This window comes from Parvibaculum sp. (genome assembly GCF_049671045.1).
In the GTDB taxonomy this organism is placed as follows: Bacteria; Pseudomonadota; Alphaproteobacteria; order Parvibaculales; family Parvibaculaceae; genus Parvibaculum.
In genome coordinates this window covers 1-42,970 of record NZ_JBATUH010000038.1, presented here as the reverse complement: position 1 = coordinate 42,970, position 42,970 = coordinate 1, and the positions used below count along the sequence as shown (strand labels likewise).

Below are 42,970 nucleotides of genomic sequence, written 5' to 3'. Positions count from 1 at the left end.
CCGGAAGGCGCGTCGCCCGCCGCCATACCCGCCGCCGCCTTCCCAGGCGCCCCGGCCGCGACCGGCGAGGCCTCCACGCGCACATTGCAGGCGCTGCCCGGAAGGGCGAACTCCGCCATCACGGTCGGCACACTCGGCAGTGTCGATGCCTCCGCCGCGGGCCTTCTCGGCCAGCAGAATGGCGGCTTCGGCTTCGATATGTGGCGGGGCTCGTCGCGTGGCAGCGTGGAGCGCTATCTGCGCGAACTGCCCGTCGCAACGGGCTCGCCGATCATGAACGAGCTGTCGCGCCGGCTGCTTCTCACGAGTGCCGAACCGCCCGAGGGCGAGCAGGGCACCTCCTCGCTTCTCGCCATCCGCCTGAACCGCCTCATCGCGGCGGGTCATGCCGATCTTGCGGATCAGCTCGGGCAGAGCGCGCGGGCGGACAAGGCGCCCGACGTCGCCATCGAAAGAGCGCGCGCCGCGCTCGCCATCGGCAAGGACGAGCAGGCCTGCAGCGAGTTGCCCAACATTCCGACCGGCAGCGATCCCGCGCATGACGCGGCGGCGGCCTTCAGCCTCAAGCTTTCGGCCTTCTGTCAGGTCCTGAGCGGAAACAAGAGCACCGCGAACCTCACGCTCGATCTTGCGCGCGAGGAAGGGCTCGACGATCCGCTTTTCTATTCGCTGGTCGCGGAGGCGACGGACGGGCTCAAGCTCAAGGCGCCGGACCCCGCCACTCTCGACATTCTCGATGTGGCGCTCTACCGGCTCGCCAATCGCGAACTGCCCAGGAATGCAGGCCAGATCGCCACCGCCGCCATCGTGCAGACGCTGGCGCGCAACGACAAGCTGCCGCCGGAAATGCGCATTGCCGCGGGCGAGCGCGCGACGATACTCAACCTGCTCAATCCGGCGGAACTCGCGGCCCTCTACAAGCTGCCGCAATTCACGGAGGCGGATTTCGAGGGATTGAAGATCGCCACCTTCCCGGACCAGCCGGTGATGCGGCGGGCGCTGCTCTTTCAGGCGATCGACGCAGAAGTCTCGCCGGTGGAGCGGGCCAATCTCATCAAGGTTCTGCTCGCGACGGGCAAGAGCGGCGGCGTCTATCTCGCGACGGCGGAAGCGCTGATGCCGACGCTGACGGCGATGGCGCCATCGCCCGTGTTTCGCGGCCTGGCGCCCGCGGCCGTCCGCGCCTTCCTCCTCGTCGGCGACCGGGCCCATGCGAGCCAGTGGTATGGGCTCATTCAGGCCGAGGGCGGGCAGACGATCGGGCGCGACGCGCGCGAGCTCGGCGCGCTGATGCGTGTCTCCGATCCGCAGGGACCGGGCGGCAATTCCGAGCAGATTTCCGCCGATATTCTCGCCGATCTTCGTTCCGGCGTGAAATCGGCGCAGAGTTTCGCGATGCTGGAGGTGCTGCTGCTCCAGGCGCTCGGCTATCCGATGCCCCAGAATGTGCTTGCGGCCATTGCCGGCATCGCGCCAGACTCGCAGATAGATCAGTTGCGTATCGCCGGCCAGAAGGGCGCGGTCGGTGAAGTGGTTATGCTTTCGTTATGCGATATCGGGCCAGGGGGGCCGGACAGCGCGAATCCGAGTTTGATCGCGCAAGCCGTCACAAGTCTCAGAGCAGTTCATCTCGAGGTCGAGGCGCGGCGCCTTGCCACCGAGGCTCTTATGGGACGAAGCCATGCCGAACCTGGGTGAGTTCCATGTCTAACGAGTACAGCTCCACGGAGATCCCGGGAAGCCATCACATCGATGCCTTCCTTGAAATGCTGAGCGCCGAACGTGGCGCGGCGCGCAACACGCTAGATGCCTATGCGCGCGATCTGAAGGACTTTGCAGCCTTTCTCGCATCGAGAAACAAAGAAGTCGCCGGCGCCCAGACAATGGATATCCGCGACTATCTCGAAGGGCTGCAGACATCGGGCCTGTCCGCATCGACGGCCGCAAGACGTCTCTCCGCCATCAGACAGTTTCACGGTTTCCTCTATGCCGACGGCATTCGCGCCGACGATCCGTGTAGCGCCATCGAAGGGCCGCGTCGCGCGCGCCCGCTTCCCAAGACGCTCACGATAGAAGAAGTCGATGCGCTGCTTGCGGCCGCGCGTCTCGTCGAGGATGGGCGCTCGCAGGAAGAATCCGTGCGCGCCTATAAGCGCGCCCGCCTCGTCTGCCTCATGGAAGTGCTTTACGCCACGGGCCTGCGCGTCTCCGAGCTTGTGGGCCTGCCGCTTTCGGCGGCGAAGGGCGACGGGCGCTTCCTCACCGTCTCGGGTAAGGGCGGCCGCGAAAGGCTCGTTCCGCTTTCTGAAGCGGCGCGCCGCGCGATCGACGATTATCTGCCGCTCCGCGTGCAGCGGCTCGGCGACAGCGTTTCACCCTGGCTCTTCCCCTCGCGTGGAAGGCAAGGGCATCTGACGCGCCATCGTTTCGCGCAGCTTCTCAAGGATCTCGCGATCGCCGCGAAGCTCGACCCCAATCGCGTCTCGCCGCATACGCTGCGTCATGCCTTTGCGAGCCATCTGCTCGCCAATGGCGCCGATCTTCGCGCCGTGCAGCAGATGCTGGGCCATGCCGATATTTCGACGACGCAGATCTATACCCATGTGCTCGACGACAGGCTCAAGACGCTGGTCGAGGAGCATCATCCGCTGGCGAAGAAGGACACGGGCTCCTGACGGAGGGCCGATTTTTCTTCGCGTCCGGCGCCTGCCTCGCTTATACCCTCCGCCAAAACAAATTGCAGGCGGATGGTCACAATGAGCGAACGAACCGATGTCGTGGTGAATGAACTCTCGAGGACGCTCGGGCTGGAGCGGGTCATCGAGATCGACGAGACGGCGGGCCGCGCCGTTCTCGAATATCGCGTCGGCATGCATATGTGCCATTCGGGCGGCATCGCGCAGGGCGGCTTCGTCACCGGCTGGATCGATCAGGCCATGGCCTTCGCGGCGATGGCCGTCACGGGCCGCGTCATGACGCCGATGTCCCTCGAGATCAAGATCAGCTTCTTCAAGCCTGCGACGCCCGGCCTCGTGACCGCGGAAGGCTGGATCGAGAGGCGCGGCCGCTCGACGGTCTTCCTCGAGGGCCGCCTCCTCGATCCTTCGGGCGAAGTGCTCGCCAAGGGAACCTCCACCGCGCGTCTCATCAAGCTCGCCACCGCCTGACGCCTCACGCGCCGAGAAGCGGACGGCCGAGGCTTTCTGCAGCGGCGCGCAGCTTGTCCGGGTTGCGCATCATGTAGACCGCGTTGATGCGCCCCTCCTCGACATCGAAGCTCACGGCGGAATGGAGCTTGCCGTCGATGAGAAGGACGAAGCCCGGCCGCCCGTTGATGAGAACGGGTTCGGTCTCGTTCAGTTGCGGCACCTTCTTCCTGATGCCGATCAGGAAGCGGAGGATGCGGTCGGCGCCATAGATCGGATTGAGCGCGGCGGCCGCCCTGCCGCCGCCATCCGAATAGAGGATGGCCTTGTCATGGAGGCAGGCGATGAGCGATGCCGGGTCCTCCGCCGTCAGCGCATTGGCGAAGGCGGAGGCGAGCCTTGCGTGATCGGCGGCGCTCGCGTTGAAGCGCGGGCGATCGTCGCGAACGCGGCGGCGCGCGCGGCTCACGATCTGGCGGCAGGCCGCCTGCGACTTGCCGAGAAGGGCCGCGAGATCGGCATAGTCGTAATCGAACACCTCATGAAGGAGAAAGGCGGCGCGTTCTTCCGGCGCGAGGCGTTCGAGCATGTGGAGGAGCGCCATGGAAACGTCGTCGCCGAGCGAAAGCCTTTCCTCCGGCGTCATTTCGGGCGCGCGCCCCGCGGCCTCGACGATCGGTTCGGGCAGCCAGGGGCCGATATAGGTTTCACGCCGCCTCTTCAGCCGCCGAAGCTGATCTATGCCGAGGCGTCCTGCCGTCGTGACGAGCCAAGCCTCGGGCGAGCGGACATCGTCGAGCGGCGCGCCGGCCCAGCGCAGCCAGGTTTCCTGCACGATATCCTCGGCGTCGCTCACCGTTCCCACGAGGCGGTAGGCAATGCCGAAAATCCGCGCGCGGTGCTTCGCGAAGATCGCCGCGCGCGTCTCATCGGTGAGGCTTTCCGGATTTTCCGCCTTCGGTTTCATGGGGTCACTATAGCTCATCAGGCATATTCGGCGCGGAGCCAATAGGTGAGGAGCGCGGCGACGATGGCCGGAAGGAAGACGCCGGGCGCGTCGATCACCAGGTGATGGACGTCGAGGCGGCCCGCCGCCACGTCCCAGAGATGGAGCAGCGCGTGAAGGCCGAGATAGAGCGTCACCGCGGCCAGAAGCGGGAAGGCGGCACGGAGCCAAACGGCGCCCGCAGCCGTCATCAGCGCGATCGAGAGATAGGAGACGCCGATATCGCGCACGAAATGCGGATTGAAGGGGCCCGTATCCGGCACGCCTTCGACGGCGCCATACCAGCCGAGCGGGTCGGCGAGCATGTAGAGGGCGTTGGCGAGCAGGGCGAGCGTGGCAAGGCCCAGCACGGCGCGCTTGAGGGTGGAATGGCGGGTTTCCGTCATGGTGCGTGTCAGGGTCATTGCGGGTTTTCCATTCGTCCGGCGAAGAGGCTCCGGGACTTCGGAAGCAAGACGCGGGAGGCGCGCGACTTGTGACAGGGGACTGCGGACGTTTACCAATGACGCCGGAAAGCGCGCCGAAGAGGGCGCGGAGCGGTTGACAAGGGGCCGCTCGCAAGCCAGTGTGCCGCGCAATTCCCGGCAAAATGGGGATCCGGGCCCAGGATGATTCCGGGGTCAATCCAGAGCGGACAGACGGGACTTTCCTGAGCGCGATGCATACATATCTCGACTTCGAGAAGCCCATTGCGGAACTTGAGGGCAAGGTCCAGGAGCTCAGACTTCTGGCCCAGGAAGATCCGTCCGTCAGCATTTCCGACGAAGTGGCCAAGCTCGAGCAGAAGGCCGCGCAGCTTCTTCAAGACGTCTATTCGTCGCTGACGCCCTGGCAGAAGCTCCAGGTCGCGCGCCATCCGCGCCGTCCGCATTTCGTCGACTATGTCGAGCGGCTGATCGAGGACTTCACGCCTCTCGCCGGCGACAGGCTCTTCGGCGAGGATGCCGCCATCATGGGCGGCGTGGGGCGTTTTCGCGGGCGCTCGGTCATGGTCATCGGCCATGAAAAGGGCTCCGACACTCAGACGCGCATGAAGCACAATTTCGGCATGGCGAAGCCCGAGGGCTATCGCAAGGCCGTGAGGCTCATGAAGCTCGCCGAACGCTTCGGCCTTCCCGTCATCACGCTCGTGGACACGGCCGGCGCCTATCCCGGCATTGGCGGCGAGGAACGCGGCCAGGCGGAAGCCATCGCCCGGTCGACCGATTGCTGCCTCGCGCTCGGCGTTCCGCTCATTGCTGTCATCATCGGCGAGGGCGGTTCGGGTGGCGCGGTCGCGCTGGCGACGGGCAACCGGGTACTCATGCTCGAGCATTCCGTCTACAGCGTCATCTCGCCCGAAGGCGCGGCGTCGATCCTCTGGCGCAGCGGCGACAAGGCGCAGGACGCCGCAACGGCGATGAAGATCACCGCGCAGAACCTGCATCAGCTCGGCGTCATCGATCGCGTACTCCCAGAGCCTGTCGGCGGCGCGCATCGCGAGCGCGCGCAGATGATCAAGGAGACGGGCGACGCGATCGAGGAAGAGTTGCGCGGCCTCGAAAGGCTCGACGGCAATACGCTCCGCCGCCTGCGCCGCGAGAAGTTCCTCGCCATGGGGCGCGTCGGCGTTCTCTAGTTCGGCCGCCGCGGAAGGCGATCAGCCGAGCATCTCAGAAAAAGCCTCGCGCACATCGTCGGCGAAGAGTTCCGGCTCTTCCATGGCGGCGAAATGCCCGCCCTTTTCCATGATCCGCCAACGGACGATATCGTAGCTTCGCTCCGCCCATGAGCGCGGCGTCAGGGGCAGAACGTCGATCGGATATTCCGAATAGGCGGTCGGCACGCTCACGCGCTCGCCGGGCCCGAGCGAGGCTGAGCCTTCGGCGGGACCGGCCTTGTAGAGCGTGTTCGCGGAATTGATCGTGCCGGAGAACCAGTAGATCGAGAATTGGGTCAGGATCGTGTCGAAGGGGAAGCGCGCGATCATGCCTTCCATCGTGTCCGACTTGTCGGTGTCGCCGAGGCGGTAATATTTGTCGGCAAGCCAGCCCGCGAGCCCTGCGGGGCTGTCCATGAGGCCGAAGGCGAGCGCCATGGGCTTCGTCGACTGGATCGAGCGATAGCCTTCCTCCTGCCGCCACCAGGCTTGCATCTCCTTGATCCAGGCGGCCTCTTCGGCGCTCACGGGCGGCTGCGAGGCGTGCTTCAGATTGGGCCGGAGCGGCAGCATGGTGAGATGGATGCCAAGCAGGCTTTCGGCATGCTGGAGGGCGAGGCGGGATGTGACGAAGCTCCCCCAGTCGCCCGCTTGCGCGGCATAGCGCTCATAGCCGAGCACTTCCGTCATGAGGCGATGCCAGAGATCGGCGATCGCCGCCGGGCCGATCGGGAGGCGCGGCTTCGACGAAAAGCCATAGCCGATGAGCGAGGGCACGACGACATCGAACGAGGGGCCGGACCGCCCGTATTTCTCGGGATGGGCGAGCGGATCGACGACATCGAGAAATTCGCGGTAGGTCGATGGCCAGCCATGGGTGAGGATGAGCGGCACCGCCGCCTCGCCGGAGCCGCGCTCATAGAGAAAATGGATGTCGTGATCCTCGCCATCCGCATCGGTGAGGGTGGCGAGGAATTGCGGAAAGCGGTTCAGCGCCGCTTCCGACTTCCGCCAGTCGAAATCATCCCGCCAATATTCGACGAGCCGTTCCATATAGGGCAGGCTCGTTCCGTATTGCCAATGGTCATTGCCAAGGGGCTCGTTCGGAAAGCGCGTGCGGCCGAGGCGCCACTTCAGATCCTGAAGCTCCTCCTCGGGCACATGCAGCGTGAAGGGATCGGCCGGGATGATGCGATGGGTCATGCGGCCTTCAACTCGTTGACGAAGGCGCGCAGCTCGTCGGCGAAGACCTTGCCCGTCTCGAGCGCGGCGAAGTGACCGCCATGCTCGAAGTCGGTCCAGCGGGTGACGTTGTATCCCTTCTCGACCATGGAGCGCGGCGGCCAGAAGAGAAATTCCTTCGGGAAGTTCGCGACGCCTGTCGGCACCTCGACCTTCGTTCCCGGCGCCATGGCGCCACCTTCCTCGAGGAAGCCGCGATAGTACCAGGTCGCGGTGTTGAAACTGCGGGTGACGAGGTAGATCATCACATTGGTGAGGAGCTGGTCCTTCGTATAGGCGTTTTCGATGTGGTCGGGCTTGCCTGCGGCGCGCCGGTCCGACCAGCCGTTGAATTTCTCCACGATCCAGGCGGCGGCGCCCACGGGGCTGTCCATCATGCCGTAGGAGAGCGTCTGCGGCTTGGTCATCTGGATGCGCATATAGGCGCTCTCGGCCTCGAAGACGGCGCCGTAATCGGCCGCCCATTTCAGCTCCGCCTCGCCTTCCGGCATGACGGCGGGGCGAAGCCCGAACATGTTGAGATGAACCGCCTTGCAGCCGCCCCCCCGGGGTTTGGCATGCTCATAGGCGAGCCAGCCCGAGACAAGGGAGCCCCAGTCGCCGCCCTGGGCGATATAGGCGTCATAGCCGAGCACCTCGCGCATGAGTTTGTCCCAGAGAGCGGCGGTGCGCTTCGGCCCGAGCGGCTTTTTCGGTTTGCCGGAGAAGGCGTAGCCCGGCAGGGAGGGGATGACGAGATTGACGCCGTCTTCCGCCTTGCCGCCGAATTTCTCGGGATGCGCGAGCTGCTCGATCACGCCATAGAACTCGAAGACCGAACCCGGCCAGCCATGCGTCAGCAGCACGGTCTCGGGCGCGGCGCCCGATCCTTTCACATGCAGAAAATGGATTTCCTGGCCATCGACCGTCGCCTTGAACTGCGGGAAGCGGTTGAGCTCGGCTTCGGCCTTCCGCCAGTCGAAGCCGTTCGTCCAATAGGCGCAAAGCTCCTTCATGTATGCCATGTCGGTGCCATAGGCCCAGCGGTCGCCGCCCGCGTCGATCTCTGGCATTTCGTGCCACTCATAGGCGCGAACCTTTGCAAGGATCGCGTCGATCGTCGCCTGCGGTATGTCGATCGTGAAAGGGGCGGGCGCTCCCATGGGCTTGCTCCTCGGAAAGTTTGTTCTCGTTGGCGCGCATTATGGCAGCGGCTCCCGCCGCCGCAATCGCGTATCGAGATTGCCCCGCGGGCATTGCGTCACTAAGCTCCAACAAAACAATATTCCGAACGAAGCGGGAGAGGACGTTGGCACAAGAAATTGTGGAGGAGGCGCGCCCGGCGGCCGGCTCGCCGGAGGGCGTGGAAAGGCGCGCACGGTTTCAGCGCCATTACGCGCTCATTATTCTGACGCTGGCCTATACGTCGAGCCATATCGACCGCGGCATCGTCAACATCGTGCTGCAGCCGCTCAAGGACGAGTTTCAGGTCAGCGATACATGGCTCGGCCTGCTTTCGGGCCTCGCCTTCGCGCTCTTCTATGCGACGCTCGGCATTCCGATCGCGATGTGGGCGGACAGAGGCAACCGGCGCAACATCATCGCGCTCGCCGTCACCGTGTGGAGTGCGATGACGGCGGCCTGCGGCCTTGCCACGAACTTCACGCATCTGTTGCTGGCACGCATCGGCGTCGGCATCGGCGAAGCGGGATCGAGCCCGCCCTCCCACTCCATGATCGCGGACCTCTATCCCAAGGAGCAGCGCTCCATGGCGATGGCGATCTATGCGATCGGCGTCTATGCGGGGCCATGCTCGGGCTCGTCGTCGGCGGCTATGTCGTGCATCACTATGGCTGGCGCATGACGTTCTACGTCGTCGGACTGCCGGGGCTGCTCATCGCGCTCCTGGTGCGCTTCACCATCAGCGAGCCCGTTCGCGGCAATTCCGACGGGCTTGCGCATAATGCGGCGCTCAAATCCAACATCTTTCAGGTCGCCCGGCATCTCTGGACCACGAAGTCGGCGCGCCATATCACGATCGGGTTGACGCTTGTTTCCTTCGTGGGCTATGGCGGGCTCATCTTCGGCCCGTCCTTCTTCATGCGAAGCCTCGGCATGAACCTTCAGGAAGTGGGCCTCATCTTCGGCATTATCGCCGGTTTCGTCGGCGGCTTCGGCGCGCTGACGGGCGGCTATCTCGCAGACCGGCTGTCGAGGCGGGATGCACGGTGGAATGCGTGGGTGATCGCGGTCGCCAAGATTCTCGGCATGCCGCTCTTCATCATCTTCTACACATCCTCCAACCTCGCGCTGATGATCCCGATCTATATCGTTTCGTCGATCCTCGGCGCCTTCTATCTCGGGCCGAGCTTCGCCATGATCCAGAGCCTGACGCCGCTCCATATGCGCGCGCTTGCCTCGGCGGTCATGCTCTTCGTGCTGAATTTCATCGCGCTCGGCTTCGGGCCGCTGACGGTCGGCATCGTCAGCGACTTCCTGCACCCCTATTTCGGTGACGAAAGCCTGCGCTGGGCGCTGTTCGGCACGTCGTTCATCGGGGTCTGGGCCGCCGTTCACTACTACTGGGCGGGCAAGACCTACAAGGATGACCTGAAGAAGCTCGAAACGGCGTAAGGCGCCTGACGCGCCACAAACTGAAACGCCCGCCTCTTGTTCAAGAGGCGGGCGTTTTACTTTGCTTGCCCGTGAAGAACGCCTCTCCGCAAGATCGGACCCGTTGCCGGTCAGAGGACAGCTCCGGCAAATTGGGCCTTCCAGGCCTCAATGCGCTCGAAGGGCAGCGTGATCGCCAAGGGTGCCGGAGAGTGGATCCGCTCATGGAGGAGATCGGTTCGCGCACGGTCGAGGACGGGTAATCCGAAATCTCGACCTGCTTCAATCGCACGATTGTCGACGCTCAAAATGAGAGCGCGGCGCTTGTGTGTCAGGGCATGAACGCCGGCATGAAGGCGCGTTCCGACGTAATCGAGCGAAATGTTGCTGGACAGCAATTGGCTAAAGGCTCGGAGCGAAGGTTCAATGAATTCGATCTTTGGAAGGGACAGCGACCTCGCATAAGCGAAGTCGCCAACGCCCTGAAGCCAAAGGAAGACCTTTGAATAGGAGCGCTCAAGCGCCTGCAGGACAGAGCTGTCATGCTCGGGATGTCGATTGTAGTCAGTCAGGGTCGCGACGACGGCGTCACCTTTTTCGGAAGGAATCTGCGCGCAATGATCGGGCGTAAGGTCCCACATCGTGACGCATGATGTGTTCACGACATTGGTGATGCCTGCCTCGGCGAGCTTTTTCTGCGTGTAGGCGTCGCGTACCGAATGCAGTTTTGTTGGGTGCAGAACTGCCTGTAACAGCTTGCGTGTGTAGCGGTTGGGTGCGTCCTGGTACTGCCACCAGCCGACGCCGAGCAGCAGCAAATTCTTGAGCCGTTTTCGTTCCGCACGGCCGATTTTCCACTGATTGTACTTGTTCATATTGGACGACAGCAGATTTGTGCCGCCTACAAAGCTGAAGTCCGACTTTTCCACGAGGGCATAGGACGTCTCGCCGATGATCTCGTGCGTCGGCGTGTTGACGAAGAACCTGCCGGGCAGCAGGGCGCCGAGCTGGCGCCTCACGGCATCCATGATGATCTGGTCACCGAGATTGGTGCTTGCGACCGCTGTGTCGAAAATCGTTACGAGGCGGCCATAAGGCAACGCGTCAGCCTGTTTTATGCCGCTCATCGGCGCTCTTTCCGGAAGGTCTGATTTGCAGGTCCGAAGTCTGGACGCCGCATGCGGGACATGTTTGGGGAACCTGACGTCAGCTTGCCTGCGTCTCCGGTGTCAGTTCAAGGGTTGGCGCTTTCTCGACGATCACGCGGCCGCTCGGCGCGTTGATCCTGCATTCCGCTCTCGCCCTCTCGATCGCCTCGCGGCTCTCGCCGAATTCGATGAGTGGGTAGGTTACGAGCTTGTCCTCGATGGCATCCTTGATTTCGTCATAGGGCGCCGTCTCCGAACCCCTGAGTGCGACCCAACGTCTCTCTTCCTCCGGGTGCACGTAGAAGAGCACCAGCGCAGGCCGATCAATCGTGGTGGCGAACCCGTGATAGGAGTGAAAATGCTGCGCGAATATCCCCACCGAATTCGGCCGGTACTTCGCCTTCGATTGTGGCTTGAGATTCTTGTCGTAAAGGATCGTGCCATTGCGGTCGGCTTCGTCCGCCGTGACTTCGCGGCTGGGAATATAGAAGACCATCGACAGGAATTTCGGCGGAATGTCTGTATGAATGTTTTGGAAGCGGCCGGGCTCCGAGTAGACGTATTCGAACTCTTCAGCATGAATCCTGATCGCATTGACGAGGCCCTGATGCGGATCAACGTAGAACTTTGCGAGAAGGGCGCGCTTCACGTCCGGGTCTGAAAACAGACCGCGGATGTACTGCGTCTCCGGATCGTTGTTCTCGCGCAGATTGAAACGGCGGTTGACGAAGGCCTTGTTGTCCTGTGTACGCTGCTTCAGCTTCTTGTGGTCGCGGTAATAGTGCATCCGCCTCTCGATGGAGTGGTAAAGCTCATCCGGAAAGATGCCTTCTATGAAGAGATGATAGAAAGGCTCCCTGCCCACGACCGTGCCTTCAATCTTGGCCAGCACGTAGCGCTTGTAGCTTTGAAAACGGTCGTCGCTATAGGGGATGAACTGCGGATCGTTGAACCCGAGAAGCTTCTTCATCCATTCGACAGTTCGCATGGCTTGACCCCTCTATCATCTTCATCCAAGTCGCCGGCCCGACGGCGCTCGTTGTGTTCAATAGAAAATCTGGCGTCCTAAATCGCCAAACCAAAATAAAGCTGCGGCTGCGCCGATCACCAATTCTGCCGATGCTCGTGACGCCTGATGTGCCGACGCGGAGCTATGGGATAGCTGCCGGAAGAGCTGCAAATACTGGTTAGCAACCATATCCGCCGACCAGAGCCTTACCGCCCGCTCACGCGCTGCCGCCGCAAGCCTGGCCTGCCGGTCCCGGTCTTGCGTGACCCAACGAATGCCGTGGGCGAGATCTGCGGCATCAAAGGGTCGGGCGAGATATCCGGTATCCCGGTCGGCTATGACGTCGGGAAGGCCTGTAGTGTTGAAGGCAACGACCGGACAGCCGCTACTCTGGGCTTCAGTCGCCGTTTGAGGGGCGTTTTCCTGTAACGAGGGCACGACCATCACATCGGCCGCGCTGTAAAGCAGCGCCAGCGACAGCTCGTCGTGGAAATACCCCATCCATTGCGTGGGCAAGCCAAGATCGGGAGGCGACTGTGGCGGACGCTCGCCGAAAATGACGCATATGGCGTCGATGCGGCCATCGCGGCCACCGGCCAGATGCTGAAGTGCGGATTGAAGATGTGCAAAGCCCTTGCGGGGATCTCCGGTGCCGCCCAGGGCTCCGAAGAGAATGATCGTCTTGTCTTGCGGAATGCCGAGCGCTTGCCGCGCGAAATTGCGATCAAGCGGCTTGAACAGATTCGTATTCAGCGCGTTGGGAATGACCGACACGGGCCAGTGCCGCATCAGCGCGCTCTGCCGCACGCAGTCTGCAAGCCATGTGCTTGGGGTGACGATATGGATTGGCTGCTTCCAGTGCCTTGTCTTGCGCGCGAAGGTCCATCTTTCGATGTCGAGGCCACGTAGGCCGGGCGGCCGGTTCGCTCTTGAATAACCGTCGCGCCAGCGCGCGTCCGGACCGTCTTCCGCGTAGTGTTCGGCGCCGCAAAAAGCCCACATGTCGTGCAGTGTCCAGACCATAGCTTCTCGATCTGGCCGATCTGCGCGATGGATATGGATTCGTCGCCGATCCAGTGAAGGTTGACCACATCGGCATCGAATTTCTTCAGCCGCATGAGCATGGGGGATTCGAAGAGATTGATCGAACGGGTGTCAGCTGCCCCGTCACCCGTTTGAAGCCTCTTGATCTGGGCGGCCCATTTGCGCCGATGAGGCTTGCGGATCGAGCGACGAAGTCCGCGCGGGCCGAGAATCAGGGGATCGTCCGTCGTTTTGGTCTCCACCAGCAGGCGTGATTGTGCGCCAGCACCTGCAAGGGCGCTATTCAGGCGGATGGCGGCGCGGGATGCTCCTCCTTCATCGGAAGCTCCAACCATCGCGACCTTCATCGGCGGCTCGCGCGGATCGATATGGTTCCTATCGAATCCCGACTGATTCATCCCCGGCACCCCATCTGGCGGACAACGTTCGCAGAGCAGTTCGTGTTCGTCGCTATGTAGGCCGTGCAAGCTTGGTCAAATATATAACATAATCTATATGGGGAATATAAGCTGTTTGTTGCCCACCTTGTGCGAGGCTGGCCAGTTGGTCTGGGCCAAAGGTGCTAACGCAATCTGCAGAATTCGGAGTGAATCCAATGCGCAATCCCGGTCACGGATAAGCGCCGATCATCCTCAGAAAAAGCAAAACGCCCCGCCTCTCTTAAAAGGAGCGGGGCGTTTTTTGCCGTGGTGAGGCTTCAGACCAACGCGCCGTGGCAGTGCTTGAACTTCTTGCCCGAGCCGCAGGGGCAGGGCGCGTTGCGCGAGACCTTGCCCCAGGTCGACGGATCGCGGGGATCGAGGGCGACGCCCGGATCGTTTCGCACCGGACGGTGGGAAGCGGGGTCGCTGCCGACGAGCTCGTCCTCGCCCGTCAGCGGGTCGAGGTGATGGGCGCGCATTTCCGGTAGCGGCGTCTCCTCGATGCGCGGCGCCTCGGTCACGAATTGCGCGCTCATGAGCTGGCGCGTCACATCCTCGCGCAGCCGCACGAGCAAGCTCTCGAAGAGTTCGAAGGCTTCCGACTGATATTCATTGAGCGGGTCGCGCTGGGCATAGCCGCGCAGGCCGACCGCCTGACGCAGGAAGTCGAGCATCATCAGATGCTCGCGCCAGTGATGGTCGAGCGTCTGCAGCAGCACGGCCTTTTCGACCTGGCGCATGAGCTCGGGGCCTGCCTGCGCCACCTTGGCGGCCATGGCGCGGTTCGCTTCCGCCTTCAGGCGCTCGCGGATCTCCTCATCCGCAATGCCTTCCTCCGCCGCCCAGCTCTCGATCGGGAGCTGAAGGTCGAGAAGCCGCTCGACGTCTTCCTTGAGGCCGACGGCGTCCCATTGTTCCGCATAGGCCTTCTGGGGAATGTGCTGGCTGACGAGCGCGTCGATGACCTGATGGCGCATGTCGCTGACCGTCTCGCTCACATCGGCAGTCTGCATCAGCTCGACGCGCTGCTCGAAGATCACGCGCCGCTGGTCGTTCATGACGTTGTCGTATTTGAGCAGGTTCTTGCGGATGTCGAAGTTGCGCGCCTCGACCTTCTGCTGAGCCTTCTCCAACGCCCTGTTGATCCAGGGATGAATGATCGCCTCGCCTTCCTTGAGGCCGAGCTTCTGGAGCACGCCGTCCATGCGGTCGGTGCCAAAGATCCGCATCAGGTCGTCTTCGAGCGAAAGGAAGAATTTGGAGCGGCCGGGGTCGCCCTGGCGGCCCGAACGACCGCGCAACTGGTTGTCGATGCGGCGGCTCTCGTGGCGCTCGGTGCCGATGATGTAAAGACCGCCCGCGGCGAGCGCCAGTTCCTTCTTCGCGGCGATGTCCGCCTTGATCTCCTCGATCTTGCGGGCGCGCACGGCCTCGTCCTCGATGCCGGCCGTTTCGTCGGCGACGCGCATTTCCAGATTGCCGCCGAGCTGGATGTCGGTGCCGCGGCCGGCCATGTTGGTCGCGATGGTGATGGCGCCGGGAACGCCCGCCTGCGCCACAATGTAGGCTTCCTGCTCGTGGTAGCGCGCGTTGAGCACGTTGTGCTTGATCTTCTTCTTCTTCATGAAGTCGGAGAGGACTTCCGACTTTTCGATCGAGACGGTGCCGACGAGCACGGGCTGGCCGCGCTTCACGCAGTCTTCGACCTCCATGACGATGGCGTTGTATTTTTCGTGTGCCGTCCGGTAGACCTCGTCATCCTCGTCGATGCGGGCCACGGGCTTGTTGGTCGGCACCTCGACGACCTCGAGGCCGTAAATGTCGAGGAATTCGTCCGCTTCCGTCATGGCCGTGCCGGTCATGCCGGCCAGCTTCTTGTACATGCGGAAGTAGTTCTGGAAGGTGATCGAGGCGAGCGTCTGGTTCTCGGGCTGGATCTGGACGCGCTCCTTGGCTTCCAGCGCCTGGTGGAGCCCGTCGGAATAGCGCCGGCCTTCCATCATGCGGCCGGTGAACTCGTCGATGATGATGACCTTGTCGCCCTTGACGATGTAGTCGCGATCCTTCTGGAAGAGCTTGTGAGCCTTCAGTGCGTTCTGCACATGATGAACGATCGTGATGTTCTCGATGTCGTAGAGCGAGCCTTCCTTCAGCACACCATGCTCGCGCAGCAGCGTCTCGATCTTTTCGTTGCCGTCCTCGGTGAGGTTCACCGTGCGCTGCTTCTCGTCGAGCTCGTAGTCGCCTTCCTCGATATGCGGGATCACATCGTCGACGCCGAGGTAAAGCTCGGAGCGGTCGTCGAGTGGGCCGGAAATGATGAGCGGCGTGCGCGCCTCGTCCACGAGGATCGAGTCGACTTCGTCGACGATGGCGAAGTGGTGCGGGCGCTGAACCATCGCCGACACCTGATACTTCATGTTGTCGCGCAGATAGTCGAAGCCGAGTTCGTTGTTGGTCGCGTAGGTGATGTCCGCCCCATAGGCTTCGCGGCGCTCATTGTCGTCGAGGCCATGCAGGATGACGCCGGTGGTGAGTCCGAGGAAGCCATAGACCTGGCTCATCCAGTCGGCGTCGCGCTTGGCGAGATAGTCGTTCACGGTGACGACATGGACGCCCTTGCCAGGTAGCGCGTTCAGATAGGTGGCGAGCGTGGCGACGAGGGTTTTGCCTTCGCCGGTCTTCATTTCGGCGATCTTGCCGTCATGAAGCACCATGCCGCCGATGAGCTGGACGTCGTAGTGACGCTGGCCGAGCGTGCGCCTGGCCGCTTCGCGCACCACCGCGAAGGCTTCGGGCAGGAGATCGTCAAGCGCGGTGCCCTGAGCAAGGCGCGCGCGGAATTCGCCGGTCTTGGCCTTCAGCGCTTCATCGCTGAGCGCCGAGATTTCCGGTTCGAGCGCATTGATCGCCTGGACCCGCGCCTTGAACGTCTTGAGCTTCCGGTCGTTGGAGCTGCCAAAAAGACGCTTGGCGAAGGCACCGAAGCTTGCCATCAGGTCACTTCCCTATTGCGAAGCCCGCCCCCGGCACGGCCGGGTGCGGCCGCGCGACTGAAATCCGCGAAATTCCGCCGAAAAGACTGTGGAGATGTAAGGGGGAGGCCAAGCCTTGTCAATGTGACGGACCCCGGTGGGGCCCGCGCGGACCGTGCGAAACGCCTGAATATTTCTTAATCGACCGGTGCTTGTGCGCGGGGCGCGGCCTCGTCATCATGGCGCCCGCCATGCCTTGCGGGCGCTCTCCCTGCCAATGACAGCGATCCGCCCGCAATAGCCATGACGCCATCGCAGGCTTCAGCCGCTTCACAGGAAACCAACATGCGCCGGTCCTCCCTTCTTGCTTCCGTCTGCCTTCTCGCCCTGGGGCTTGGGGGTGGCTTCCTCGCCGCCGGCGCCATTCCGGCCGTCGCCGCCGATCCCGCCAATGACAAGGCCGCTGCCGCTGCCGGCGCCGACGAGGTCGTCGCCAAGGTCAACGGAACGACGATCAGCCTTTCCGACATTTCGCTCGCCGACGAGGAAATGGGGCAGGCGCTGGCCCGTCTGCCGGAGGAGGTTCACTTCCAGTATCTGCTCGGGATGCTGATCGACCGGCGCATCATCGCGCTCGAGGCGAAGGCAAAGAAGATGGAAGACGATCCGATGGTGAAGCGGCGCGAGGCCTATTATGACGAAAAGGCGCTCCGCGACGTCTATTGGGTCCAGATGATGCGCGACAAGGTCAGCGAGAAGGCGGTCAAAGCCTATTACGACGAGCATATCGCCAAGGCCGAGCCCGAGCTTGAAGTTCACGCCCTGCACATTCTCGTCGCGTCAAAGGACGAAGCGCAGAAGGCCATCGCGGCGATCAAGGGCGGCCAGAAATTCGAGGATGTGGCCAAGAGCATGTCCAAGGATTCAAGCTCGCAGGAGGGCGGCGATCTCGGCTGGTTCAAGAAGGGCGACATGGTGCCGGAATTCGCCGATGCGGCCTTCAAGCTGAAGGCCGGGCAGGTTTCGAACCCCGTTCAGACCAAGTTCGGCTGGCACGTCATCAAGGTGATCGAGACGCGCAGGGCGAAGAAGCCGACCTTCGAGGAGGCGCATGACGACATCCTGCGCGGCATTGCGCGCGAGCAGGGCACGAAGGTGATGGAGGATCTGCGCAAGAAGGCGAAGATCGAGATCGTCGGCGCCGAGGGGCAGCGGCCGCAGGTCGCGCCGAAGCCGGCGCAGTAATCGGGCGCGGCAAGCGGGCGGGAGAGCGGCATGGCAAGGACGACGAAATCGAAGCCGAAAGTGCAGGCGAAAGCGGCAAAGCCTAAGGCGGTAGCGAAGCCCAGGGCAGCGACAAAGGCGAAGAAGCCTGCCGTGAAGCAGGCCGCCAGGGCGAAGGCGGGCGCGAAGAAGGCGGAACACAAGGTCTCGCCGCTCGCGCCGAAGCGCTATCAGAAGCTCCCGCCCATTGCAGGCGTGACACTCGGCACGGCCGCGGCGGGCATCAAATACAAGGGCCGGGACGATGTTCTCGTCATCCGCCTGCCGGAAGGAACGGCGGCGGCGGGCGTCTTCACCACGTCGAAGACGGCGTCTGCGCCCGTCGAATGGTGCAGGGCAAGCATCGCGCATGGCGGCAAGGGCCGCGTCGTCGTCGTCAATTCGGGCAACTCCAATGCCTTCACGGGCAAGGCGGGCGAGGCGACCGTCGCCGCGACGGCGAGGGCCGCCGCCGCCGCCGTCGGTTGCGACGAGCATGAGGTCTACATCGCGTCCACCGGCGTCATCGGTCAGCTGCTTCAGCCGGAGCCCGTGATCGCGGGCCTCGAGGCGGGGCTCAAAGCGGCCACGCCCGACCAGTGGGGCAAGGCCGCCCGCGCCATCATGACGACCGACACCTATCGCAAACTTGCGACGCGCGAGGCGCGGATCGGCAGCCGGACTGTGACGATCAACGGCATCGCCAAGGGCTCGGGCATGATCGCGCCCGATCTTGCGACGATGCTCGTTTTCATCGTCACCGATGCGGCCATTCCCGCAAACGTGCTCCAGACGCTGCTTCTCCTCGGCACGCAGGACAGCTTCAACGCCATTACCGTCGACAGCGACACCTCGACGAGCGACACGGTTCTCCTCTTCGCGACAGGCAAGCCGCGCAAGGGCGTGGCGCCCTTCACCAGCGCCGATGATCCGCGGCTCAAGGATTTCCGCCGCAAGCTCGACGAGTTGATGCTCGACCTCGCCCATCAGGTCGTGCGCGACGGCGAGGGCGCGAGCAAGTTCATCCGCATTTCCGTCTCCGGGGCCGAGACCTATCACGCCGCGCGCAGCATCGGCATGGCGATCGCCAACTCTCCGCTCGTCAAGACGGCGATCGCGGGCGAGGACGCGAACTGGGGCCGCATCGTCATGGCGGTCGGCAAATCCGGCGAGGCGGCCGATCGCGACAGGCTTGCGATCCGCATGGGCGGCATCGACGTCGCGAAGAACGGCGTCGCCGTGCCCGGATATGACGAGGCGCCGGTCGCGCGGCACATGAAGGGCGAGGATATCGACATCGAGGTCGATGTGGGCGTCGGCCATGCAAGCGCGACGGTGTGGACCTGCGATCTCACCTACGATTATATCCGCATCAACGCCGATTATCGCAGCTAGGAAACGAATCCTTAAAATTCGGACAAGTTGCGAAACGCGTCTTTAACCATGGGCGAAATTCAGCCCACGAATCATTAACGAAATGATGTGAGCATGTCGAACGAGTCAGGCAAGATACCTGAGCAATCCTTGCGGATGGTTCTTGTCTCCGCTTGTGCGCTTGTCGACGCGGATGGCCGCGTCCTGATGGCCCAAAGGCCGGAGGGAAAGCCGCTCGCGGGATTGTGGGAGTTTCCGGGAGGCAAGGTGGAGGCGGGCGAGACGCCCGAGGACACGCTGATCCGGGAGCTTCGGGAGGAACTTGGTATCGAGGTTGCGAAGGCATGCCTTGCGCCGCTTACTTTCGCAAGTCATGCGTATGCGGATTTTCATCTGCTGATGCCGCTCTATATCTGCCGCCGCTGGCAGGGAACGGTTCAGGCCCTTGAAGGGCAGGCACTCGAATGGGTAAAGCCCGCAAGGATGCGGGATTATCCGATGCCTCCGGCGGACGAGCCGCTGGTGGCGGTATTGCGCGATCTCCTGTGATGCCGGCGTCCCGGCTCGCGGGGCGCCAAATGTTGAGGAGGCGTGCATGCGTCGGGGCAGCTTTTACAGCCGGCTTGGGATCTTCGCTTCGGATGAGCGCGGCGTGACTGCCGTCGAATACGGCCTCATGCTCGCGATCTTCTCGCTGGTCGTGACGACGGCGTTGTCGACCGTCGGAACACATCTCACCGCCATGTTCGAGAGAGTTGTCGAACTCATGAACTGAGAGGCTTTCCGCGGGCGCGTCATGGCGCGCACCGTGCCGAAAGCGCGACACGCTGGGACAGGCGAAGCCGGAGGGATCAAGCCTTGGGCGGCGTCTTCGCGCCCAGGGCGTCCGCAAGCCGCATCTTGGCGCTGCCGGGCCTCAGCGGTTTCTGCTGGCTCTCATGCGGGCTCCAGCCGGTGATCGCCACGATTTCGAAGGTGGCGGGAATGCGCCCGTCCGGCAGGCCGAATTTTTCCTGATAGATGGCGGCGGCGCGCATCAGCGTTTCCCGTCTCAGCGGCGTGCGGCGGCGCTCGATCAGCGCATTCGTTTCGCCCATGCCGCGCAGCTCGGCCAGAAGCCTCCACATATTCTCGTAGCGGACGGTGACGCGGTCGGTGTCGGCGACGGGCAGCGCGAAGCCCGCGCGCTGGAGCAGCGAGCCCATGTCGCGCAGATCGACGAAGGGTGAAACGCGCGGCGACAGGCCGCCCTCGCATTCGATCTCGGCTTCCTGAAGGGCCTGGCGCAATTCCGTCAGCGTGTCGCCGCCGAAGAGCGCGGCCATGAAGAGCCCGTCGGGCAGGAGCGCGCGGCGGATCTGAATGAGCGTTCCGGGAAGATCGTTCACCCAGTGAAGCGAGAGCGCGCTCGTGACGAGGTTGAAGCTCCGCTCGCGGAAGGGAAGGCGTTCCTCATCGGCAACGACGCGGTGTCCTGGCGCCGAGGCGACCATGGCGGGAGCGAGGTCCGCGGCAACGATCTCGCCGATCTTGCCCGGCGGCAGCTCGGCGAGCGCCAGCGCGCCCTGATGGCAGCCAAGGTCGAGCGCCAGCGGAAATTCGCGATTGATCACCACCAGCCGGTCGGTGAACTCGTCGATCACGCGGCGGACAAGGAAATCATGGTCCCCAAATCGCGCGGCCGCCCGCTTCCTTCGCCGCCCGACAAGGGAGCGGTCGAAGACGAGCTGCGGTGCTGATGGAGGCTTGGGCGGCATGGCGCGCATCATGGTTCGCCATGGCCCCGGCTGCAAGCCCGACTTCCGCCGGGCGGCGGGGAAGGGTAGGTTTTCCGCATGGAGAAGGGGGAAATCGTCGAAAGAACGCAAGGCTGGGGGCGGACCGCGCTCGGTTTCGCAGCGCGCCTCTGCGACCTCGCGCTGCCGCCGCTTTGCCTTTCCTGCGGAACGGGGGTGGAGGCGCATGGCGCTCTCTGCGGGCCCTGCTGGCGGGCGATCGAGTTCATCGAGGAGCCGCTTTGTCCGGTGAGCGGAGTTCCCTTTCCCTACGATCCGGGCGAGGGCATCGTCAGCGCGGCGGCGCTCGCGGCGCCCCCTCCCTATGCGGCGGCCCGCGCGGTCATGCGCTATACCGATCAGAGTGCCAAGCTCATTCACCGCTTCAAATATGCGGATCGCATGGAGGCCGCCCCTGCGCTCGGCCGCTGGATGGCGCGGGCGGGCGCGGCGCTCCTTGATGACGCCGATTTCGTAGCGCCCGTGCCGCTCCATCGGGGGCGGCTCTTCCTGCGGCGTTTCAATCAGTCGGCGGAACTCGCGCGCCAGATCGCGCGCATTTCAGGTGTCGGGCTCCTGCCGGATCTCGTCGAGCGCGTTCGGGCGACGCGGCCGCAGGTGGGGCTTTCGGGCGCCGCGCGGCGCCGGAATGTCGCAGGCGCTTTCCGGCTGAAGCAGCCCTATCGTGCGCTCGTGGCCGGCAGGACGATCGTCATCGTCGACGATGTGATGACGACGGGGGCGACGGTCGAGGCTTGCGCCCGAGCGCTCGCGGCGGCAGGCGCGCGCGAGGTCAGGGCGCTCTGCCTTGCCCGGGTTGTTCCCGGAGATGGCGCAACTATATGATGCGTATATTCATATTCGGGAGTGACCGCCCATGGCGGATGTGACGATCTACACGACCATGCTCTGCCCCTATTGCCATCGCGCCAAGGCGCTGCTTGGCAGCAAGGGCGTCGCCTTCAAGGAGATCGATGTGGGTATGGATGCGGACAAGCGCGACGAAATGACCAGACTTGCCGGCGGGCGCTATACCGTGCCGCAGATCTTCATCAACGGCACGCATGTGGGCGGCTGCGACGACCTCTATGCGCTCGAGCATCAGGGCAAGCTCGACCCGCTGCTCGCCACCTGAAAGCCATGACACAAGGTTCCGACATGAGCTTCATGGCCGCCTGTGTGCAGTTGCGCGCGGGGCGGAATGTCGCCGCCAATGTCGAGGCGGCGGAGGGGTTCGTCCGGCAGGCGGCGGAGGCTGGCGCGACATTCGTCGCGACGCCGGAGAATACCTCGCTCATGGAAGCCGAGCGCGCGCTTCTCTTCGAGAAGGCGAAGCCCGAGGATGAGGACGAGGCGTTGCGGGCGCTTCGCGCCGTCGCGCGGGAGAAGAAGATCTGGCTCCTCATCGGCTCGCTGCCGATCAGGGTCGCGGAGGACAAGCTCGCCAATCGCTCTTTCCTCATCTCGCCCGAAGGCCGCATCGCGGCGCGCTACGACAAGATCCATATGTTCGATGTCGATCTCGCTGGCGGCGAGAGCTATCGCGAGTCGCGCAATTTCGCGGCGGGCGAAAGCGCGGTCACGGCCGATCTGCCCTGGGGACGGCTCGGCCTCAGCATCTGTTACGATCTGCGTTTCCCGCGGCTCTATCGTGCGCTGGCGCATGAGGGCGCGCGCTTTCTCACCGTGCCTTCCGCCTTCACGCGCCAGACCGGCGAGGCGCATTGGCACGTGCTCCTGCGCGCGCGGGCGATCGAGACCGGCTCCTTCGTCTTCGCGCCCGCGCAAGGAGGGCGGCACGAGAACGGCCGCGAGACTTTCGGCCACAGCCTCATCGTCGCCCCATGGGGCGAGATCATCGCCGAGGCGGGGACCGAGCCCGGCATCGTCACCGCAATGGTGGACCCTGCCAAGGTCGAGGAAGCGCGCGGCCGCGTGCCGAGCCTCAAGCATGACAGGAGTTTCGACCTGCCCGCGCCGGAGCGCGCGGCGAAGGAGGCGTCATGATCCGCTACGCCCTTCTTTGCAAGAAGGACCATGAATTCGACGGCTGGTTCCGCTCATCCTCGTTTTTCGACGAGCAGGTGAAGGCGGGCGAAGTCTCATGCCCGGTCTGCGGCAGCCAAGATATTCGCAAGGCGCTGATGGCGCCGAACATCGCCAAGGGCGGCAGCGAAAAGCGCGGGACGAAAGCCGATGCGGCGCAGAAGTTCAGCGCGATGATGATGGCGCTCAGAAAGCACGTCGAGGAGAATTGCGACTATGTGGGCGATGCCTTCGCCGAGACGGCGCGCCGCATCCACTATGGCGAAGAGGAGGCCCGCGACATTTACGGCGAGGTGACGCCGGACGATGCGCGCGCTCTCATCGAGGAGGGCGTCGATGTGGCGCCCTTGCCGGTCGTCCCGCCGCGCCAGGCGAATTGAGCGCGCGTGAGCCGCAGAGCGCTCACGCCACGCCGAACACGCTTTTGAGATAGGGATTGAGGAAGCGTCCCGCCGGATCGAGTTCGGCGCGGACCTCGAGGAATTCCTTCCACTTCGGATAGAGCGCGGCGAAATCCCCGGCCTTGAGCGTGTTGAGCTTGCCCCAGTGCGGGCGGCCCTCATGCCGGCGATAGATGGGCTCGATCGCGGCGAAATAGGGCTTGTAGTCCCATTCGTGAAACTGGTGGACGGCGATGGAGCAGCTTTCGCGGCCGTGGAAAGGGCTCAGCCAGATATCGTCGGGCGCGGTGGTGCGGAACTCGATCGGGAAGAAGACCTTGATGTTGTTCTTCTCGATTGTGTCGATGATCTCGCGCAGCGCCGCCGCTCCGGCCTCGCGCGGCAGGTGATATTCCATTTCGTTGAAGCGCACGCCGCGTTCGGTCGAAAGCGTCTTGTGCGAATAGTCGACGCGCTCCTCGGGCTCCATGCCAGAGAGGATCTTGCGGATCGTCCAGCGCCGGAGCGAGGGCGACCAGCCGAGCCAGTCTTCGAGCATCTTGAGCTGGCGCAGTCCGTCGTCGTCCTCATTGACGGGCGTCGGCGTTTCGGGCTCGTCCGTCTCGTTGTTCGAGATGCCGAGGGCCATGCCGGAATAGGGGATGCAATAGAACTCGAAATTGCGGTTCTTCGCGGCAAGCCCGGGCAGGTCTTCCAGCATCTCCTCGACGGGCGCGACCCAGGTGCGCCGCTTGAGCTTGTAGAGGGGCCGCGCTTCGAGCCGGACTTCGGTGAGGATGCCGAGGGCGCCGAGCGAGACGCGCGCGGCGTTGAAGATTTCGGGCCGCCTCCGCGCATCGCATGCGATCGTCTCGCCCGATGCGGTGACGAGGGTGAGGCCGGTCACGAAGCTCGAAAGCGAGCCGATCTTCGCGCCCGTTCCATGCGTCGCGGTGGCGATGGCGCCGGCCAGCGACTGCTTGTTGATGTCGGGCATGTTGGCGAGGGCGAGGCCGCGGGCGGCGAGTTCCTCGGCCATGCGGGCAAGCCGCGTTCCGGCGCGGATAGTCGCCTCGTTCGTCGCCTCGTCATGCGCGATGACGCCCGAGAGGCGGTCGAGCGTCAGCAGCGTTCCTTGCGTCGGCACGAGGCCCGAAAAGGAATGTCCCGCGCCGACGGCGCGGATCGGCGCGGGCGCCGTCTTCAGCAGATCGGCAAGCTCGGCCTCATCGGCGGGGGCCGCGCGCCGCGCCGGTTCGCAGGACTGTCCGCCCGACCAGTTGCGCCAGGGGAGCGGCGATGCGGGGGGCTTCGGCGATGCGGGCGCCGTTTCGGCGAAGGCCGATTGAACAATGGCCGGGATCGTGCCGGTCGCCGCCAGCGCGCTTGCGGCGGTCGCGAATTTGAGAAGGTTGCGGCGGGAGGTTTCCATGGGCGCTCCGTTCTAGTCCTGCTCGGGAGGGGGCCCCGCCATGAAGCCGATCAGCGCGGAGAGGTCTTCGGCCGTGCATTCGATGCACTGGCCGAGCGGTGGCATGCCGCCGAAGCCGTTGATGGCATGGTCGAGCAGAACCGCATCACCCTGCGCGAGGCGCGGCTTCCACGCCGCCACGTCATGGGTCTGGGGGGCGCCGGTTTCGGCGTTGTCGTGGCAGGCCGCGCAGGTGTGGCCATAGATTTGGGTGAGGCGGGCGTCGAGCGCGACGGGCTCCATGCGCGATTTCTTTTCGTCGCAGCCCTGCAGCGCGAGCGATGCAAGCGCGAGGACGGCGACCGTTCCTGATTTCAAGCGCATGGCCTTGTTCCCGCTTTCCGTCGGCGGGTGAGAATGCGCCCGGCTCACAGATGCGTCAATAAAAATTAGTCATGACTATCTTTTTGTCTGAGCCCGCTCAGCCAGTCTCGCCAATAGGCGCGCACGAAGGCCGCCGTCTCGCGGGTGACGGTCGCCGCATCGACCTCGTCCTCCTCCAGGATCATCTCGATCGCGGCGTAGGAAAGCTCGACCGAGAGCCGGACGCGCGGCCAGATTTCGGTGCGCGGCACGCCGGGCAGGCGGGGCGCGACCTGATCGGTGATGAGGTCGCTGACGAGCCGATGGGAAGAGACGCGCACCTCCTGAAGCGGCGGCACGGCGCGAAGCGCCAGGGTGACGGCGAGCGCCGCGGGCTCGGCCCGCGTCACCTCGACGGTGCGCTCGAGGAGAAAGGATATGTCCTCGATCAGGGCGTCAGGCTCCGTCCGGCCGCTCGAACGGGCGAGCCATTCCTCGATGACCGTGTTCTGGCGCGTCATCAGCCGGTCGCCCAGCGCCATCAGCACGGCATATTTGTTCGGGAAGTAGCGATAAAGCGCCGGCACCTTGATGCCGGCCTCGGCGGCGATCAGGTTCGTGGAGATGCGTTCGACGCCGATATCCACGAGAAGGCGCGCGGCGACGTCGAGGATGCGCTCATAGGTTTCGACGGCGCGTTTCTGGCGCGGCGCGCGCTTGATCGCGAGATCGACCGGGGCGCGCCGCATCGCGCTCAGCCCTGACCGGCCTTGACGGCGAGCGCCATGTAATTGACGCCCATGTCGCGCGTGAGCGACCAGCGATCGGAGATCGGATTGTAGGTGACGCCTGTCATTTCCGGGATCGAAAGGCCTGCGCCCTCGAGGCTCTGCCGCAATTCGCCCGGCGTGACGAATTTCGACCAGTCATGCGTGCCGCGCGGCAGCCAGCCGAGCACATATTCGGCGCCGATGACGGCGAGGCCCAGCGCCTTCAGGGTGCGGTTGAGGGTCGCCACGATCATCAGGCCGCCGGGGCGGAGCATCGCGGCGCAGGCGCGGATGAAGGCGTCCCGGTCGGCGACATGCTCGATCACTTCCATATTGAGAATGAGGTCGAAGCTCTCGCCCGCCTCCGCAAGCGCCTCGGCCGTGGTGCAGCGGTAGTCGATGGCAAGGCCCTGCTCGGCGGCATGGACCGAGGCGGTGGCGATGTTCTTCTCCCCTGCATCGGCCCCCAGAACATGCGCGCCGAGGCGGCACATGGGCTCGGACAGAAGGCCGCCGCCGCAGCCTATATCGAGGAGGCGGAGCCCCGCGAAGGGCCGGGCGCTCGCCTCATCGAGGCCGAAATGGCGCACCGCCCTCTCCCGGATATAGGAGAGCCTGACCGGATTGAACTTGTGCAGCGGGCGGAACTTGCCCGTCGGGTCCCACCATTCGGCCGCCAGGGCCGAAAAGCGGGCGACCTCCTCGGGATCGACCGTGTTGGCGCCGGCTTCGGGTGCGGACCCGCCTTCGAATTCGGACTTTGCGGCCGTGCTCATATCGGAAGCTCTTTCTTTCGCAGGTGCGTCAAAGCGGTGGGGCCATCATCCTTCACCCCCGGTTGCGGCACCAGTGCCATCCGAGTATGTATGGGCCCGCGCGCCGGAGGGCGGGCCGATCGGTCCGGTCCCGGCTGGCAGGAAAACTTGGCCCGGTTCGGTATCAGGTCCATCCCACTCGCGACATGATATAGGGCGCCCCCATGGCTCAGGTCCAGCGGGGCAGACGAAACGGGTGTGCGCGGGTTCGGTCATCCGAGCCCCTAACTGGGATTTGCGAGTATGGCCAGACTGGTCATGAAGTTCGGCGGCACCTCGGTCGCGGATGTCGAGCGCATCCGCAATGTGGCGAGCCACGTTAAACGCGAGGTCGATGCGGGCAACGAGGTCGCGGTGGTCGTCTCGGCCATGGCCGGAACCACGAATCAGCTCGTCGCCTGGGCGCGCGAAACGGCCTCGGTCCACGATGCCCGCGAGTACGACACGGTGGTGGCGACCGGCGAGCAGGTCACGGTGGGGCTGCTCGCGATCGAGTTGCAGCGTATCGGCGTTTCGGCGCGCTCATGGCTCGGCTGGCAGATTCCGATCCGTACCGACAATGCGCATGGCGCGGCGCGCATCACGGAGGTCAATGGCGATGCGCTTGTCGAGCGGCTGTCCCAGGGGCAGGTCGCCGTCATCGCCGGCTTCCAGGGGCTTGCGCCCGACAACAGGATAACGACGCTCGGACGCGGTGGCTCGGATACGAGCGCGGTCGCGATCGCAGCGGCGATCAAGGCCGATCGCTGCGACATCTATACCGATGTCGATGGCGTTTATACGACGGACCCCCGCATCGTTGCGAAGGCCCGAAAGCTTGATAAGATCAGTTACGAGGAGATGCTGGAGATGGCGTCGCTCGGCGCCAAGGTTCTTCAGACCCGTTCCGTCGAGCTCGCCATGGTTCACCGTGTGCGCCTTCAGGTTCGCTCGAGCTTCGAGGCGCCCGACGCGCCGCGCCTGAGCGGTCCTGAAGCAATCGTCCCTGGCACCCTTGTTTGCGACGAGGAAGAAATCGTGGAACAGCAGGTCGTAAGCGGTATCGCCTATTCGAAGGACGAGGCCAAGGTGACGCTCGTCAAGGTCGCAGACAAGCCGGGTGTCGCCGCCCGCGTCTTCGGTCCGCTCGCGGACAATTCGATCAATGTCGACATGATCATCCAGAACGTGTCCGAGGACGGCAAGAGCACCGACATCACGTTCACGGTTCCGCAGGCGGAGCTTGCGCGCGCGGAGGACGTCATCCGCAAGGCCCAGCCCGAGATCGGCTGCGACGAAATCCGGACCGATACGGATGTCGTGAAGGTTTCGATCATCGGCATCGGTATGCGAAGCCATGCGGGCGTCGCCAAGACGATGTTCGAGACACTTGCCTCCAAAGGCATCAATATCCTTGCGATCACGACCTCCGAGATCAAGGTGAGTGTGCTCATCGCTTCGGAATATAGTGAGCTTGCCGTGCGGGCGCTCCACACGGCCTATGGGCTGGACGGCCAATAACGGAGACTGCGTGAACCTTCCGCTCCATGACATCCGCAGCATGCATATGGCGCTTCGGGCATCGACCCGGCGCGCCCATGCCTTCGCGCGTCCCGCGCGGCGCTGCAAAGGGGGCGAGAGCTGATGGCGGGCTCCGTCGGTGGTCCCCGCGTCTTGCTCCGCAGGCTGCGCGAGGCCATGGCGGAGCCGGAGAGCGCGCAGAAGCGGCTCGACAAGATCGTCGTTCTGATCGCGGCGAACATGGTGGCGGAGGTGTGCTCCGTCTACCTCATGCGGCCGACGCAGGAACTCGAACTCTTCGCGACCGAAGGCCTTAAGCCGAGCGCCGTCCACAAGACCAGGCTCAGGGTCGGGGAAGGTCTGGTCGGCGACATCGCGGCCCATGCGCGGCCCCTCAACCTTGCCGACGCCCAGTCGCATCCGGGTTTCGCCTACCGGCCGGAAACGGGCGAAGAGGTCTACAAATCGCTGATGGGCGTGCCGATCCTGCGTTCGGGGCGCGTCGTCGGCGTTCTCGTCGTGCAGAACCGGACGAAGCGCAACTACACCGAGGAAGAGGTTGAGGCGCTGCAGACGGTGGCGATGGTGCTCGCCGAAGTCGTGGCGGCGGGCGATCTCATCAATCTTCAGGAACTCGACGAGCCGACGCTGACGCGGCGCCGGCCCTATCATGTGCAGGGGGCGTCCTTTTCGGAAGGCATCGCGCTCGGCCATGCGGTGCTTCATGAACCGCGCGTCCATGTGACGAAGCTCATCGCGGAAGATGTCGATCTCGAACTGAACCGCCTCGAGCAGGCTGTTTACGAGCTGCGCGGCTCGATCGACGACATGCTCGCGACAGAGGATCTCAGCCATGCGGGTGAGCACCGCGAGGTTCTGCAGGCCTATCGCATGTTCGCGAATGATCGCGGCTGGCTGCAGCGCATGATCGAGGCGGTGCGGACGGGCCTCACAGCTGAGGCCGCGGTCGAGCGTGTGCAGAACGACACGCGCGCGCGGCTCCAGCGCGCGGCCGATCCTTACCTGCGCGAGCGTCTCCACGATTTCGACGACCTCGCCAACCGGCTGCTGCGTCAGCTCACCGGCGTGAAACTGTCCTCCGCCAGCGGCAATCTGCCGAACGACGCGATCGTCATCGCGCGCAATATGGGCCCGGCGGAACTACTCGATTACGACAAGGAGAGACTGCGCGGCCTCGTTCTCGAGGAAGGCGCGCAGAATGCGCATGTGACGATTGTCGCCCGCGCGCTCGGCATTGCTACCGTCGGGCGCGCCGAAACGATCATCGACCATATCGACCAGGGCGATGCGATCATCGTCGATGGCGATATGGGGGACGTCTATGTGCGCCCGTCGCAGGACATCATCGATTCCTATTCGGAAAAGGCGCGCTTCCGGGCCCGCAAGCAGGCGCAGTATCAGGCTATCCGCCACGAGCCGGCGATCACGCTGGACGGGCAGAAGATCGACCTCTTCCTCAATGCCGGGCTCCAGGTCGATCTTCGGCACCTGCACGAATCGGGGGCGGAAGGCATCGGCCTCTTCCGCACCGAGCTTCAGTTCATGGTGGCGTCCAAGCTGCCGAGCCTCAAGGACCAGATCGAGCTATATTCGGCCGTGCTTGACGCGGCGGGCGACAAGCCGACGGTCTTTCGCACGCTCGACATAGGCGGCGATAAGATGCTGCCCTATATGGACATGGCGGCGTTCAAGGAGGAGAACCCGGCGCTTGGCTGGCGCGCCATCCGCATCGGCCTCGACCGGCCGGCTCTCCTGCGCCATCAGCTTCGCGCCCTGCTGACGGCGGCAGCGGGACGTTCGCTTCGCATCATGTTTCCGATGGTGGCCGAGGTCGCCGAGTTCAAGCGCGCTCGCGGCTTCGTCGACAAGGAGCTGGCGCGGCTGGCGAAGTTCGGCAAGCAGGGGCCCGCGCATATCGAAATCGGAACCATGCTCGAGGTGCCCTCGCTCGTCTGGCAACTCGATACGCTTCTGCCGCTCGTCGATTTCGTCAGCGTGGGGAGCAACGACCTCCTGCAGTTCCTTTTCGCGACCGACCGCGGCAATCCGCGCGTGGCGAATCGCTACGACCTGCTGAGCCCGGCCGTTCTGAGCTTCCTGCGCTTCATCGTGCTCAAGTGCCGCGCGCATGGCGTGCCGGTCACGCTTTGCGGCGAGATGTCGGGCAAGCCGCTCGAGGCCATGGCGCTGGTCGGCGTCGGATTCCGCCGGATTTCGATGTCTCCGGCGGCGATCGGCCCGGTCAAGATGATGGCGCGCTCGGTCAAGGTGCAGGACCTCGAAGCCTTCATGGAAGGGCTCTACGGTCTCCCCGATCCGACGGTGCGCGACAGGCTGCACCAGTTCGCCGAGGATCACGCCGTCGCGGTCTAGAACTCCGCAATCCGTCCACGGCGCGAATCTGATTTATTTTGGTACTTATGGACCAATCGGCAGTTGCGGTCAGGCAGCGGTTTTGATTTATTCTAGGTACTCGGATGCAGCCGCGGGGAAGCTCAGACCGGGTAAATATCGGGCGTATACATCGGCTTAGGTCTTAACTGGCGTGCGTGGGCGAGTCTCGGCCCAAATCGGCACACGACCGGTTGCGGCTGGCTTCGGCTGCATGGTGAAGCGCAAATGGGGACGGCTCAGCTCGGGGAAGATCCCAACGCTATGATCAATGTTACGTCGCTGCCGACCGAAGAGCGGACGGAGAGCCGCCGCCGCCTGCATTTGAGAGACATCACCTCCGACATTCCGCTTCAGATCGACACCGTGGGAGCCGAGCTGCGCGCCGCGCGCACGCGCCGGGGCGAGGATCTGCGGACCATCGCCCAGACGCTGCGGATCAGGCGCGAGCATCTCGAGGCGCTGGAAGAGGGGCGGGACGCGGCTCTGCCCGGCCGGGCCTATGCGATCGGCTTCGTCCGTTCCTATGCGGAGCATCTCGGGCTCGATTCGACGCATATCGTCGAGCGCTACAAGGTCGAACTCGATGGCAATGAGGAAGTCAGGGAAGAACTGCCCTTCCCGAAACTCAGCCGGGAGACGCGGCTGCCGCGCGGCAGCCTTCTGATCGTCGGCGTCGTCATCGCGGCCGGCATTTATGGCGGCTGGCTGCTCACCCATTCCGCCGACCGGATGATGACCGAGCGGGTGCCGCCTGTGCCGGAACATATCGAGGCGCGCGCCACCGGCTCGGCCGGTTCGGCCGACGAGCGCCCGGTTGCGACGTCGCTGAGCGGCGATCCGGCATCGGCGGCCACGCGGCCTTCCGCTCCGGCCGCGAGCATGACGCCCGTCTATGCCGTTCCGCCGAGCCCCGTGGCGACTGCACCCGAAGGCGCCGCCGCCGGAGCGGGCGAAACGCAGACCGCCGCCGTGGCGCCGGCCGAAGTCACATCCGCCGCCCCCGAGGCGCCCACCATTCAGCCCTTGCCGCCGCTTCCCGCCGGCCAGGCTTTCGGTAGCGAGAATATCGACGGGCGCGTCGTCGTCCGGGCGCGCAAGAACGACGCCTGGATTCGCGTCGAGGACGCGCAGGGCCATGTGCTGATCGAGCGCACGCTGGCGCTTGGCGACAGCTATCGCGCGCCGGGCAAGCCGGGCGTCATTCTCGTCGCCCGCGACGCGAGCGCCTTCGAGCTTCTGGTCGACGGCGCCTCGCTCGGCCTTGCCGGGCCGCCGACACTGGTTCTGACGGGCAAGTCGCTCGATCCGGCCGATCTCGTCGCCGCGCTGCCGAAGCCGCTGACGGCGGAGGCCGCTCCCGTCCCGGCGGATGGTGCCGCTGAAGCCGCTGCCGCACCGGCGGCGGGCGCATCGCGCGCGAGCCGGGCGAACTAGGGTTCCCCCGAAAATCGCCGGCTTTCCGCGGAATGGCGGGCATTTCCGCGCCTCGCGCTTCCGGACGGTTTCCGCCGCGGCGATATTTTTGTTATGAAAAGGCTCTCGGGGCCCGCCCTTGTCTGCTATGAAGAGGCCCTTATGAGCCCTTTGGGGCCCTTCAGCATGCGCCGGATCGTTTCCGGCCGGACTTGATCGCATGAGTATTCGTCCCTGGCGCGACATCGCTCGCAGGAAGAGCCGGCAGATCCATGTGGGTCGCGTCGCCGTCGGCGGCGATGCGCCGATCTCCGTCCAGACGATGACGAACACGCTGACCTCGGACGCGAAGGCGACGATCGAGCAGATCCGCCAGATCGAGGAGGCGGGCTGCGACATCGTGCGGGTTTCGTGTCCGGACGAGGATTCGACGCGGGCGCTCAGGGAGATCGTGCGGGCAACGACGATCCCGATCGTGGCCGACATCCACTTCCATTATCGCCGGGCGATCGAGGCGGCGGAGGCGGGGGCTGCCTGTCTGCGCATCAATCCGGGCAATATCGGCTCGGCCGCGCGCGTGCGCGAGGTCGTTCAGGCGGCGAAGGATCATGGCTGTTCCATGCGGATCGGCGTCAATGCCGGTTCCCTCGAACGCGATCTGCTCGAGAAATATGGCGAGCCCTGCCCCGAGGCGATGGTGGAGAGCGCGCTCGATCACGCGCGCATTCTTCAGGATCACGATTTCCACGAATTCAAGATCAGCGTGAAGGCGTCGGACGTGTTCCTCACGGTCGCCGCCTATCAGCAGCTTGCGGAGGCGATCGACTGCCCCCTCCATCTCGGAGTGACTGAGGCGGGCGGGCTCATGTCCGGCACGATCAAATCGTCGATCGGCCTCGGCTCGCTTCTCTGGGCAGGCATCGGCGACACGATCCGCGTGTCGCTCTCGGCAGCGCCCGTCGAGGAAGTGAAGGTCGGTTTCGACATTCTGAAATCGCTCGGGCTTCGCCACCGGGGCGTCACGATCATTTCGTGCCCCTCCTGCGCGCGGCAGGGCTTCGACGTCATCGGCACGGTGAAGATTCTCGAGGAGCGGCTCGCGCATATCGCGACGCCGATGACGCTCTCGGTCATTGGTTGCGTCGTCAACGGGCCGGGCGAGGCGACGCAGACCGATATCGGTTTCACGGGCGGCGGTGCGGGCGCGGGCATGATCTATCTCTCCGGCATCACGGATCACAAGATCCGCAATGAGGAGATCGTCGAGCATCTCGTTTCGCTCGTCGAGGAGAAGGCGAAGGAAATCGAGGCCGCGCGGCTCGCCGAGGAAGCGGCCGCGGAGCCGCGCGCGGTTGCGGGCGATTAGCGGCGCATCCGCCGCTCTCTCGCGCATCGCCTCATTTTCTTCCGCAACTCAAAGACATTTCCATGATTCCCGAAGAAAGACTTCGCAAGGTTCTCGACCGCTTCGAGGCGGTTCAGTCCGAAATGAATTCCAACGTGCCGCGCGAACGTTTCGTCGCGCTGTCGAAGGAATTTGCCGAACTGTCGCCCGTCGCCGATGCGGTGAGGAAGCTCAAGGCGGCGGAGACGGCGCGCGAGGAAGCGCGGGCGCTCCTGTCCGACAAGGAGATGGCCGGGATCGCGCGCGAGGAACTTGACCGGCTCGACGAGGAATTGCCGCTGCTCGAGCGCGAGGTGCAGCTTCTGCTCCTGCCGAGGGACGCGGCCGACGAGCGGAACGTCATTCTCGAAGTGCGCGCGGGGACGGGCGGCGACGAGGCCGCGCTTTTCGCGGGCGATCTCTTCCGCATGTATGAGCGCTATGCGGAGAAGCAAGGCTGGTCCGTCGCGCTCATCAGCGCCTCGCCCGGCGATGTCGGCGGCTACAAGGAAATCATCGCGGAGATTTCCGGCAAGGGCGTTTTCGCCCGGCTCAAATTCGAATCGGGCGTCCATCGCGTTCAGCGCGTGCCGACGACGGAAGCGGGCGGCCGCATCCACACCTCGGCGGCGACCGTTGCCGTTCTGCCGGAGCCCGAGGATGTCGATGTCGAGATCGAGGACAAGGATCTCAGGATCGACGTTTACCGGGCGAGCGGCGCGGGCGGCCAGCACGTCAACAAGACGGAGAGCGCCGTCCGCATCACCCATCTGCCGACGGGCATCGTCGTCTCGCAGCAGGATGAGAAGTCGCAGCACAAGAACAAGGCCCGCGCCATGCAGATCCTGCGCGCGCGCATTTATGAGGCCGAGCGCGAGCGCGCCGACCGCGAGAGGGCGGCGGAGCGGAAGGGGCAGGTCGGATCGGGCGATCGGTCCGAGCGCATCCGCACCTATAATTTTCCGCAAGGCCGCGTCACCGATCACCGCATCAATCTCACGCTGCACAAGCTCGATCAGGTTCTCGAAGGGGAGGCGCTGGACGAGCTGATCTCCGCGCTCGTCGCCGAGGATCAGGCGGCGCGGCTTGCCTCTCTCGGAGAGGAAGCGTGATCACGACGCGCGATCACGAATACCGGATGCTCAACTGGCGTTTCCGGCAGGCGGGGATCGCAAATCCCGAACTCGACGCGCGGCTCCTCGTGCAGGCGGCGGCCGGATGCGACGAGATCGAAATGATCCGTGAGCCGGGCACGCGCCTCAATGAAGCGCAGGTCGAGACGCTTCGCTCCTTCGAGGCGCGCCGGCTCGCTCACGAGCCGGTGGCGCGCATTCTCGGCATGCGTGAATTCTGGGGACTGCCGTTCAGGCTCGCGCCATCGACGCTCGAGCCGAGGCCGGATAGCGAGACTCTGATCGAGACGGCGCTCGATCTCCTGCGCGATGTCGAGGCGCCCTCGATCCTCGATCTCGGCACGGGCACGGGCTGCCTGCTGATCGCGCTGCTTCACGAGAGGAAGGACGCGCGCGGGCTTGGCGTCGATATATCCGATGAGGCGGTCGAGGCCGCGTCGCGCAATGCGGACGCACTCGGCGTCGGTGCGCGTGCGGCGTTTCGCCGCGCGAGCTGGGCGGAGGGGATCGGGGAGCGCTTCGATCTCGTCATCTCCAATCCGCCCTATATTCCGGCGGCCGACATTGCAACGCTGGAACCAGAGGTGCGCGAGTTCGATCCCCGTCTCGCGCTCGATGGCGGGGTGGACGGGCTCGACGCCTATCGGGCGCTTGCGGCGGTTCTGCCGCGGCTTCTGCCGCCGTATGGCCATGCGGTGATTGAACTCGGAATTGGCCAGTCTGAAGCGGTGGACGGCATGTTCATGGATGCGGGGCTTGACGTTCTTCGTGTCGTTCCCGATCTTGGCGGTGTCCCGAGAGCGCTGGTTGCGGGCTTGCCACGGAGCTGAAAATCCGCCTTTGCGGTCCGCAAAAAATGGTTGGAATGAGCCGCTTTAAGGACTAGGTTGCGAACAGGGAATTGAGCCAGGGACATCGCCTCGCTCTTCAAACCGCATCAGACATAACGGTTTCAAGAGAGCTTGAGGTGGATCCGGCGGCGGGCGCCTGGCATGCGGCCCAGAGCGGGGCCGCTGGCAGTAGCGTCGGGGGCCGTAACTTCTGAGCATCCGACATGACCGATCCGGCCGGGCCGGAGGGCGCATTTGGTGCGGAAGTATGCCATGCGGAATTGTGTGCCGGCGGCCGGTCCGACGAGCGTCCGTGCAGCGTGGGCCGCGCGCAGGATTTGGACAGAAGCGGATTGCTTTGAACTCTCTGATGAACAGTAGCGAGATAGTGACCATATGAGGCAGGGGCAGAACTCCAAGCGGTCGCGCGGGCGCGGGCGCAAGCCACAGAACACGGGCAACCGCGCTTATGACAGCAACGGGCCCGATGTGAAGATCCGCGGTACCGCGGCGCATGTGTGCGAGAAGTATCAGCAGCTTGCGCGCGATGCCCTCTCGGCCGGCGACCGGGTTATGGCGGAGAATTACTATCAGCATGCGGAGCATTACTACCGCCTGTTGATGGCTTCCCAGATCGGTAGCGAAGGCCAGCTTCGTCCTCAGAACAATCTCGGCTATCGCCCCGATGACGAGCAGGAGGACGACGAGGAGGATTTCGGTTCCGAGCAGCCGAATTTCCCCGGCCACAGCTTCCAGCAACAGCAGCAGCCCTTCGGCTCGCGCCACAATAACGGCAATGGCCGCGGCGATCGCCAGACGCATCAGCAGCATCAGCCGCATGTGCAGCCCGCGCCGCTACAGGCTGAGGCCAGCGGCGGCGGTGATGAACAGGAAGGCGGCGAGCCGATCGTGGCGCTCAATGGCGACGCCGCTGCGCAGGCGAATGGCGCCGCTCAGCCTTCGGATGGCCCGCGCCGCAGGCCGGGGCGCCGTCGGCGTCCGCGTCATGAGGGCGCGGCCGGAGAGGGGCGCCGCGACGGAGATGGCGAGCACTCCGAGGCCGCATCGTCCGGCTCCGACGAGGTGACGGCAGTCTGATCCGGGCGTTCCCGGATCGTTATAACCGATCTTGATGGCCCGGCTCTGCCGGGCCATTTTCATTGCTGCTCAGGCGAGTTCCAGGCGGTCGCCGGGGCGGATCGTTCCGCCTTCGCGCACCTCGGCATAAAGGCCGAGATCCATGCTGGCCCAGCGGCGTTGAAGGGTCGCCGGAATTTCCATGTCGCGCTCGGCCGTCACGGGATCGACATTGGTTGCCGCGCAGCGCTGAATGAGATGCACACCTTTGAGGCGGGCGCTTCCGAGACGCAGATGGCGGCCCACCCATTCATGGTCCGCCCAGGGTTCGAGCCCTTCGACATAGACATTGGCGCGAAATCGCAAGGGATCGACCTTGCGGCCGATCTCCGCCTCGAGAGCCTCGATGCTTGCGAGATTGATGATCGAGACGAGTTTCGCTGGGGCGTCCGACAGGGTGAAGCCCGGCGCATGCACGATGCGCGGCGCGCCCCTCAGATCGGTCTTCATATAGGCGGCAAGGAAGGCTTCTATCCGCCCGCGCCCCTCCGGCGTCATCAGATTGCCGCTGACATGCTCGCGGCCATCCTCCGATATCGAAAACTCCGCCGTCCGCTCGTCGAATCGCGAGTGCAGCCTGGCCAGCTGCTCGTTCTTCATCAGCATGAGGAACTTGATCTTCGGAAAATGCTTCGGCGCGTCCGTGTCGAAATCGGCCGTACCGTTCTCGATCGCGAAGGCGCGATCCCAGGCGATGCATTCACGCGGCGCGAGCTCGGCCGCCTCGACGGGCTCGGGCGACATGCCCTTCATCGGGTAACGATAAAGTCCCACGATCCTTGCCGTTCCGTTCATCGCCCCTCCGCAATTTCTCCGGGATTCCCGCCCTTTCCGGCGGCGCGTCCCTCTTGTGTGGCTGCACGGTAACACCATATCTGCCCGAGATCAGTGCCTCCAGGAGGGCTGATCTCGCGCAATGCCTGCGAAAGGGGTCTTGGGCGATAATTTGCAAAAGGCGCTCGACCGCGGTGCCAACGTCTCCCCGGCACGGATGTCGGGGAAGTGGGCCGATCGAAGCGCGCTTGAAAGGACGTAGAGATGGATCTGGAGAAATATACCGACCGCAGCCGCGGCTTCATCCAGTCGGCGCAAGGGCTTGCCATTCGCTCGGGTCATCAGCGCTTCACTCCCGAACATATTCTGAAGGTTCTGCTCGACGACGAGGAAGGTCTCGCCGCCGGGCTCATTCGCGCGGCTGGCGGCAGGCCCGATCAGGCGCTCGCCGGCGTCGAGACGGCGCTCGCGAAACTTCCGAAAGTGGAAGGCTCGGCGGCAGGCCAGCTTTATCTCGCGCCAGAGACGGCGCGCATTTTCGATCAGGCCGAAAAGCTCGCGAAGAAGGCGGGCGATTCTTATGTCACCGCCGAGCGGATGCTGCTCGCGCTGCTGATCGAGCCCGGCACCGAATCGGAAAAGATACTGAAGACGGCGGGCGTCACCGCGCAATCGCTCAACGAGGCGATCGAGCGCGTGCGCAAGGGCCGCACGGCCGACACGGCCGGGGCCGAGGAGGGCTATGACGCGCTGAAGAAATATGCGCGCGACCTAACGGCCGACGCGCGCTCGGGCAAGCTCGATCCCGTCATCGGCCGCGACGAGGAGATTCGCCGCACGATCCAGGTGCTCGCGCGGCGCACCAAGAACAATCCCGTGCTCATCGGCGAGCCTGGCGTCGGCAAGACAGCGATCGCCGAAGGGCTCGCGCTGCGAATCGTGAATGGCGACGTGCCGGAGAGCCTGCGCAACAAGCAGCTTCTCGCGCTCGATCTCGGCGCGCTCATCGCGGGCGCCAAATATCGCGGCGAATTCGAGGAGCGCCTGAAGGCCGTGCTCACCGAGATCGCCTCGAGCGATGGTGGCGTGGTGCTTTTCATCGACGAGCTGCACACGCTTGTCGGCGCCGGCAAGACGGACGGCGCGATGGATGCCTCGAATCTGCTCAAGCCCGCGCTCGCGCGCGGCGAGCTTCACTGCGTCGGTGCGACCACGCTCGATGAGTATCGCAAATATGTGGAGAAGGACGCGGCACTGGCGCGGCGCTTCCAGCCGATTTACGTCGGCGAGCCGACGGTCGAGGATTCGATCTCGATTCTGCGCGGCCTGAAGGAGAAATACGAACTCCATCACGGTGTCCGCATCACCGATTCGGCTATCGTCGCGGCCGCCACGCTTTCGGATCGCTACATCTCGGATCGATTCCTGCCGGACAAGGCCATCGACCTCATGGACGAGGCGGCGAGCAGGCTGCGCATGCAGGTCGATTCGAAGCCGGAAGAGCTCGATGAGATCGATCGGCGAATCATTCAGCTCAAGATCGAGCGCGAGGCGCTGAAAAAGGAAAAGGACGAGGCGTCGAAAGACCGGCTCGAGAAGATCGAGGCGGAACTTTCCGATCTCGAAAAGAAGTCGGCCGATCTCGCCGCCGCATGGCAGGCTGAAAAGTCGAAGCTCGCAAGCGCGCAGAAGCTCAAGGAAGAGCTCGATTCGGCGCGTAACGAGCTCGTTCAGGCGCAGCGCGCAGGCAAGCTCGAGCGCGCCTCCGAGCTTGCCTATGGCGTCATCCCCGAACTCGAGAAGAAGCTCGCCGAAACGGAGAAGCGCGCGAGCGCGGCCGGCCAGCTCGTCGAGGAAGCGGTGACGGAGAATCACATCGCGCAGGTCGTCTCGCGCTGGACGGGAATTCCTGTCGACAAGATGCTCGAGGGCGAGCGCGAGAAGCTCCTCAACATGGAAAAGGAGATCGGGCGCCGCGTCATCGGACAGGAAGATGCGGTGTCGGCCGTTTCGCGTGCGGTGCGCCGCGCGCGCGCGGGCCTTCAGGACCCGAATCGCCCGATCGGCTCGTTCCTCTTTCTCGGGCCCACGGGCGTCGGCAAGACGGAGCTCACCAAGGCGCTTGCGGGTTTCCTTTTCGACGACGATCAGGCGATCTGCCGCCTCGACATGTCGGAATATATGGAAAAGCACTCGGTCGCCCGCCTCATCGGCGCGCCTCCGGGCTATGTGGGCTATGAGGAAGGCGGCGCCCTGACCGAGGCGGTAAGGCGCAGGCCCTATCAGGTCGTGCTTTTCGACGAGATCGAGAAGGCGCATCCCGATGTTTTCAACGTTCTCCTGCAGGTGCTCGATGACGGGCGTCTGACGGACGGACAGGGGCGCACCGTCGATTTCAAGAACGTGCTGATCGTCATGACCTCCAATCTCGGCGCCGAATTCATGGCTGAGGGCGAGGATGTGGAGGAGGTGCGCGAGCAGGTGATGGAGGTGGTGCGGTCACGCTTCCGGCCCGAATTCCTCAACCGGCTCGACGAAATACTGCTCTTCCATCGTCTCACGCGCGAGCAGATGGATGCGATCGTCGACATTCAGGTCGAACGTCTGCGGGCGCTGCTACGGGACCGCAAGATCGCGATCCATCTCGACGACAGCGCGCGCACCTGGCTTGCCGATCAGGGATACGACCCGATCTATGGCGCGCGGCCGCTGAAGCGCGTCATCCAGCGCAATGTGCAGGACCCGCTCGCGGAGCTGCTGCTCGAAGGGCGGATCAAGGATGGCGAGACGGTTACCGTTTCGGCGGGCGTTCAGGGCATCATCATCGACGGCCATGAAGTCCCGGAGGGCCATGTCGAGGAGGATTCGGGCCTTCGCGTCGTGCATTGAGGCGCGATTCCGGGGTGCGCATTCCGGGTTGAAAAACGAAAAGGGGCCGGAAAATCCGGCCCCTTTTTTCATCCCTGTTCGGAGGATCAGTTCGCCTTGTTGCTCGTCTCTCCGGCCTGCGCGACCTTGGTGACGAGCGGCGCCTCGGCCATCTGGGTCGTCACTTTCTGGCGTGTCGCCTTGAAGGCCGCGAGCTGCTTTCCGGTGAGCTTGATGCCAGTCGCCATCTTCACGCCGAGCGGGTTCACCTTCTTGCCGGCGATGTGGATTTCGTAATGGAGGTGCGGGCCCGTCGAGCGGCCGGTCGAGCCGACATAGCCGATCACCTGGCCCTGACGAACGCGCGTTCCGGCGCGCATGCCTTTGGCAAAGCCGTTCATATGGGCGTAGGCGGTCTCGTAATTATTGGCGTGCTTGACGGAAATGTAGTTGCCGTAGCCGTTCACCCAGCCCGCCTTGCTCACCACGCCGTCGCCCGCGGCATAGATCGGCGTGCCTTTCGGTGCGGCGAAGTCGACGCCCGAGTGGAGCTTGCTGTAGCCGAGAATCGGGTGCTTGCGCATGCCGAAGCCGGAGCTGATGCGGGCGCCGTCGATCGGCGTCTTCATCAGGAACTTCTTCATGCTGTTGCCGTTCTCGTCGTAATAGTCCCAGTCGCCATCGGCCGTCTTGAACCGCCACAGGCGATAGCTCTTGCCTTCGATGGTGAGTGCCGCATAGGCGATCTGGCCCGATTTCACAGGCACGCCTTCCTCGTCGTATTTGCGCTCGAAGAAGACCTCGAAAGTGTCGCCGGGGTGAATTTCGCGCTGGAAGTCGATGCTGTAGGAGAACATCCGGATCATCTCGACGATGATCGGGGCGGGGATTCCCGCCTTGTCGGCATCGAGGAAGAGGCTCGACTGGATCGAACCCTTGGCGCGGGCATAGCCGCTGGTCAGCTCTTTCTGGAATTGCCGTGTCTTGTAGGTACCGTCATCCGTGCGGGTGACCTCGATTGCTCGATCGATATCGGGTTGCAGCGAGATGGCGGTGAGAAGTTTGGCGGGAGATTCGTCGCCAGAGGCGGGATTCGTCTCGAAGGTTAGTGAAATCTGCTGCCCGGCGCGGAGTTTGGTCGGGCTGTAATGCGGTTTCATCGCCGCGATGGCGTGATAGGCGTCGACCCGGTCGGCGCCGGCATCGGTCAGCACCTGCATCAGCGTTTCGCCATTGTTGATCGCGACCTTGGTCTCGACCGTCTGCGGGCCGACGGGCTCCGCAGGTGCTGCGGCCGCTTCCTGCTCGGCTTCGGCCGCCTCGAGAGCGGCGATATCGGCGGGGGATGCAGGCGCTTCCTCGCTTTCCGTGGTCCGTGCCAGGGCTTCTCCCGTCGTGGAGCGAAGCCCGGCCATGGCCGAAAGCGAGCCGGCTCCGGTGCCGTCGGCATCAAGAGCGATGATCTGGGGTGCGTCGTCGGCCGTCAGGGCGGCCGTCTGGACGCCTGCATAGGGGGCGACCAGCGCCACGAGGCCGGTGCCGAGCAACGCGAAGGAGAGGGCGCCTGCGACGCCGGCTGCCGTCAGCCAGCGGTTCTGGCCCGCGCTCTGGCCGAGAGCGAGCCGGCTGGCCGAGACATAGAGCTTGAGGGTGCGCTGAAGGGAGTGGCGAAGTCCGGCCGAGCGTTTATGCCCGGCGTCCGGCTCTTCAGCCTCGCCGCTCGATTCAGCCGTGATCCCCTCGGTCTGCTTCCCCGCGTCGAACAAATAGTTCCCCTTGCCGTCTCGAAAACGGGCCGAATGCCCGTCCTTGCCCGCTTCAGCTACCCCCGCAGGCGGCCGTAACGAACTGAAATGTACTGTGATGGAACGATGCTAGCTCCAGGCAGCCCTGTCAACGAACTCTAGGTCCAATCGTGCCTGGAATTGTCGTTATTCCTTCCTATATGTCTTGAGGACATTAAGCCGTCCCATAACGCTCCATATGGAGGGGGCCGGAGCCCCCCCTGACCACAGGGAGCAGGAATCGGGCCGGGAATCGGCTCTCGCGGGAAGTCCTTGAGCCGCCTCGCAAAATTGGCTCAGAGAGTCAAGCTCAATGTCCGTGAATTTTTTTGAATTTTCTGACAAAAGGCGTTTGACAGGTCGAACCGACCCCCCTATAAACCGGCTCCACAACGAGGCCACGGCGCAACGCCAAACACCAAACGGTGACGCGCTTCTCCTCGGAGTGAGATTGCTGGTAAGACTTGATTGTCAGTGATCTTTGTGGCCTAGTAAGCGATCCAATGATGGATGACAGCTGGCCCCGACTTCTCCGGAAGCGGTGCCTTGACTGTCCTTCGGGTCGGTTACGACCCTCGGTTTCGGGGCGCGGAAAGCGTCAGGAAGCCAAGGTGCTCTTTGACATTGTGGTTTGAGAAAGAGAAACGTGGACGGCGGTGTCCTGGCGAGCTCGACCTAGATCGAGCAAACCGAATACCGACTGTCTGACGTTTCAAAACACACTACCCCGTTTAGTCGGTCGCAAGATCGACAAGAACGAGAGTATGTGTCTTGCGTCGCGTCCCGCGATATTCCTCGCGGGATTTACAAGTCGGATCAACTCAACTTGAGAGTTTGATCCTGGCTCAGAACGAACGCTGGCGGCAGGCTTAATACATGCAAGTCGAACGGCTGTAGCAATACAGCAGTGGCAGACGGGTGAGTAACACGTGGGAACCTACCTAGGGGTACGGAATAACTCAGGGAAACTTGTGCTAATACCGTATACGACCTTCGGGTGAAAGATTTATCGCCCCTAGATGGGCCCGCGCTGGATTAGCTAGTTGGTGGGGTAATGGCTCACCAAGGCGACGATCCATAGCTGGTCTGAGAGGATGATCAGCCACACTGGGACTGAGACACGGCCCAGACTCCTACGGGAGGCAGCAGTAGGGAATCTTGGACAATGGGCGAAAGCCTGATCCAGCCATGCCGCGTGAGTGATGAAGGCCTTAGGGTTGTAAAGCTCTTTCGCCAGGGAAGATAATGACGGTACCTGGATAAGAAGCCCCGGCTAACTTCGTGCCAGCAGCCGCGGTAATACGAAGGGGGC

At 64.1% G+C, this 42,970-nt stretch carries 36 protein-coding genes, 1 rRNA gene and 1 pseudogene; 22 read left to right on the top strand and 16 right to left on the bottom strand.

The window, feature by feature from the left end; genetic code table 11:
* From WBG82_RS04895 to WBG82_RS04885, 3 genes are all read left to right on the top strand, one after another.
* On the top strand, positions 1 to 1,698 hold a 1,698-nt coding region (locus WBG82_RS04895), incomplete at its 5' end, for a hypothetical protein (RefSeq protein ID WP_424422091.1).
* A gap of 5 nt (positions 1,699 to 1,703) precedes the next feature.
* Positions 1,704 to 2,675: a site-specific tyrosine recombinase XerD gene (gene xerD / locus WBG82_RS04890; protein WP_424422088.1), complete on the top strand. Its 972-nt coding sequence runs from the start codon at positions 1,704 to 1,706 to the stop codon at positions 2,673 to 2,675.
* 81 nt (positions 2,676 to 2,756) lie between these two features.
* Complete coding sequence (locus WBG82_RS04885; RefSeq protein WP_424422086.1) at positions 2,757 to 3,167, top strand: PaaI family thioesterase; 411 nt, start codon at positions 2,757 to 2,759, stop codon at positions 3,165 to 3,167.
* A 4-nt stretch (positions 3,168 to 3,171) separates the two neighbouring features.
* Here the strand turns inward: WBG82_RS04885 and sigJ are convergent, their stop codons facing one another.
* A complete protein-coding gene (gene sigJ, locus WBG82_RS04880; protein ID WP_424422084.1) occupies positions 3,172 to 4,131 on the bottom strand; it encodes an RNA polymerase sigma factor SigJ in 960 nt (319 codons plus the stop codon).
* The gene (locus WBG82_RS04875; RefSeq protein WP_424422082.1) at positions 4,131 to 4,556 is read right to left on the bottom strand and encodes a hypothetical protein; all 426 of its coding nucleotides are present in this window, start codon (positions 4,554 to 4,556) and stop codon (positions 4,131 to 4,133) included. The genes sigJ and WBG82_RS04875 overlap by 1 nt, the downstream gene beginning before the upstream one ends.
* Positions 4,557 to 4,810: 254 nt before the next feature.
* On the opposite strand from WBG82_RS04875, the gene WBG82_RS04870 reads away from it, so the two are divergent.
* The gene (locus WBG82_RS04870) at positions 4,811 to 5,770 is read left to right on the top strand and encodes an acetyl-CoA carboxylase carboxyltransferase subunit alpha (RefSeq protein ID WP_424422080.1); all 960 of its coding nucleotides are present in this window, start codon (positions 4,811 to 4,813) and stop codon (positions 5,768 to 5,770) included.
* A 21-nt stretch (positions 5,771 to 5,791) separates the two neighbouring features.
* Here the strand turns inward: WBG82_RS04870 and WBG82_RS04865 are convergent, their stop codons facing one another.
* On the bottom strand, positions 5,792 to 6,994 hold the full coding sequence (locus tag WBG82_RS04865; protein WP_424422077.1) for an epoxide hydrolase family protein: 1,203 nt from the start codon (positions 6,992 to 6,994) through the stop codon (positions 5,792 to 5,794).
* The gene (locus WBG82_RS04860; protein ID WP_424422075.1) at positions 6,991 to 8,175 is read right to left on the bottom strand and encodes an epoxide hydrolase family protein; all 1,185 of its coding nucleotides are present in this window, start codon (positions 8,173 to 8,175) and stop codon (positions 6,991 to 6,993) included. Before WBG82_RS04860 ends, WBG82_RS04865 begins: the two co-directional genes overlap by 4 nt.
* A 41-nt stretch (positions 8,176 to 8,216) precedes the next feature.
* On the opposite strand from WBG82_RS04860, the pseudogene WBG82_RS04855 reads away from it, so the two are divergent.
* Positions 8,217 to 9,646: pseudogene (locus WBG82_RS04855) on the top strand (spinster family MFS transporter).
* Positions 9,647 to 9,756: 110 nt separating this feature from the next.
* Here WBG82_RS04855 and WBG82_RS04850 read toward each other — a convergent pair.
* The 5 genes from WBG82_RS04850 to secA form a co-directional block, all read right to left on the bottom strand.
* Positions 9,757 to 10,752, bottom strand: coding sequence for a polysaccharide pyruvyl transferase family protein (locus tag WBG82_RS04850; protein WP_424422072.1), 996 nt, complete (start codon positions 10,750 to 10,752; stop codon positions 9,757 to 9,759).
* 79 nt (positions 10,753 to 10,831) lie between these two features.
* A complete protein-coding gene (locus WBG82_RS04845) occupies positions 10,832 to 11,761 on the bottom strand; it encodes a hypothetical protein (RefSeq protein ID WP_424422069.1) in 930 nt (309 codons plus the stop codon).
* A gap of 57 nt (positions 11,762 to 11,818) precedes the next feature.
* A complete protein-coding gene (locus WBG82_RS04840) occupies positions 11,819 to 12,571 on the bottom strand; it encodes a glycosyltransferase (RefSeq protein ID WP_424422067.1) in 753 nt (250 codons plus the stop codon).
* Positions 12,571 to 13,224 carry a hypothetical protein gene (locus tag WBG82_RS04835; RefSeq protein ID WP_424422059.1) on the bottom strand — a complete coding sequence of 218 codons (654 nt, stop codon included), beginning with the start codon at positions 13,222 to 13,224 and terminating at the stop codon, positions 12,571 to 12,573. Before WBG82_RS04835 ends, WBG82_RS04840 begins: the two co-directional genes overlap by 1 nt.
* Before the next feature lie 299 nt (positions 13,225 to 13,523).
* Positions 13,524 to 16,244, bottom strand: a complete 2,721-nt coding sequence (gene secA / locus WBG82_RS04830) for a preprotein translocase subunit SecA (protein WP_424422056.1) — start codon at positions 16,242 to 16,244, stop codon at positions 13,524 to 13,526.
* 324 nt (positions 16,245 to 16,568) lie between these two features.
* On the opposite strand from secA, the gene WBG82_RS04825 reads away from it, so the two are divergent.
* The 4 genes from WBG82_RS04825 to WBG82_RS04810 all read left to right on the top strand — a co-directional run bounded on the left by WBG82_RS04825 (position 16,569) and on the right by WBG82_RS04810 (position 19,635).
* On the top strand, positions 16,569 to 17,468 hold the full coding sequence (locus tag WBG82_RS04825) for a peptidylprolyl isomerase (RefSeq protein ID WP_424422053.1): 900 nt from the start codon (positions 16,569 to 16,571) through the stop codon (positions 17,466 to 17,468).
* A gap of 30 nt (positions 17,469 to 17,498) precedes the next feature.
* Positions 17,499 to 18,881 carry a bifunctional glutamate N-acetyltransferase/amino-acid acetyltransferase ArgJ gene (gene argJ, locus WBG82_RS04820; protein ID WP_424422052.1) on the top strand — a complete coding sequence of 461 codons (1,383 nt, stop codon included), beginning with the start codon at positions 17,499 to 17,501 and terminating at the stop codon, positions 18,879 to 18,881.
* Positions 18,882 to 18,974: 93 nt separating this feature from the next.
* The gene (mutT, locus tag WBG82_RS04815; protein WP_424422050.1) at positions 18,975 to 19,409 is read left to right on the top strand and encodes an 8-oxo-dGTP diphosphatase MutT; all 435 of its coding nucleotides are present in this window, start codon (positions 18,975 to 18,977) and stop codon (positions 19,407 to 19,409) included.
* A gap of 46 nt (positions 19,410 to 19,455) precedes the next feature.
* Positions 19,456 to 19,635 (top strand): Flp family type IVb pilin, encoded by a 180-nt coding sequence (locus tag WBG82_RS04810; protein WP_424422049.1) that lies wholly within the window; start codon positions 19,456 to 19,458, stop codon positions 19,633 to 19,635.
* Positions 19,636 to 19,711: 76 nt separating this feature from the next.
* Here the strand turns inward: WBG82_RS04810 and WBG82_RS04805 are convergent, their stop codons facing one another.
* On the bottom strand, positions 19,712 to 20,617 hold the full coding sequence (locus WBG82_RS04805) for a methyltransferase domain-containing protein (RefSeq protein WP_424422048.1): 906 nt from the start codon (positions 20,615 to 20,617) through the stop codon (positions 19,712 to 19,714).
* A gap of 78 nt (positions 20,618 to 20,695) precedes the next feature.
* Here WBG82_RS04805 and WBG82_RS04800 point away from each other — a divergent pair, with 78 nt between their 5' ends.
* The 4 genes from WBG82_RS04800 to WBG82_RS04785 are packed head-to-tail and all read left to right on the top strand — an operon-like array spanning position 20,696 to position 23,061.
* A complete protein-coding gene (locus WBG82_RS04800) occupies positions 20,696 to 21,481 on the top strand; it encodes a ComF family protein (protein ID WP_424422045.1) in 786 nt (261 codons plus the stop codon).
* A gap of 31 nt (positions 21,482 to 21,512) precedes the next feature.
* On the top strand, positions 21,513 to 21,770 hold the full coding sequence (grxC, locus tag WBG82_RS04795; RefSeq protein WP_424422042.1) for a glutaredoxin 3: 258 nt from the start codon (positions 21,513 to 21,515) through the stop codon (positions 21,768 to 21,770).
* Between the two features lie 5 nt (positions 21,771 to 21,775).
* The gene (locus WBG82_RS04790) at positions 21,776 to 22,642 is read left to right on the top strand and encodes a carbon-nitrogen hydrolase family protein (protein ID WP_424422039.1); all 867 of its coding nucleotides are present in this window, start codon (positions 21,776 to 21,778) and stop codon (positions 22,640 to 22,642) included.
* Positions 22,639 to 23,061 carry a DUF1178 family protein gene (locus tag WBG82_RS04785; RefSeq protein ID WP_424422037.1) on the top strand — a complete coding sequence of 141 codons (423 nt, stop codon included), beginning with the start codon at positions 22,639 to 22,641 and terminating at the stop codon, positions 23,059 to 23,061. The genes WBG82_RS04790 and WBG82_RS04785 overlap by 4 nt, the downstream gene beginning before the upstream one ends.
* Before the next feature lie 22 nt (positions 23,062 to 23,083).
* Here WBG82_RS04785 and WBG82_RS04780 read toward each other — a convergent pair whose 3' ends face one another.
* From WBG82_RS04780 to ubiG, 4 genes are all read right to left on the bottom strand, one after another.
* Positions 23,084 to 24,493 carry a D-arabinono-1,4-lactone oxidase gene (locus WBG82_RS04780; RefSeq protein ID WP_424422035.1) on the bottom strand — a complete coding sequence of 470 codons (1,410 nt, stop codon included), beginning with the start codon at positions 24,491 to 24,493 and terminating at the stop codon, positions 23,084 to 23,086.
* A 12-nt stretch (positions 24,494 to 24,505) separates the two neighbouring features.
* Positions 24,506 to 24,856, bottom strand: a complete 351-nt coding sequence (locus WBG82_RS04775; protein WP_424422033.1) for a c-type cytochrome — start codon at positions 24,854 to 24,856, stop codon at positions 24,506 to 24,508.
* A 65-nt stretch (positions 24,857 to 24,921) separates the two neighbouring features.
* A complete protein-coding gene (locus WBG82_RS04770) occupies positions 24,922 to 25,584 on the bottom strand; it encodes a TetR/AcrR family transcriptional regulator (protein WP_424422030.1) in 663 nt (220 codons plus the stop codon).
* 5 nt (positions 25,585 to 25,589) lie between these two features.
* Positions 25,590 to 26,381, bottom strand: a complete 792-nt coding sequence (gene ubiG, locus WBG82_RS04765) for a bifunctional 2-polyprenyl-6-hydroxyphenol methylase/3-demethylubiquinol 3-O-methyltransferase UbiG (protein ID WP_424422027.1) — start codon at positions 26,379 to 26,381, stop codon at positions 25,590 to 25,592.
* Positions 26,382 to 26,663: 282 nt separating this feature from the next.
* On the opposite strand from ubiG, the gene WBG82_RS04760 reads away from it, so the two are divergent.
* The 7 genes from WBG82_RS04760 to WBG82_RS04730 all read left to right on the top strand — a co-directional run bounded on the left by WBG82_RS04760 (position 26,664) and on the right by WBG82_RS04730 (position 36,193).
* On the top strand, positions 26,664 to 27,920 hold the full coding sequence (locus tag WBG82_RS04760; RefSeq protein ID WP_424422025.1) for an aspartate kinase: 1,257 nt from the start codon (positions 26,664 to 26,666) through the stop codon (positions 27,918 to 27,920).
* Positions 27,921 to 28,043: 123 nt separating this feature from the next.
* Positions 28,044 to 30,314 carry a phosphoenolpyruvate--protein phosphotransferase gene (gene ptsP / locus WBG82_RS04755; RefSeq protein WP_424422022.1) on the top strand — a complete coding sequence of 757 codons (2,271 nt, stop codon included), beginning with the start codon at positions 28,044 to 28,046 and terminating at the stop codon, positions 30,312 to 30,314.
* A gap of 282 nt (positions 30,315 to 30,596) precedes the next feature.
* Positions 30,597 to 31,769 carry a RodZ domain-containing protein gene (locus WBG82_RS04750; RefSeq protein WP_424422020.1) on the top strand — a complete coding sequence of 391 codons (1,173 nt, stop codon included), beginning with the start codon at positions 30,597 to 30,599 and terminating at the stop codon, positions 31,767 to 31,769.
* A gap of 199 nt (positions 31,770 to 31,968) precedes the next feature.
* On the top strand, positions 31,969 to 33,114 hold the full coding sequence (gene ispG, locus WBG82_RS04745) for a flavodoxin-dependent (E)-4-hydroxy-3-methylbut-2-enyl-diphosphate synthase (protein WP_424422018.1): 1,146 nt from the start codon (positions 31,969 to 31,971) through the stop codon (positions 33,112 to 33,114).
* 56 nt (positions 33,115 to 33,170) lie between these two features.
* Complete coding sequence (prfA, locus tag WBG82_RS04740) at positions 33,171 to 34,244, top strand: peptide chain release factor 1 (protein WP_424422093.1); 1,074 nt, start codon at positions 33,171 to 33,173, stop codon at positions 34,242 to 34,244.
* Positions 34,241 to 35,095, top strand: a complete 855-nt coding sequence (gene prmC, locus WBG82_RS04735; RefSeq protein WP_424422015.1) for a peptide chain release factor N(5)-glutamine methyltransferase — start codon at positions 34,241 to 34,243, stop codon at positions 35,093 to 35,095. The genes prfA and prmC overlap by 4 nt, the downstream gene beginning before the upstream one ends.
* Before the next feature lie 396 nt (positions 35,096 to 35,491).
* Complete coding sequence (locus tag WBG82_RS04730) at positions 35,492 to 36,193, top strand: DUF4167 domain-containing protein (protein ID WP_424422013.1); 702 nt, start codon at positions 35,492 to 35,494, stop codon at positions 36,191 to 36,193.
* A 69-nt stretch (positions 36,194 to 36,262) separates the two neighbouring features.
* On the opposite strand, the gene WBG82_RS04725 is transcribed toward WBG82_RS04730, so the two are convergent.
* Positions 36,263 to 37,027, bottom strand: coding sequence for an MOSC domain-containing protein (locus tag WBG82_RS04725; RefSeq protein ID WP_424422011.1), 765 nt, complete (start codon positions 37,025 to 37,027; stop codon positions 36,263 to 36,265).
* A gap of 243 nt (positions 37,028 to 37,270) precedes the next feature.
* Here WBG82_RS04725 and clpB point away from each other — a divergent pair, with 243 nt between their 5' ends.
* Positions 37,271 to 39,895 carry an ATP-dependent chaperone ClpB gene (gene clpB / locus WBG82_RS04720; RefSeq protein ID WP_424422009.1) on the top strand — a complete coding sequence of 875 codons (2,625 nt, stop codon included), beginning with the start codon at positions 37,271 to 37,273 and terminating at the stop codon, positions 39,893 to 39,895.
* A gap of 86 nt (positions 39,896 to 39,981) precedes the next feature.
* On the opposite strand, the gene WBG82_RS04715 is transcribed toward clpB, so the two are convergent.
* On the bottom strand, positions 39,982 to 41,640 hold the full coding sequence (locus WBG82_RS04715; RefSeq protein ID WP_424422006.1) for a peptidoglycan DD-metalloendopeptidase family protein: 1,659 nt from the start codon (positions 41,638 to 41,640) through the stop codon (positions 39,982 to 39,984).
* Positions 41,641 to 42,480: 840 nt separating this feature from the next.
* Between WBG82_RS04715 and WBG82_RS04710 the strand changes: the two genes are divergently transcribed.
* A 16S ribosomal RNA gene (locus WBG82_RS04710) occupies positions 42,481 to 42,970 on the top strand; the annotation flags it as partial.

Bases quoted from the DNA above. Each gene is read 5' to 3' on its own strand.
- xerD (WP_424422088.1), top strand. From the start codon at position 1,704: ATGTCTAACGAGTACAGCTCCACGGAGATCCCGGGAAGCCATCACATC.
- WBG82_RS04885 (WP_424422086.1), top strand. From the start codon at position 2,757: ATGAGCGAACGAACCGATGTCGTGGTGAATGAACTCTCGAGGACGCTC.
- sigJ (WP_424422084.1), bottom strand. From the start codon at position 4,131: ATGAGCTATAGTGACCCCATGAAACCGAAGGCGGAAAATCCGGAAAGC.
- WBG82_RS04875 (WP_424422082.1), bottom strand. From the start codon at position 4,556: ATGACCCTGACACGCACCATGACGGAAACCCGCCATTCCACCCTCAAG.
- WBG82_RS04870 (WP_424422080.1), top strand. From the start codon at position 4,811: ATGCATACATATCTCGACTTCGAGAAGCCCATTGCGGAACTTGAGGGC.
- WBG82_RS04865 (WP_424422077.1), bottom strand. From the start codon at position 6,994: ATGACCCATCGCATCATCCCGGCCGATCCCTTCACGCTGCATGTGCCC.
- WBG82_RS04860 (WP_424422075.1), bottom strand. From the start codon at position 8,175: ATGGGAGCGCCCGCCCCTTTCACGATCGACATACCGCAGGCGACGATC.
- WBG82_RS04850 (WP_424422072.1), bottom strand. From the start codon at position 10,752: ATGAGCGGCATAAAACAGGCTGACGCGTTGCCTTATGGCCGCCTCGTA.
- WBG82_RS04845 (WP_424422069.1), bottom strand. From the start codon at position 11,761: ATGCGAACTGTCGAATGGATGAAGAAGCTTCTCGGGTTCAACGATCCG.
- WBG82_RS04840 (WP_424422067.1), bottom strand. From the start codon at position 12,571: ATGCGGCACTGGCCCGTGTCGGTCATTCCCAACGCGCTGAATACGAAT.
- WBG82_RS04835 (WP_424422059.1), bottom strand. From the start codon at position 13,224: ATGAATCAGTCGGGATTCGATAGGAACCATATCGATCCGCGCGAGCCG.
- secA (WP_424422056.1), bottom strand. From the start codon at position 16,244: ATGGCAAGCTTCGGTGCCTTCGCCAAGCGTCTTTTTGGCAGCTCCAAC.
- WBG82_RS04825 (WP_424422053.1), top strand. From the start codon at position 16,569: ATGCGCCGGTCCTCCCTTCTTGCTTCCGTCTGCCTTCTCGCCCTGGGG.
- argJ (WP_424422052.1), top strand. From the start codon at position 17,499: ATGGCAAGGACGACGAAATCGAAGCCGAAAGTGCAGGCGAAAGCGGCA.
- mutT (WP_424422050.1), top strand. From the start codon at position 18,975: ATGTCGAACGAGTCAGGCAAGATACCTGAGCAATCCTTGCGGATGGTT.
- WBG82_RS04810 (WP_424422049.1), top strand. From the start codon at position 19,456: ATGCGTCGGGGCAGCTTTTACAGCCGGCTTGGGATCTTCGCTTCGGAT.
- WBG82_RS04805 (WP_424422048.1), bottom strand. From the start codon at position 20,617: ATGCCGCCCAAGCCTCCATCAGCACCGCAGCTCGTCTTCGACCGCTCC.
- WBG82_RS04800 (WP_424422045.1), top strand. From the start codon at position 20,696: ATGGAGAAGGGGGAAATCGTCGAAAGAACGCAAGGCTGGGGGCGGACC.
- grxC (WP_424422042.1), top strand. From the start codon at position 21,513: ATGGCGGATGTGACGATCTACACGACCATGCTCTGCCCCTATTGCCAT.
- WBG82_RS04790 (WP_424422039.1), top strand. From the start codon at position 21,776: ATGACACAAGGTTCCGACATGAGCTTCATGGCCGCCTGTGTGCAGTTG.
- WBG82_RS04785 (WP_424422037.1), top strand. From the start codon at position 22,639: ATGATCCGCTACGCCCTTCTTTGCAAGAAGGACCATGAATTCGACGGC.
- WBG82_RS04780 (WP_424422035.1), bottom strand. From the start codon at position 24,493: ATGGAAACCTCCCGCCGCAACCTTCTCAAATTCGCGACCGCCGCAAGC.
- WBG82_RS04775 (WP_424422033.1), bottom strand. From the start codon at position 24,856: ATGCGCTTGAAATCAGGAACGGTCGCCGTCCTCGCGCTTGCATCGCTC.
- WBG82_RS04770 (WP_424422030.1), bottom strand. From the start codon at position 25,584: ATGCGGCGCGCCCCGGTCGATCTCGCGATCAAGCGCGCGCCGCGCCAG.
- ubiG (WP_424422027.1), bottom strand. From the start codon at position 26,381: ATGAGCACGGCCGCAAAGTCCGAATTCGAAGGCGGGTCCGCACCCGAA.
- WBG82_RS04760 (WP_424422025.1), top strand. From the start codon at position 26,664: ATGGCCAGACTGGTCATGAAGTTCGGCGGCACCTCGGTCGCGGATGTC.
- ptsP (WP_424422022.1), top strand. From the start codon at position 28,044: ATGGCGGGCTCCGTCGGTGGTCCCCGCGTCTTGCTCCGCAGGCTGCGC.
- WBG82_RS04750 (WP_424422020.1), top strand. From the start codon at position 30,597: ATGATCAATGTTACGTCGCTGCCGACCGAAGAGCGGACGGAGAGCCGC.
- ispG (WP_424422018.1), top strand. From the start codon at position 31,969: ATGAGTATTCGTCCCTGGCGCGACATCGCTCGCAGGAAGAGCCGGCAG.
- WBG82_RS04730 (WP_424422013.1), top strand. From the start codon at position 35,492: ATGAGGCAGGGGCAGAACTCCAAGCGGTCGCGCGGGCGCGGGCGCAAG.
- WBG82_RS04725 (WP_424422011.1), bottom strand. From the start codon at position 37,027: ATGAACGGAACGGCAAGGATCGTGGGACTTTATCGTTACCCGATGAAG.
- clpB (WP_424422009.1), top strand. From the start codon at position 37,271: ATGGATCTGGAGAAATATACCGACCGCAGCCGCGGCTTCATCCAGTCG.